We start from the raw sequence: 56,123 nt of genomic DNA on the forward strand, positions 1-56,123 counted from the left end.
TCCGGGGGGGGGGGGGGCCCGCGGCCCCCCCGCCTCCCGTCTGTTCGTGGGCCGCGTCAGTGTTCGTGGGTCGCGTCAGGCGATCCGCTTGAACGCCTTGTCGACGTAGCGGTCGATCGTCGCGCGCGCCTCGCGCGCGTACCGATCGATCGTCGCCGTGCGTTCCGGGGCCGCGGCGTACTCGCGCCCGAGGCGGGCGGTCGCTGCGGACAGCACCGCATCGGTCAGCTGCGGGTTGAGCGGCAGGATCGGGCCCTGCGTGTGCGTCCCGAAGGACGCGCCCGCGACCGCACCCTCGACGGCGGACCCGGCCTGGTTGCCACCACCGGAGACGACGTCGGCGAAGGGCTCGACACCGGCTGCCAGCTCGATCCGCGTCGCGTGGTCCTCGAACCCGGCGAGGCGCTTCGACGCGCCGGCGAGCAGCGGGTAGCGCGTGTCGAGCACGAAGTAGTTCACCCGGCGCTCGGCACCGCGGACGGCTCGCGCGTCGAACACGCCGAAGCCCGCGACCGGCGAGCCCTCGGTGGGGACGACCTCGTTCGTCGCGAGGTCGAAACCACCGCCGACCGCCACGACGGGGACTCCGGCCGCGGCGAACTCGCGGAGCGGCGCCCCGATGCGCGCGACGTCGGCACCGAGCGAGCGCATCGCACTGAGCGGACCGTTGCCCACCACCACGACGTCGGCCGCGGTCGGCAGGTCGTCACCGGGCGCGTACTCGACGACCTCGGTCGGGATGTCCGCCGCCTCGGCACGGCGACGCAGCGCGACGACGTTGCCGCGGTCGCCCGAGACGCCCATCTGACGGGGGTAGACGTGCAGGATGGTCAGCCGGTCGGCCGTCATGCGGTCTTCTCCATGTCGCCGTGGCCCAGGGCCTTGCGGGCGATCATCATGATCTCGTAGTTGACGATGAAGTTCTTCGTGCCCGACGTCGTCGAGCCGAGCTGCTCCATGTACCGGATCGCGGCCTCGACGTCGGGTTCGACACGGCCGATGCGGACACCGGCGTGCTCGAGCGCGATCGCGATCTGCCACGCCTTGTCACCGGAGACGACGTCCACGTGGTCGAGCTTCGAGAAGTCGATGTCGTAGATCCACGAGATGTCCGGCGTGCCCTCGTCGATCGCCATGAGGACCTGCTCCGGGCGATCGGGCAGAGCGTCGAGGTTGAGCTGCAGGCTCGCCGCGTTCTTGAACATCGTGAACTCGGCGGACTCGCCGGCGATGGGCAGCCGCTCGCCGCGGCCGTACGCCGGCTTCATGGTGCCGAAGGCCTTCGTCACGGCGTCGGCACGGAACTGCGCGCCGAGGGCGGCACTCGCGGTCGCGGTCGCAGCAGCTGCGTCCACCGCGTAGTGCAGCCCGCGCGCCGGCAGGCGGACGGGGATGTCCGTGCCGTCGAAGCGGATCGTCGCACCGTCACCCGTGCTGGCGACGACCTCGGACTCCGCCGGGTTCGGCTCACCCGCGGTCCGGTCGAAGTCGTCGGCGTTCTGCAGGCCGTTCGGCGCCGCCGCCACGACCTCGGTGCTCGCGCCGAAGCGGAGCAGCCGCTGCCCGGAGCGGGCCGCGTAGGCGTCGAGGAACTGGTCGTCGCGGTTCGTGATGACGTTGGCCGTCGACAGCGCCGCGGTGTCCAGCATCATCGTCGCGACGCGCTCGGTCTCGAAGAACCGGTAGAGCTGGTCGACCTGCACGTTGAGCATCGTCACCGTCGACGGCGACAGGATGCCGGCGAGCTCGACCGCGAAGGCCTCGTCGACCTCGAGGATGCCGATGTCGGCCTTGAGCCTGCCGGTCAGCGAGACCTCGGAGAGCAGCGCCGAGGCGATGCCCTGCGGCAGGTTCGCGCCCGACGGGTTGGTGAACACGCGGAGGCCGTGCGCGCGGACGATGTCCGAGATCATGTGCGTCGTCGTCGACTTGCCGTTCGAGCCGAGCACGAAGACGACGCCGTTCGGGAACTGCTTCGTCACGTGCTGCAGGAAGTCCGGCACGAGCTTCAGGACGATGTACCCCGGGTAGGCGGATCCGCCGCCCCGCGCACGGGCGAGGGCGCGGAGGATCCGCCCGACCAGGATCGGGATGAGGAAGCGCATCGGCCTACTCGAGGTAGTCGCGGAGCGACTGCGACCGGGACGGGTGGCGGAGCTTCGCCATCGTCTTCGACTCGATCTGGCGGATGCGCTCGCGCGTCACGCCGAACGTGTCACCGATCTGGTCGAGGGTCTTCGGCTGACCGTCACCGAGACCGAAGCGCATGCGGATCACGCCCGCCTCGCGCTCGGAGAGGGAGTCGAGCAGGCTCTCGAGCTGCTTCTGCAGCATCGTGAAGCCCACCGCGTCGGCCGGCACGACCGCCTCGGTGTCCTCGATCAGGTCGCCGAACTCCGAGTCGCCGTCCTCGCCCAGCGGGGTGTGGAGGGAGATCGGCTCGCGGCCGTACTTCTGGACCTCGACGACCTTCTCCGGGGTCATGTCGAGCTCGCGGGCGAGCTCTTCCGGGGTGGGCTCGCGACCGAGGTCCTGCAGCATCTGGCGCTGCACGCGGGCCAGCTTGTTGATGACCTCGACCATGTGCACCGGGATGCGGATGGTGCGGGCCTGGTCGGCCATGGCGCGGGTGATCGCCTGACGGATCCACCAGGTGGCGTACGTCGAGAACTTGAAGCCCTTGGTGTAGTCGAACTTCTCGACCGCACGGATCAGACCGAGGTTGCCCTCCTGGATGAGGTCCAGGAACTGCATGCCGCGGCCGGTGTAGCGCTTCGCGAGCGAGACCACGAGGCGGAGGTTCGCCCCGAGCAGGTGCGACTTCGCGCGCTGACCGTCACGGGCGACCCAGCGGAGCTCGCGCTCCTCGGGCTTGGACAGCCCGGTCGAGTGCTGCAGCTTGTCCTCGGCGAACAGGCCGGCCTCGATCCGCATCGCGAGCTCGACCTCCTGCTCGGCGTTGAGGAGCGCGACCTTGCCGATCTGCTTGAGGTAGTCCTTGACCGGGTCTGCGGTGGCGCCGGTGATGGTCGTCGAGTAGACCGGGGCCTCGTCGTCGTCCGACTGCGAGATGACGAGCGCGCCCGCGGCGACCGCTGCTGCGGCGTCCGGCTTGGCGTCCTTCTCCTCCGACTCGGTCTCGGTGTCCTCGGCGTCGTCCGTCGCGTCGACGGCCTCGTCCACGGGCTCGACGGCCTCGTCGTCCTCGTCCTCGTCGTCGGCCTGCTTCTTGCCGCGCGTGCTGGCCTTCTTCGGCGCGGCCTTCGCGGCGGTCTTCTTCGTGGCGGTGGTCCTGGTGGCGCGCTTCTTCGGCGCAGCCTTCCCCTCGGCCGCGTCGGCGTCGTCCGCCGCGACGGCCTCGGGCTCGGTGTCCTTCGTGGGATCGATCGTCGTGCTCCGGGCAGCCATGCGATCACCTCTCTCGTCGTGCCACGTTCGTGGGGTCGTGGCCTCCCTCGCCGCCCAGGGCCTGGGCCGCGGTCCCCCGCGTCGTCAGGTCCTACCGTTCCGGGCAGCATGAGGACCCATGTCAAGTCCCCCGGCTTCCGCGGCGCGACGAGGCGACGTGGACACGGGGGCCCCGAACGGGTCCGTCCTCCATTATTGCACGGCCTTCTTCCGCAGGCGCGCAACGAGTGCAACCCAGAGCGGCCCCACCCGTATTCCGTCCTGCGCGTGCATGTCGCGGCGGGTCCGCCTGCGGGCGAGCAGCAGCATCACGACGCCGAACCCGACCACCACGTACTGCACGGTGAGCGCCACGCGGAAGTTCTCCCAGGCGAAGACCGTGCGTCCCGTCGCTCCGGAGACGACGTCGAGCAGCGTCCCGATGAGGAACATCATCACGAAGGCGGCCAGGAACCCGCCGACGTTCACGACACCGTTCGCGGAGCCGAGCGACCCGACCGGGTTGAAGCTGCGGGCGAAGTCGAAGCCGATCAGGGACCCGGGGCCGCCGACGCCCATCGCGAGCACGAGCAGCACGAGCAGCCAGGTCGGCGGGTGCCCCGGCCAGAGCAGCACGGCCGTCCAGACAACGCCGAGCGCCAGGACGATGCCGAGCACCAGGTTCGACCGACGGAGCGGGAACCGGGCGCACAGCACGCCGAGCACCGGCCCCACGACGAAGCCCGTGACGACGATCACGGTGAGGAAGGCGGCGGCCTCGGACGGGCTGTAGCCGAGACCGCGCAGCATCGGGACGCCCCAGAGCAGCGAGAACACCGTGCCGGAGGACTGCGTGACGTAGTGGGACCAGAAGCCGAGCTGCGTGCCGGGACGACGGAGCGCGTGCCCGAACGTGCGGAAGGCCCCGCGCCACGAGTGCGGCAGGGGCAGCGGGATGGTGTCGGTGCGCACCGCGACCGGCCCGTTGCGGACGAAGACGACCGCCAGCACGAGGCCGACCAGGCTCGCGGCCGCGGCGACCCCGAACGCCGGGGTCCACCCGGCGGTGTGCAGCAGCACGGCGAACGGGAAGGCCGACAGCACCTGCCCGATCTGACCGAGGTTGCCCGTCCACTGCGAGATCTGCGGCAGGATCCGTCCGGTGAACCACATCGGGACGAGACGGATCACCGAGATGAACGTCATCGCGTCGCCCGCCCCGACGAGCACCCGGCCCGCGATGGCCGGGCCGATGGTCGGCGAGAACGCCACGACCGCCTGCCCGACCACGAGCAGCGCGGCGCCGAGCAGGACGAGCTTCCGCGGACCGACCCGGTCGAGCGCGATGCCGACCGGGATCTGCAGGCCGGCGTAGACGGCGATCTGCACCACGGCGAGCGTGGAGAGGACGGCCGCCGAGACCGCGAAGCGGTCCTGCGCGTCGACGCCGGAGACGCCGAGCGACGATCGCTGCACGACGGCGAGGACGTAGGCCAGGACCGCGACGCCCCAGACGAGGAAGGCACGGCAGGAGTTCACCCGACAAGGCTACCGACGCGCGCCCCGCGCCCGACCCACGCTGTGGAGGACGGGAGGCGCGGTGCGGGCTGTGGAGGAGCCTCCAGGCCGGGCGCGGTGCGGGCGTGCCCCGTCGATGCTCCGTGCGTCGGTGTCGGTCGGCCGACACGGCTGCGTCGGTCGGTCCGTCCGCGCGGCCGGGTCAGTCGCTCGGGTCAGTCGCTCGGTTCAGTCGCTCGGCGCGTCGCCGTCGGAGCGACGGTCGGCCAGGAAGCGCTCGAGCTCGGCAGCGATGGCGTCGGCGGTCGGGACCTCGCCGTCGACGTTCGTCAGGGGCGACGCGACCGGGTTGCCCTCCATGTAGGTGTCGTGCCGTTCCTCGAGCACGCCCACCAGGCGCTGCAGCTCGGGGTTGCCCGCGACCTGCTCGTCGACGCGGGCACGGAACTCGCGGTCCGACTCGCGCAGGGCGTCGGTCGGGAAGATCAGGCCGGTCGCCGCCGAGATGCTGGACAGCGCGGTGACCGCGGCGTCGGGGAACTCGGTGTCACCGAGGTAGTGCGGGACGAGCAGCACGAGTCCGGTGACCTGCTCGCCCAGCTGCGTCAGCCGGTGCTCGACCAGGTGCAGGACGTTCGCGGGCGCCTGGGTCTCCGGCTTCCAGACGCTCATCTGCTCGACGAGGTCGGCACGGGTCCCGGAGACCGTCAGGCTGATCGGACGGGTGTGCGGGACGGGCATCGGGATGGCCTGCAGCCAGGTCGTGTCCGCCACCTGCAGGTGCTCGGCGAGGCCCGTGACCGCGTCGACGAAGCGGTTCCACTGGAAGTCCGGCTCGTACCCGGTGAGGAAGAGGAACGGCTGCCCGAGTTCGTCGCGCACCAGGTGGAGGGCCAGCCGCGGCGGCTCGACGGCGGTGATGTGGTCGTGCTCGAACGTGATGACCGGACGGCGGGCACGCCAGTCGAGCAGGACGTCCGGGTCGAACTCCGCGACCAGCTCGTGCTCGAGGCCGTCGAGGATCGAGGCCGCGACCTGCGCGACGGCGCCGCCCGCGTCCACGAAGCCGGTCAGGCCCGCGACCAGGTGCAGCCCGGCCGGGACGGTCGGTGCGCCGTCGGGAGCGGAGTACAGGTCCTCGGGGTGGTTCACCGTCCCCATGCTAGGCGGCACCCCCGACCGAGCCCGTGCACCGACTCGACGCTCTCGGCGAACACGTGCTGGCTAGGCTTGGCACATGGTCCGACCGACGCTCTCCACCACCACCTCGACCCCCTCCGACGTCGCCGCCGACGTCCTCGTGCTCGGCGTCCGCGCGGGCACCGACGGCGGCTCCCCCGCGGTCGTCCCCTCGGCCACCGGGGCGCTCGACGCCCTCGCCGACCTCGACCTCGGGTCCATCGGCGTCACCGGCGCGAAGGACCAGCTCGTCCGCCTGCCCGGCACCGGCGTCGCCGCCGCCGGCATCGCACTCGTCGGCCTCGGCTCGACGGTCGACGCGGCGTCCCTCCGGGCCGCCGCCGGCAGCGCTGTCCGACAGCTGCCCCAGGTGTCGTCGATCGCCCTCGCCCTGCCCACCGACTCGGCCGAGCTCGTCGACGCCGCGCTCGAGGGCGCGGCACTCGGCTCCTACGCCTTCACCCGCCACAAGGGCACCGGCACGACTGCACCGGCCCGGGGCGACCAGCGCATCGAGGTCGTCGCACCGGCGGACACCGCCGCCGACTCCACCGTCCGCCCGGCGATCGTCGCGGATGCGGCAGCGCTCGTCCGCGACCTCGTGAACACGGCCGCCGGCGACCTCGGTCCCGCGGACGTCGCCGACGTCGCGGTCGCGCAGGCGGAGGGCCTGCCGCTGACCGTCGAGGTCCTCGACGAGCAGCAGCTCGAGGAGCAGGGCTTCGGCGGCATCCTCGGCGTCGGGCGCGGGTCGGAGCGTCCGCCGCGCCTGGTGGTCGTCCGCTACGAACCGGCGTCGGCCGCGAAGCACCTCGCGCTCGTCGGCAAGGGCATCACCTTCGACTCCGGCGGCCTCTCGCTGAAGCCCGCCGCGTCGATGCTCGGCATGAAGACCGACATGACCGGGGCCGCGACCGTGCTCGCCGCGACGATCGCCGCCGCGCGCCTCGGGCTCGACACCAAGGTCACCGCGTGGCTCTGCCTCGCCGAGAACATGCCGTCCGGTTCCGCGACGCGCCCCGGCGACGTGCTGACCCTGAAGAACGGCAAGACCGTCGAGGTCACGAACACCGACGCCGAGGGGCGACTCGTCCTCGGCGACGGCATGGCGGCGGCATCGCTCGAGCAGCCCGACGCGATCGTCGACGTCGCGACGCTCACCGGTGCGCAGGTCGTCGCACTGGGTGACCGCACCACCGGCCTGATGGGCAGCGACGACCTGGTCGCCCGTGTCCGCGCGGTCGCCGACGCCGTGGCCGAGCCGATCTGGCCGATGCCGCTGCCGGAGGAGCTCGACGCGCGCCTCGCCAGCGACGTGGCCGACATGGTGAACGCGACGGTCGGCAACCCGGCCGGCGGCATGCTCCTGGCGGGCAAGTTCCTCGAGCGCTTCGTCGGCGAGGGCATCCCGTGGGCGCACCTCGACATCGCCGGGCCCTCCGAGCACAAGGGCGGCGGGTACGGCTGGCTCGGCAAGGGAGCGACCGGTGTCATGGTCCGGACGCTCATCGGGCTCGCAGAAGAGCTCCAGTCCAGGTAGTAGGTTGGTGTCCGGCGGGCTGCGCACCGACGCGCGTCCGCCGGAACCAGCGGGACGGGACCGGAACCATGCGGTCCGACCGTCGGACGCCGCCGCCGCGGTGTCCAGTGGGGTCCGACCGGGATCCCGACACGCACGAGGGAGTTGCACCAGGTGACGGAACAGACTTACGACGTCGTGGTCCTCGGTGGCGGCAGTGGTGGCTACGCCGCTGCGCTCCGAGCCGCTGAGCTCGGCATGAGCGTCGCGCTCATCGAGGGAGACAAGCTCGGAGGGACCTGCCTGCACCGCGGCTGCATCCCCACCAAGGCGCTGCTCCACGCCGCCGAGGTCGCCGACGCCACCCGCGACGCGGAGAAGTACGGCGTCGTCGCCGAGTTCGCCGGCGTCGAGGTGCCGAAGGTCATCGACTACCAGCAGGGCGTCATCAGCTCGAAGTACAAGGGCCTGCAGGGGCTCGTGAAGGCCCGCGGCATCACCGTCGTCGAGGGCTGGGGCCGTCTGACCTCGCAGAACACCGTGCAGGTCGGCGACCAGACCGTCACCGGCAAGAACGTCGTGCTCGCCACCGGTTCGTACTCGAAGTCCCTGCCGGGCCTCGAGATCGGCGGCCGCGTGATCACGTCCGAGACCGCGCTGAAGATGGACTACGTGCCGAACAAGGTCGTCATCCTCGGTGGTGGCGTCATCGGCGTCGAGTTCGCCAGCGTCTGGAAGTCCTTCGGCGCCGAGGTCACCATCGTCGAGGGCCTCCCCCACCTCATCCCGGCCGAGGACGAGTCGATGTCGAAGCAGCTCGAGCGCGCGTTCCGCAAGCGCGGCATCGAGTTCTCGCTCGGCGTCCGGTTCGACCACGTCGACCAGCACGAGAACGGCGTCGTCGTGACGCTCGAGGACGGCAAGACCTTCGAGGGCGACGTGCTCCTCGTCGCGGTCGGCCGTGGCCCGCTCACGCAGAACATGGGCTTCGACGAGGTCGGCGTCGCGATGGACCGCGGCTTCGTCACCACGAACGAGCGCCTCGCCACCAACCTGCCGAACGTGTACGCCGTCGGCGACATCGTCCCCGGCCTGCAGCTCGCGCACCGCGGCTTCCAGCAGGGCATCTTCGTCGCCGAGGAGATCGCGGGCCTGAACCCGGTCGTCATCTCGGACACGAACATCCCGAAGGTCACCTACTCCGACCCCGAGGTCGCGTCGGTCGGCCTCTCCCAGGCCAAGGCCGAGGAGCAGTACGGCAAGGACAAGGTCGACTTCTACGAGTACAACCTCGCCGGCAACGGTCGCAGCCACATCATCGGGACCTCGGGTGCCGTCAAGGTGGTCCGCGTCGTCGACGGCCCGGTCGTCGGTGTCTCGATGATCGGCGCGCGCGTCGGCGAGCTCATCGGTGAGGCCCAGCTCGCGGTGAACTGGGAGGCGCACCCCGAGGACGTCGCACCGCTCGTCCACGCCCACCCGACGCAGAACGAGGCACTGGGCGAGGCCTTCCTCCACCTCGCGGGCAAGCCGCTGCACGCGCTGTGACGACCACGTCCACCGTGCGCACCGAGACAATGACATCCACCACCACAGCAACCCGCGAACAGGAGCCCACCCGATGAGCGAATCCGTCAACCTCCCGGCGCTCGGCGAGAGCGTCACCGAGGGCACGGTCACCCGATGGCTGAAGAACGTCGGTGACCGGGTCGAGGTCGACGAGCCGCTGCTCGAGGTCTCGACCGACAAGGTCGACACCGAGATCCCGTCGCCGATCGCCGGCGTCGTCGAGGAGATCCTCGTCCAGGAGGACGAGACCGTCGAGGTCGGCACCGCGCTGGTGAAGATCGGCGACGGCTCCGGCTCGGGTTCCGACGGCGGTTCCTCCGACGAGCAGGCCGCTGACCAGGACGCCGCTGCTGCCGAGCAGAGCGAGCCGGAGACGGCTCCGAGCACCGAGCAGGGCGAGGAGCAGAAGGCTCCGGAGCCGCAGCGCGCCGACCCGACCCCGGATGGCCAGACCCAGCCGGCCGCACCGCAGGCGCCGTCCGCTCCCCCGGTCCCGCAGGCCGCCCCGGTGCCGCCGCCCGCCGCTGTCCCGGCAGCGGTCCCGGCTCCGGCCGCCGCCCCGGCCCCGGCCGCCGCGCCTGCGACCTCGGGTGCGACCGCCTCGGCGTCGGTGCCGAACCCGAACCAGGACGCCTCGGCCTCCGGGTACGTCACGCCGCTCGTCCGCAAGCTCGCCAACGAGCAGGGTGTCGACCTGTCGACCGTCACCGGCTCCGGTGTCGGCGGCCGCATCCGCAAGGAGGACGTGCTCGCCGCCGCCGCGAAGGCGTCGTCCGCCGGTTCGTCGGCTCCGGCCGCCGCTGCCGCCGGTCCGTTCGTGGCCGAGACCTCGCCGCTCCGCGGCACCCGCGAGAAGATGTCGCGCCTCCGCAAGGTCGTCGCCGAGCGTGCCGTGCAGTCGATGACCTCGACCGCACAGCTCACCAGCGTCGTCGAGGTCGACGTGACCAAGGTCGCGCAGTTCCGTGACGCGAACAAGGCGGAGTTCCTCGAGAAGACCGGTTCGAAGCTCAGCTTCATGCCGTTCTTCGCCCTCGCGGCCTCGGAGGCGCTCAAGGCGCACCCGAAGATCAACTCCACGGTCGAGGGCGACGAGATCGTCTACCCGGACCACGAGAACGTCTCGATCGCGGTCGACACCGAGCGCGGGCTGCTGACACCGGTCATCAAGGACGCCTCGGGCCTGTCGCTCGCCGACTTCTCGAAGGCGATCGCGGACCTCGCCGAGCGCACCCGCAACAACCAGCTCAAGCCGGACGAGCTCGCGGGCGGCACCTTCACGCTGACCAACACCGGTTCGCGTGGTGCACTGTTCGACACCCCCGTCGTGTTCCTGCCGCAGTCGGCGATCCTCGGCACGGGCATCGTGACGAAGCGCCCGGCGGTCGTCAAGGTCGACGGGCAGGAGGCGATCGCGGTCCGTTCGTTCGTCTACCTGGCGCTGTCGTACGACCACCGGATCATCGACGGTGCGGACGCATCGCGGTACCTCGTCGCGGTGAAGAACCGCCTCGAGGAGGGCAACTTCGGCCCGAACCTCGGGTACTGATCCGACGGCCCGATCCACACCGGACGGCCCCGTTCCCCTCGTGGGACCGGGGCCGTCCGGCGTTCTGGGGGGACCCGTGACCCTCGTGCAACTGCGGCTGTCCGGCGTCCCGGGCTCGGTCAGCGCAGTCGTGTCGCCGCGGTGACGAGGCCGCCGGCGACCACGGCGCCGACCACGACGTGCCGCACCGGCACCCGCCGCCGGTGTCCCGTCGGAACCCCTCGCTCGAGGACGTCGAGCACCACCCGGGTCAGCATCCCGACGACGCCGGTCGGCACGATCGAGTCGACCGGCAGGGCTCCTGCTCCGGTCGGTTCCTCGTCGGGGAACAGCGGTCCCGGTCTGCTCCAGCGCACCGGTCTCGGTGGAGCGGCTCCCACGACGAGGTCGAGCGCACCGGCCACCGCGTCGGCATCCCCGTCACGAGCAGCGTCGAGGGCCGGGTCGAGGGTGCGCCGCGCCTCCGACCGGGAGTCGACACGGTCCCAGACCATCCGGGCGGCCGTCACGAGCCGCCGGGCACCGTCGAGGTCGCGAGGGTGGGACGAACCGGCTTCCGCGTGGGTACTCGGTCCGGCGCATGCGCCGATGCTCGAACGGGCCTGCTCACGGATGATCGAACCGGCTTGCACGCGGGTACTCGGACCGTGCTCCGCACGGGTCTCGGCGCCGGGAGCCGCGGGCGATCCGTCGGTGCAGGCAGCGACCGCCCCGGGAGGGCAGTCGACCACGACGATCGCTCCGATCTCGTCGACCCCGACGGCGCCCTGAGCCACGACGCCGAGCTCGACGGCACCCGATCGTGCCCGCGCGGCGAGTTCGAGCAGGGGCACCGTGAGGGTCACGGCGACGCCCTCGGTCGGGACGCCGAGCACGTCCAGGGTGTCCTCGAGCGACCGGGTCGCCGGGTGCAGCACCTCAGCCGCGAGGTGCCCCTGCGGACACCTGCCGACGCGGGCCACGGGCGCGAGGTGCGGGCCGACGCCCGCCGCGCGGTCCGCGACCCACCTCGAGAACGCGAGCGGATCCCGTGCGCCGCACCACCGGCTGCTGGCTGCTGTCGTGTCCATGGTGACGAGCCTCGCCGAGGTGGGGCAAGCCTCCAGGCCGCGAGGCGGGATCTGTGGAGGACGGCGTTCGCCCACAGCCTGAGGATCGGCGGTCCGCGAGCGATGATCGAGGCCGTATCCTGGTCGCATGGCACGCAGCACTCCCCAAGCAACGACGGCGAAGGAGCCGGGTCGTCTGAAGCAGATGTACCAGGTCTTCACGATGACCCGTCGGGCCGACCCGAAGTCCGTCTGGTGGTTCCTGCTGGCGTTCGTCGGCCCCGTCGTGGCGGGCGTGCTGCTCGCGCTGCTCCTGCCGGGGCAGAACTGGCTGGCGATCACGCTGTGGATCATCGCCGGTGTGCTCCTCGGCGTGCTGCTCTTCCTCATCGTCCTCGGCCGCCTGGCAGAGCGTGCCGCGTACTCGCAGATCGCCGGGCAGCCCGGCGCCGTGGGAGCGGTCCTCTCCAACTCCCTGCGTCGCCAGTGGCGCTCGAGCGAGATGCCCGTCGCGGTGCACGGTCGGTCGCAGGCTGCGGTCTACCGTGCGGTGGGCACCCCCGGCGTCGTGCTCATCACCGAGGGGCAGCGCGGCAACCTGAAGCGCCAGGTGGACGAGGAGCGCCGCAAGGTCCAGCGCATCGTCCCGAACGTCCCGGTGCACGTGGTCCACGTCGACGACGACGAGGACGGCGTGACGCTGCACAAGCTGCCGCGGGCGATGAACAAGTACAAGAAGGCGCTCAACCGCAACGAGGTCCTGGCGGTCGCGAACCGTCTCGACTCCCTGACGCACAGCCCGGCCGCGGCGATCCCGAAGGGCATGGACCCGATGCGGGCGCGTGCCGCGCGTGCCGGCCGACCGCGCTGATCGACCGACCACCGGATCGCCGACGCCCCCGACCGTGCCAGGTCGGGGGCGTCGGCCGTTCCGGGGAAGTCGATGCGTCCCGGCTCCGGCTGCTCGCACGTGACAGTCCGCACGCCCGTCCGACGTTCCACGCGTCGTTCGACGAGTGGAACGTCGGACCATGCGCGCACACAAGACGTCCGCGCATGATTCGACTTCGCACGCGTCGATCGACCAGCACGATGTCGATCCCGGCACAGCGTCGATCTCGACACAGCGTCGAACCCAGCGCAGCGCCAGCGCCGTCCCCGCCGCCGCAGGTCAGCGCCGGACGAGCACCGTCCCGGCGATGCGGTCGTGCGCGCCACGGCTGTCGCGGTCGATGATGAGTGCCGGGACGACCAGGCAGAGCAGCACCGTGCGGACGATCGGCCGCCACACCCCGACGTAGCCACCGCGGATCGGGACGACCCGGAGCCCGACGCAGACGTGCCCGAAGGACCCGGACAGCGTGCAGATGAACAGCACCTGCAGCGCCGCGAAGATCGCGAGCTGGATCCATGTGTGCGCGATGTCACCGGAGCCCTCGAGCGGTGACCACACTCCCGTGACGTAGGCGACGAGGTCCGCCAGGATCCCGTCGATGAGCAGTCCGACCACGCGGCGGCCGATGCGACCGACGCTGCGCGGACCGTCCTCGGGGAGGCCGAGGTCCTTGCCGGGCCAGCCGTCCGGGTGCTCCCCACCGGGGTGTGCGGAGGACGCCGAGGGCGGGGTGGTGCTGCGGGCCATGTTCCAAGGGTAGGCGACCGGCAACCCCGTAACACGCACGAAACAATGCAGTCATGTCCGGGAAACCCGGTGTCAATAGCCTCGTCGGAGGGTGCACCCGCGGCACCTCTCGCCATCACCTACCCCCCAGGAGATCGACACACATGTTCAGCGATTCCTCCGAGGTGCTCGCCTTCATCAAGGACACGGACGTCAAGTTCCTCGACATCCGCTTCACGGACCTGCCCGGTGTCCAGCAGCACTTCAACATCCCGGCGTCGACGGTCGACGAGGACTTCTTCTCGGTCGGTCAGCTCTTCGACGGTTCGTCGATCCGCGGTTTCGCGTCGATCCACGAGTCGGACATGCAGCTCATCCCGGACGTGACGACGGCGTACATCGACCAGTTCCGCGCCGAGCGCACGCTGATCATGATCTTCGACATCTACAACCCGCGGAACGGCGAGATCTACGGCCGCGACCCCCGTCAGGTGGCGAAGAAGGCGGAGAAGTACCTCGCGTCGACGGGCATCGCGGACACCGCGTTCTTCGCCCCCGAGGCCGAGTTCTACATCTTCGACGACGTCCGCTACTCGGTCACCCAGAACAAGTCGTTCTACTCGGTCGACTCCGAAGAGGGCGCCTGGAACACCGGCCGCGAGGAAGAGGGCGGCAACCTCGCCAACAAGACCCCGTACAAGGGCGGCTACTTCCCGGTCTCCCCCGTCGACAAGACGGCGGACCTGCGCGACGACATCACCCTCAAGCTGATCGAGGCGGGCTTCGTCCTCGAGCGCTCGCACCACGAGGTGGGCACCGGCGGCCAGCAGGAGATCAACTACAAGTTCGACACGATGGTCCACGCCGCGGACGACATCCTGAAGTTCAAGTACATCGTCAAGAACACGGCCGACCAGTGGGGCAAGGTCGCCACGTTCATGCCGAAGCCGCTCTTCGGTGACAACGGCTCGGGCATGCACACGCACCAGTCGCTGTGGAACGACGGCAAGCCGCTCTTCTACGACGAGAACGGCTACGGCGGTCTCTCCGACACCGCGCGCTGGTACATCGGCGGCATCCTGAAGCACGCCCCGGCGCTGCTCGCCTTCACGAACCCGTCGATCAACTCGTACCACCGCCTGGTCAAGGGCTTCGAGGCGCCGGTCAACCTGGTCTACTCGGCCGGCAACCGCTCCGCCGCGATCCGCATCCCGATCACCGGCACGAACCCCAAGGCGAAGCGCATCGAGTTCCGCGCGCCGGACGCCTCGGGCAACCCGTACCTCGCGTTCGCCGCGCAGCTGATGGCGGGCCTCGACGGCATCCAGAACCGCATCGAGCCGCACGAGCCGGTCGACAAGGACCTCTACGAGCTCCCCCCGGAGGAGGCCAAGGGCATCCCGCAGGTGCCGGGCTCCCTCGACGAGGCGCTCGAGGCGCTCGAGGCGGACCACGAGTTCCTCACGAAGGGCAACGTCTTCACCGAGGACCTCATCCAGACGTGGATCGACTACAAGCGTGAGAACGAGATCCTCCCGCTCGCGCAGCGTCCGCACCCGTTCGAGTACGAGCTGTACTTCGGCGTCTGATCCTCCGCACGAACGTCTGATCCCCTCGGATCACCACGAAGGGCCCCGCACCGCCAGGTGCGGGGCCCTTCCGCGTGCACGGCGCGCTGGGCGGGTGCGTCGTCCGCGGGAGCGACAGCGCTCGACGAACCGTCCGCGGTGCGCTGTCGCGACCGCGGCAGAATCCGGCGGCACGCGCGCGGGTGGCGGGTGGGGCTCTGGAAGCGACGGCCTGGAGGCCCGGTGCCGGTCCGACGGCCCGGCACCGGGCCTCCAGGCAGTCGCGCTGGCACGTTCCTGCCCCTTGCACGCGAGATGGGATGCAGGATCGCGCGTGGGAGGTCCGAAGGAACGGCTTCGTACGCGCGGAACGACCTGCCACACGCGGAACGCCCTGCCACGCGCGGAACGCCCTGCCACGCGCGGAACAGTCCCCTCCGCGCGGAACGACCTCCTACGCGCGGAACGACCCAGCCCGCGCCTCGGCGCACGCGGACACGCGAGAGCGGGGCCCGCGCCGCCCCCGGCACGGACCCCGCTCCTGGCGGTGACGACTAGCGGGCTGTGGCCAGCACGTCGTTCGTCCCCGCCGCCACGCTCACGGGTGCACCCGTGACCGGCGTGGGCCGTCCCAGGGAACGGACGGACCACCCCGCCTCCACCCAGTCGGCAACCGGGAGGCAGTTCCGCGCGTCGATGACGACGCGACGGCCGACGATCGCCCCGAGCGCGACGGGCGACGCCTGCACGACCTCGTCCCACTCGGTCAGGACGAGCACGACGTCGGCGGCCTCGACGGCGTCCTCCTTCGTGGCGGCGTACGACAGGGTCGGGAAGGAGCGTCGGGCGGTCTCGTTGGCCTCCGGGTCCCACAGCGTGACCTGGGCCCCGCGGAGGTGCAGCGCCGCCGCGACGTTGAGGGCCGGCGAGTCGCGGACGTCGTCGGTGAGCGGCTTGAACGCGGCCCCGACCACGGCCACGCGACGGTTGAGCACGGAGCCACCGAGCGCCTCGATCGTCATGTCGATGACGCGCTCGCGCTGGCCCATGTTGATCTCGTCGACCTGCTGCATGAGTCCGACGACCCGACCGGCGCCGATCTCGTTCGCGCGGTGCATGAGCGCGCGGATGTCCTTCGGCAGGCATCCGCCGCCGAAGCCGAGGCCGGCGTTGAGGAACTTCCGGCCGATGCGGGCGTCGTGCCCGAGGGCGTCGGCGAGCGTCGTGACGTCGGCTCCGGTGATCGCGCACATCTCGGAGATCGCGTTGATGAACGAGATCTTCGTGGCGAGGAACGCGTTCGCGCTGACCTTGACGAGCTCGGCGGTCGCGAGGTCGGTCGTGATGACCGGGGTGCCCTCGGCGATCGGTGCGGCGTAGACCTCGCGGATCACGGCGTCCGCCGCGGCCGAGGCACCACCCCAGACGAGGCGGTCCGGGTGCAGGGTGTCGTCGACGGCCTTGCCCTCGCGGAGGAACTCCGGGTTCCAGACGAGCTCGGCCTGGATGCCGGCCGGGCGGAACTCGCGGACGATGCCGCGCAGCCGCTCGGCGGTCCCGACCGGCACCGTGGACTTGCCGACGATGAGTCCCGGGTGGTTGAGGTGTTCCGCGACCCCGCGGGTTGCGGCCTCGACGTAGGTCAGGTTCGCGGCGTGCGACCCGGCCTTCTGCGGGGTGCCGACGCACACGAAGTGGACGTCCGCGGCGGCGACGGCCTCGGCCAGGTCAGCCGTGAAGCGGAGCTTCCCGGTGGCGACGTGCTTCGTGATGAGCTCCGGCAGGCCGGGCTCGAAGAACGGCACCTCGCCGGCGGACAGGGCTGCGAGCTTCGCGGGGTCGACGTCCACGCCGATGGTCTCGAAGCCCATCTCGGCCATGGCGGCCGCGTGGGTGGCGCCGAGGTAGCCGGTGCCGATGACGCTGATGACGGGGGCCGGCCGCACGTCGGCGGCGTCGGTCTTCTTCTGAGCGGTCACTGCTTGACCTCCTGCAGGTCGTAGTCGGTGTCGGTGCGGGCGATGCCCTCGGCGAAGGTCGCCAGGCTGTCGGCGCGGGAGTCGAGGCGCCAGTCGTTCGTGGTGCGCGCGCCGTCGACGATGGTGGTCGCCACCTGGCTGAAGTACGCGAAGCCGATGACGTCGCGGTTGGCGGGATCGGCGAGGGCGTCGAAGAGCGATGCGATCCACTGGGACTTCTGGCTGTTGGAGACGGTGCCGCCGGTCTCGGTGGCGCCGATCTCGTTCAGCAGGATGTGCTTGCCCGGTGCCACCTGCCGGAGCTGCGCGAGGGTGGCGCCGAAGGTGGTCTGGAACGTGGGCTGCTCGGTGGCGGTGCGGTAGTAGCCGCTCATGCCGACCCAGTCGACGTAGTCGGCGCCCGGGTAGTACTGCCGCATGTAGTCGAGCGTCTGGTACTTCGGGTTGCCGAGCTTGTCGATGCGCGACGGCGACCAGTTCCAGATGACGTAGTCGTTCGCCCCGTTGGCCTGGAAGACGTCGTGCACGTGCTTCCACATCGCGACGTACGACCCCGGCGCGTTCTGCTGCTTCGACGCCTCGGACCAGTTGTACCACTGGCCGTTCATCTCGTGGTCGAGACGGATGACGACGGGCATGCCGTTCGCCTTCAGGGCCTTCGCGTAGTTCGCCAGGTAGTCGTCGAACTTCCCGGAGACGATGTCCTGGTTCGTGTAGCCCGCGACGTACGGCTGGTCGTTGCCGGTCTTCGCGGGCACGGTCTCCCACGTCATCAGCGGCAGGCGGCCGTTCGCCCACGACCGCTGGACGGCGTTGGCGTTGAAGTCCTGGTCGAACCCCTGGAAGAAGCCGACCATGTTCGTGGCGCGGCCGACCTCCTGCGTGACGCGGTCGTACTCGGCCCAGTTGAAGGGCGACTGCGTCGTGTAGAGGCCGTACCAGCGGGACTGCTGATCGAGGATCTGCGCCTTCGACGGGGTCGTGATCGGCTCGGACGCGACCGGGTCCTTCGACGGTCCGGCGTTGCCGCCGGTCCCGCCGGACGTGCCCGGACCCGAGCCTCCGCTGGAGCCGGCAGCGTGCCCGCCGGCGGTCCCGCCCGAGCCCGACCCGCCGGAGGACGAGCCGGCAGCACCAGAGCCGGAGCCGGCCTTCGATCCCGCGGCCGAGGCCTTCCCGCCGCTCGTCGCAGCACCGAGGTCGGACTGCAGCGCGGCGATCTGCGCCTTGAGCCGGGTGATCTCCTCAGCCCGCGAGCCGGCCTGCGCACCCGAGGAGTCGAGCTTGCCCTCGAGCTTCCAGATGGTCTGCTGCGCGGCCTCGAGCTTCGCGCTGAGCTCGGCGGCGCTGGGCTGCTTCGCCTTCGGCGGCGTGACGCCGAGGGCGGTCTGCACGGCGCTCGACACGGGGCCGGCCGGCGACACCCAGACGGTCCAGGTGATCAGGCCGAGCACCAGGACGATCGCGACCGTGCCGATCGCGGTACGACGGGCGTGCTTGCTGGACTGGGCCCACCACGTGCTGGTGGAACGGATGAGGTCAGACAATGAGGAACGCCTCCAGTGCGAAGATCGCGAACCCGATCAGGTACGGGATCGCCGCGTAGGGGTTGGCACGACGGGCCTTGGCGGGCGCCGGGCGGGCGGGAGTGGGCGCAGCTGCCGCAGTCACCGCTGCCGACCGCCGCGTGGCGAGCACCGTCGCGGTCGAGTTCGTCGTGGCGTCGGCGCCGAAGAGTTCGTCGAACGCCCGGTCGGCCGCCGCCTGGTCGTCGACGTCCACCCGGGAGTGAGCGAGGTCGGTGCGGTCCACGGGCGGCAGACCGGCGTCGACCGGGCTGACCGGCGGAGTACCGAGGGCGACCGACGGTGCTCCGAGTGCGACCGGCTGGACGGCGTCCGCGGGGTCCTCCTCCACCGGACCGCCGGCGTACGCCCCGGCCCGGGTCCCCCAGCCGGACGCGTGCGCCAGGCGGAAGAAGCCGATGAGCCGGATCGGCATGAGGAAGAAGGTCGACACGATGATGAACATCGGCAGCCGGAAGAAGTCGCTCGGCTTCTCGGCCAGGTGCCGCATCTGGCGGATCGCCATGCTCAGCACGCTCGAGACCACCATCAGTCCGGCGACGTAGACGAAGCCCGTCGAGAAGCCGTACTGCTGCAGGATCCCCTGGTACAGGTTCTCGCCCTGCCCGGTGACGGCGCGGTAGATCCAGCCGGCGATCACGCCGAAGAGCATGAACGGCAGGATGATGTCGGTGAGGAAGAACACCGCCAGGATCGGCGCGTGCCCGAGCATCCACGGCAGCATCCGCAGCGTGTTGTACTGCGAGCCGCGCGCCCAGCGCAGCTGCTGCTTGAACAGCTTCTTCACCTGCAGCGGAGCATCGGTGTAGACGAGCGACGTGTACTGGTAGACGGTCCGGTAGCCCTCCTTGAGGGTCAGGTTCGTCAGGGTCCGGTCGTCGGACACCTCGAGGAACACCCCCATGAACTTCTCGTGCATGAACCGGTCCATGACGCGGACGAGGATGTTCCGGCGGAACGCGATCGTCCGACCCGGCAGGCACCCGATCTGGCCGAGGACGCTCTGCGCGGGCATCGAGTAGAGCGCCCGCGAGTTCTCCAGCCAGTCGGCCCAGCGGGTGATCCACGAGCGCGTCGGCTCGAGGATGCGCTGGCGGGTGGTGACGCCGCCGACCGACTCGTCGGCGAAGGGCTTCAGCAGCTCGGAGAGCGTCCCGGGCGTCCACACGGTGTCCGAGTCCACGAGGATCGTGATGTCACCGGTGGACATCTCGGTGCCGACCTTGACCGCGTTGCGCTTGCCGGGGATCGGCGTGTGGGTCCAGCGCACGAGCGGGGCGAACTCCTCGCAGACCTCCTCGAGGGCTTCGTTGCGGGCGCCGTTGATGACGACGATGATCTCGCCCGGACCCTGCTCGACCATGCGGCCGATCACGTCGCGGAAGAGGTCGAGTGGTTCGTCCACGACGGGGACGACCACGCTGGTGGTGCCGGTGTAGGTGCCGGTGAAGGGGCGGTAGCGGGCGGACAGGACGACCTTGAGCAGCCAGAGCAACCAGATCACCGCGGAGTACACGGCGAACAGGTAGAACTCGGGGTGCCCGTCGACCATCTGCCGGATCTGCAGAATGAAGGTGAACATCGATCCCTGCTTCAACGTTCGAGGTGGGGATTCCGCATCGTCGAGGAACCGTGGACGGTTCGGGTGAGCCAATTGATGCAGAACCTGGACGTCACCGCAACGCGTCCCCCGAGCGGGGGTGTTACCGGCAGGTTACGGGGTACAAGGCGGTCCCCCTCGGGACACCCCGCACCTGTCCGCACTGCTGCCGACAGCAGGATGGTGGACCGGTCCACCGTCGTGCAGAGCGCAACACGGCGTGCGTCTCCGCCGGGAGGCATCCCTCACCTCGCCAGGAAAGCCCCGGTGACGGGCACGTACCCCTGTTCTGGGGACAGCCGCGCAGGACTGCTCTCGTCCGCCCCGGCCGCGGCCGGTCACGGCCGCACCGAAGCGGGCGAGACCGTGCCGAGCGGGGTACATCGACAGCGAGACAGGGGGACACCGGGCGACGCCCAGAATTCACCATCGATGACCTGTCACGTTCTCGGCGGCACGTCGCCCCGGGCGTGTCGTGAGCCGCTCAGGCGCCGTAGAACTCCCGCTCGAACACCTGACGAGCACGCCGCGTGACCCCGAGGTAGTCGTCCTCGAGGTGCGACGCCGACCCCGGCGGGTACTCCATCAGGCGCGCGATGCCCTCGAGCTGCACGCGGTCGACGGGGAGGACGTCGGTGGTCTTGCCGGACCAGAGCACGAGCGCGCTCCGGGTGCGGGACGCGAAGCGCCAGGCGGCACCGAGGCGTTCGGCGTCCTCCGGTGCGACGAGTCCGGCCACCGTCGCGGCGTCGAGGGCCTCGAGCGTCGAGGTGGTCCGCAGCCCGGGCACCGTCGTGGCGTGCTGCAGCTGCAGCAGCTGCACGAACCACTCCACGTCGCTGAGCGATCCGCGGCCGAGCTTCAGGTGCCGTGCCGGGTCGGCGCCTCGGGGCAGCCGCTCCGACTCGACGCGGGCCTTGATCCGCCGGACCTCGCGCACCGCCTGCTCGTCGATGCGCTCCGGGTACCGCGTGCCGTCGGCGAGGTGCTCGAAGTCGCGGAGCAACGCGTCGTCACCGACGGCTCCGCGGGCCCGGAGGAGCGCCTGCGCCTCCCACGTCAGCGACCACCGGGCGTAGTACGCGCCGTACGACTCGAGGGTGCGGACGACGGGGCCGTTCTTGCCCTCCGGCCGCAGGTCGGTGTCGAGCTCGAACGGGTGGATCGCGTCGTCCGTCAGCCGCGAGAGTTCGCGCACGATCGTCTGGGCGGCACGCGACGCCCGCTCCGGTGCGAGGTCCGCCGATGCCCGGTACACGTAGAGGACGTCGGCGTCGGACCCGAAGCCGAGCTCGCGGCCGCCGAACCGGCCCATCGCGACGATGCCGAACGCGAGGCCGGGCGGGGCGTCCCGTCGGGCCAGGGCGAGCGCGCCGGTGAGGGTGGCCTCGGTGACGTCGGACAGTGCCGGCCCGAGGGCGTCGACGTCCAGGTGCCCGAGCACCGCGGCCATGCCGAGCCGCAGGGTCTCGCGGCGACGGGCGGACCGGACGAGCGCGGCGGCGCCGTCGACGTCGTCCCCGTGCCGGGCGGTCGTCGCGGCGTGCTCGGCGAGGAGCGACGCGAGCGGCCGCGGCCGGAGCAGCGCGTCCGGCTCGTCGAGCCAGGCCACCGCCTCCGGGAAGCGTTCGAGCAGTCCGGCGAGGAACGCCGACTCGGAGAGCACGGTCGTCAGGGAGTGCGCGGCGCCCGACGAGTCGCGGAGCATCCGGAGGAACCAGCTCGACTCCCCCAGGGTGTCGCTGAGGCGACGGAAGGCCAGCAGTGCCCGGTCCGGGGCCGGTCCCTCCGCCATCCACCGCAGGAGCACCGGCAGCAGGTTCCGCTGGATCGCCGCACGACGGCTCGTGCCCTGGGTGAGCGCACGGATGTGCCCGAGCGCTCCCGCCGGGTCCGCGAAGCCGATCGCGCCGAGGCGATCCGCTGCCTGGTCGCTCGTCAGGACGATGTCGCCGTCCGTGGCCGCCACCGCCGACAGCAGCGGGCGGTAGAAGAGCCGCTCGTGCAGTCCGCGGACCTCGAGCTTCACGCCCCGCCAGCGCTGTTCCAGTGCGGCCGCCGAGGTCGCGAGGCCGGTGGAGCGTGCGAGGACCCGCAGTTCGTCCTCGTCACTCGGCATGAGGTGCGTCCGGTGCAGCCGCCGCAGCTGGATCCGGTGCTCGAGCAGGCGCAGCAGGGCGTAGTCGGGGCCGAAGCGCGCGGCCTCGGGCCGACCGACGTACCCGGCGGCGGCCAGGGCGTCCATCGCCTCGAGCGTCGAGCGGACCCGCACGGACTCGTCGTCGCGGCCGTGCACGAGCTGCAGCAGCTGCACGGTGAACTCGACGTCGCGCAGGCCGCCGGGGCCGAGCTTGATCTGCCGGTCGACCTCGTCGTCGGGGATGTGCTCGGTGACGCGCTCCCGCATCCGCTGCACGGACTCCACGAAGCCGGGTCGACCGGCGGAACTCCACACGAACGGGGCGACCGCGGCCGCGTAGCGCTCCCCCAGGTCACGGCTGCCGGCGATCGGCCGCGCCTTGAGCAGCGCCTGGAACTCCCACCCCTTCGCCCAGCGCTCGTAGTACGCCACGTGCGACTCGAGCGTCCGGACGAGGGCGCCGTCCTTGCCTTCCGGCCGGAGGTTCGCGTCGACCTCCCACAGCGCGGGCTCGGCTGCGAGGTCGGTGATCGCGTGCGTCGCCGCGATGGCCAGGCGCGTCGCGATGAGGACCGCGCGGTCGGTGCCGACACCGGTGTCGGCCTCGTCGTCGCGGGTCGACTCGGTGACGAAGATGACGTCGACGTCGCTGACGTAGTTGAGCTCGCGGGCACCGGCCTTCCCCATCCCGATCACCGCGAGCGGGGTCGCAGCCACGTCGGCGGCGGGGAACGGGACCTCGCGCCGGGCGACCACGACCGCCGCCTCGAGTGCAGCGCCCGCGAGGTCGGCGAGCCCCGCGGCGACCGCCGGGAACGCCTCGGTCGGGACGGGGTGCAACACGTCGAACAGGGCGATCTGCGCGAGGTGCCGTCGGTAGCGCACCCGGAGTCGGAGCCGGGCGTCCTCCCCGGTCGTGTCGGCCACTGCCTCGGACAGCGATGCCGTGTACGCGTCCTGTGACCACGGCGGGGTCACCGGGTCGAGGAGCAGCGCGATCTCGGCCGGACGACGGTGCAGGAACTCACCGAGGCCCGTCGAGGCGCCGAGCAGCCGGACGAGCCGTTCCGTGGCGGCCGGGTCCGCCAGGACCGGCCGGACCGCGTCCGGTGCGCGCTCGAGGAGCCGCTCGAGCAGCCGGAGCGCGCCGTCGGGATCGGCCGTGGACTCCCACAGCGCCGGGGCGTCGGTGACCGGCACCCGCACGTCGGGGCCGAACCGCGCCTCCAGGCCGGCGATCCGTTCCAGGCTCTCGGACAGCTCCGCGAAGCCCAGGCGGGCCATCTCGGAACGGGACGTCCTCGTCCGACCGGTCATGCGTGCTGCTCCGGGCGGCTGCTAGAGCGCGCCGAGGTTGGTGCGGAGCTCGAACGGCGTGACCTGGTCGCGGTAGGCCTTCCACTCCTGCCGCTTGTTGAGCAGCACGAAGTTGAAGACCTGCTCGCCCAGGGTCTCGGCGACGAGCTCCGAGTCCTCCATCAGGCCGAGGGCGTGGTCGAGGCTCGCGGGGAGCTGCCGGTACCCGAGGGCCTTGCGCTCGGCGTCGGACAGGCTCCAGACGTTGTCCTCGGCCTCCGGCGGGAGCTCGTAGCCCTCGTCGATGCCCTTGAGACCCGCCGCCAGGAGCAGCGAGTACGCCAGGTAGGGGTTCGCCGCGGAGTCGATGCCGCGGTACTCGACGCGGGCGGACTGGCCCTTGTTCGGCTTGTACAGCGGCACGCGCACGAGCGCCGAGCGGTTGTTGTGGCCCCAGGTCACGAAGGACGGGGCCTCGTCGCCGCCCCACAGGCGCTTGTACGAGTTGACGAACTGGTTCGTCACCGCGGTGATCTCGGGAGCGTGGCGGAGCACACCCGCGATGAAGTGCTTCGCGGTCTGCGACAGCTGGTACTCGCCGCCGGCCTCGTAGAAGGCGTTCTGGTCGCCCTCGAAGAGCGAGACGTGCGTGTGCATGCCCGAGCCCGGCTGACCCGACAGCGGCTTCGGCATGAACGTCGCGTAGACGCCCTGCTCGATCGCGACCTCCTTCACCACGGTGCGGAAGGTCATGATGTTGTCGGCCATCGTCAGCGCGTCGGCGTAGCGGAGGTCGATCTCGTTCTGACCAGGACCGGCCTCGTGGTGGGAGAACTCCACCGAGATGCCGAGGTCCTCGAGCATCCGCACCGAGCGGCGGCGGAAGTCGTGCGCGCTGCCACCTGGGACGTTGTCGAAGTAGCCCGCCTGGTCGACGGGCTGCGGGCCGCCGTCCGCCCAGTCGCGGCTCTTCAGCAGGTAGAACTCGATCTCGGGGTGCGTGTAGAACGTGAACCCGCGCTCGCTCGCCTTCGCCAGGGTCCGCTTCAGCACGTTGCGGGGGTCGGCGACGGCGGGCTGGCCGTCCGGCGTCGTGATGTCGCAGAACATCCGTGCGGTCGGGTCGACCTCGCCCCGCCACGGCAGGATCTGGAACGTCGAGGGGTCCGGGTGCGCCAGGACGTCGGCCTCGTACGAGCGCGTGAGGCCCTCGATCGCGGAACCGTCGAAGCCGATGCCCTCGGCGAAGGCGCCCTCGACCTCGGCCGGGGCGATCGCGACGGACTTCAGCGTGCCGATGACGTCGGTGAACCAGAGTCGGATGAACTTGATGCCCCGCTCCTCGATGGTGCGGAGCACGAAGTCCGTCTGCTTGTCCATGGACGCCCTTTCCGTGGTGCTGCTGGGGCCTCCAGCCTATTGGTCCTCGTCGTCCCAGCGCTCGTTGTTGGCCTTGATGCGGTCCAGGGCGTGTTGCGCCTCCTCACGCGTGTCGAACGGGCCGATGCGGTCGCGCTGCGGCGACTGCGGGCCCTGCTCCACCTCGTGCGTCTTCTCGTTGAACCACCACTGGGACTCGATGCGTTCGTCGCTCATGGCGCCACCGTACCCACGGGGATCGGGCCGCGCCCGGGTGTGCCGTGCTCGGCGGGGCGCGGCGCTACCGCGCGAGACTCGGCCCCGCGGACAGGTTCGCGACCCGTCGACGCGAGCTTCGTCCGCACAGCCGAGTCTCGGGGGCGCCCCGCGCCCACGGCGGCCGGCCTGGAGGCGCAGTGCCGGTCCGGCGGGCCCGGGCCGTGCCTCCAGGCGGTCCCGTCCCGACCGTGGCGGCCGGCGGGGACATGCGCGCCTTCACACGCAACCCGAGACGCGCGCTGGTGGACAGGACTCGCGTCCCGGAGCACGAGTTCTGTCCGCTGCGGCGAGTCTCGCCGTCGCTCGCGGCGGTCGGGCGGGCGCGCGCCGTGCACCCGGTTAGAGTGGTCGCCATGCCCCGGGACGCACACGGACACCTGACCGCCGGCCGGATCTCCCCCCAGCGCCCCGTGCCGAAGGACATCGAGCGCCCCGAGTACGTCGGGCGTGCCGAGCCGCACGAGCACGGCCTCGGCGACACGTACACGCCGGACGAGGTCGAGCGCATCCGGACCGCCGGGCGCATCGCCTCGCAGGCGATCGACGCCGTCGGCGAGGCCATCCGGCCCGGGGTCACCACCGACGAGCTCGACCGGATCGGCCACGAGTTCGTCGTGTCGCACGGCGCCTACCCGTCGACGCTCGGCTACCGCGGGTACCCGAAGTCGCTGTGCTCGAGCCTCAACGAGGTCATCTGCCACGGGATCCCGGACGACACCGTGCTGCAGGAGGGCGACCTCGTCAACATCGACATCACCGCCTACAAGGACGGGATGCACGGCGACACGAACCGCACGTTCGTCGTCGGCCAGGCGTCGCAGGAGGTCCAGGACCTGGTCGACCGCACGCGCACCGCGCTCGAGCGCGGCATCAAGGCCGTGGCTCCCGGGCGCCAGGTGAACGTCATCGGGCGGGCGATCGAGGCCTACGCCAAGCGCTTCGGGTACGGCGTCGTCCGTGACTACACCGGGCACGGCGTGGGCCGGGCGTTCCACTCGGGCCTGATCGTCCCGCACTACGACGCGCCCCGGTTCGACGACGTCATGGAGGTCGGCATGGTGTTCACCATCGAGCCCATGCTCACGCTCGGCGGGATCGAGGCCGACATCTGGTCGGACGACTGGACCGTCAGCACCCGTGACAAGTCCTGGACCGCACAGTTCGAACACACCCTCGTCGTCACCGAGCGCGGCGCGGAACTCCTCACCGTCTCCTGACGGACACCCACGAAAGGCACCGCTTCTCATGACCTCCCTCGCAGTCGGCGTCGACATCGGCGGAACGGGCATCAAGGGCGCGATCGTCGACGTCGCCACCGGCGAATTGACGACCGACCGGATCAAGAAGGCCACCCCCGAGGGCGGCAAGCCGCACGACATCGTCGCGGTGGCGAAGTCGATCCTCGACGAGCTCGCTCCGGCGGCGGAGGTACCGGTCGGGGTCTGCTTCCCCGCGATCGTCCGCGACGGCAAGACGATGTCGGCGGCGAACGTGTCGAAGAAGTGGATCGGCTTCGAGGCCGAGGCGCTGTTCGAGAAGGAACTCGGCCGCTCCATCCACTTCGTCAACGACGCCGATGCCGCCGGGTTCGCCGAGCAGCAGTTCGGTGCGGCGAAGGGCAAGGACGGGCTCGTGGTCGTCACGACCCTGGGCACCGGCATCGGCACGGCGCTGATCAACGACGGTGTGCTCATCGTCAACTCGGAGCTCGGCCACCTGGAGATCGACGGGCACGACGCCGAGACGAAGGCCTCGTTCGCGGCCAAGGAGCGGGACGAGCTGTCCTGGAAGCACTGGGCGAAGCGCCTGCAGAAGTACTACTCGACGCTCGAGGCCCTGCTCTCCCCCGAGCTCTTCGTCGTCGGCGGCGGCGTGTCGAAGCACCACGACGAGTTCCTGCCGCTGCTCGACCTGCAGGCGGACATCATCCCCGCGACCCTCCGCAACAACGCCGGCATCATCGGTGCCGCGACCCTGGCGTCCAGCAGCAGGTAGCGGTCGGCCGGTAGCGGCCCTCGTGCACCTCGTCGCACGACAGGCCGCTCAGGTCTGTCCAGGTCGCACGACTCGCGGCCCGACGTGCCTGTCGACGGCATGTCGTGCGACCGGGGACCCGCGGCCGCAGGGCGGGACGCCGACGGGCGCGGGCAGCGGTAGACTCGGCACTGCGAACGGGTCGGTGAGACGGTCGCGTCACTCCCCCGGGAGTGCCGAGGAACGTCCGGGCTCCACAGAGCAGGGCGGTGGGTAACACCCACCCGGAGCAATCCGCGAGACAGTGCCACAGAAAGCAGACCGCCGGCGGCGACGTCGGTAAGGGTGAAACGGTGGTGTAAGAGACCACCAGGGGTCCGGGTGACCGGATCCGCTCGGTAAACCTCGCCCGGAGCAAGGTCAGACAGAGGACGACGAGGCTGCTCGCTGAGTCCTCGGGTGGACCGCTGGAGGCCGGCGGCAACGTCGGTCCGAGAGAGATGGCCGTCACCGCGAGAGCGGGACAGAACCCGGCGTACGGCCGGCCCGTTCGCACCCACGCACCACGCGCGCGCCCCCCGACCGACGACGGACGGGAGGCGCGTGGCGGTGCCGCCACGCGCCTCCCGTCCGTCGGGTCGCCGGCGCTACAGGCCGGACTCGGCCGTCCGCACCAAGATCGCGTCGCTGTCGGGGCAGAGCACGACGTCGTCGGGCGCGGCCCGGCGGATGTCCTGCAGGTCCGAGTTCGTGAGCGTGACGCCCGAAGCGGTCGACACCCCGCCCTGCAGCAGGGACGCACCGAAGCCGTAGCGTGCACGCTGCCGGTCGTAGAGCGCCAGCAGGTCGGCGGGCACCTTCGCGGCGACGGCCGCACGGCTCTGCACGGCGGACTCGCGGTCGGCCTCGACGCGGGCGATCTCGGTGTCGCGCTCGGCGACCAGGGTGGCGCGGTCGGCCTCGACCTGGGCGAGCCTCGACTCGACGTCCCCGACGCGGGCACGGTGCACGTCGAGCTGCTCCATGACCTCGAGTTCGGCGGTCTCCAGGTCGCCGATGCGGCGGCGGAGCGACGCCATCTCGCTCTCGAGGCCCGCGGCGTCCTTGGCGCTCGCGACGTTCTGCAGCATCGTCGTGTCCCGCTCGATGCGGGCCTGCGCGGTGGCGGTGTCGGACTCCAGGCGGGCGAGCTCGCGCTCGGCGTCCTCGACCTCGCCGGTCGCGGCGGCGAGTTCGGCGCGGAGCGACGCCGCGGTCGTGCCGAGCTCGGTGAGCCGGTCGCCCTTCTGCAGGGCGGTGATGCGGTGCGACAGACGGGTCACGTCGTTGTCGAGACGCTGGAGGTCGAGGAGGACGACCTGGTCCTCGGGTGCTGCCTTCACGGTCGGTCTCCTTCGTGGGCGGGTGCGGGGGCGGGGGTGTCGCCGGGATCGGCGGTCGTCGGCTGGGCGACGGCAGCGCGCTCCGCTGCAGCCGTCGGCTCGGCGGCGGGCAGGACGGCGAAGTCCCAGGGGTCGGTGCGCAGGTCGCTCACGGTCACCCGGACCCCGGCGAGCCGTCGGAGCTGCTCGGCGGCGACGTCGAGCCAGAGCCACTCGGTCGCCCAGTGCGAGGTGTCGACCAGCGCGGGGCCGTCGGCGAGCATCGCCTGCTCGCGGAACTCCGAGGCAGGGTGGTGCCGCAGGTCGCTCGTGACGTAGACGTCGGCGGCCCGCACGGCCGGGTCGCCGAGCAGGCTGTCCCCGGCTCCGGCGCAGAGCGCGACGGTGCGCACGGGCCGGTCGAAGTCGCCCGAGGCGCGGACACCCGTCGCCGTGGGCGGCAGCAGGTCGACGAGCTGGCGGGCGAGCGCACCGAGGGTCGTGCCCTCCGGCAGGCTCCCGACGCGACCGATGCCGGTCGAGGGGTCCGCGCCGGGCTCGAGCGGCCGCTGGTCGACGAGCCCGAGCCGGTCGGCGAGCACGGCGGAGGTGCCGGTCGTCACGACGTCGGCGTTCGTGTGCGCCGCGAGCAGCGCCGTCCCGCCCCGCACGAGCGTCGCGAGGACCCGGCCCTTGGCGGTCGTCTCGTCGATCGTGGTGACGCCGCGCAGCAGGAGCGGGTGGTGGGTGAGGAGCAGGTCGGCACCGAGGGCGACGGCCTCGTCCGCGGTGGCGGGTACGGCGTCCACGGCGAGGTGCACGTGCTCGACCACCTGGTCCGGGTGTCCGGAGACGAGCCCGACGACGTCCCAGGACTCGGCGCCGGCGGCGGGCCACAGGTCCTCGATCACGGCCTGGAGTTCGCGGAGCGTCGGCATCCCGTCAGTCTACCGAGACGTGGGCGCGGCCAGGGCGCCCGCGCAGGACCGGAGCGCTCAGCGGCGGCTGAACAGGGAGCGCAGGCGGGCGACGAGTCGCGCCCACCAGCCGGTGTCGGCACCGGCCGCCGTCGCCGCGGTCCCGCGGCCGTCGGCGGGGCTCGGCGTGCGGGCGCTCTCGCCCGCGCCCGCGGGCAGCGACACGGCGTCGGGCAGCACCACCGGGGTGCCGGCCGTGACGCCCTCGTGCGCGGTCAGTGCCGCTGCGAAGGCGGCCCGGTCGATCACGGTGGGACCGGTGGCGGGCTGCACCAGCGGGGTGGGTCGGGTCGCGGCCGACAGCGGTGATCCGACCGGGAGGCCCAGGGCCGGGCGGACGGGCGCCTCACGTCCCGGGGCGGGCGCCGTGGTGGCGGTGCCGTCGGCGCGCGTGGTCGGTTCCACCCGGACGAGTTCGTCGGTCGACGGCGTCGTGGCACGCTGCACCGGCCGCGTCGGCGTCGTCACGTCGGCACGGGACACCGCGGTGTGGGGCGCCACGGCGGCGCGGACGGGCGTCGGCACCGGTGCCGTGCCGGCACGGCGGGCCGCGGAACGCTCGCGTCGCGCGGCCTCGTCCGCCGCGTCGGCGAGCAGGTCGGCGAACGCGGCACGGGCGAAGGCGCGAGCAGCCTCCACCTCGGCGTCGTCGAGGTGGGCGACGGTGGCCTCCCACGCGGCGAGTCGCGCGAGGTCCTCGTCGCGGCGGGCGACCTCGTCCTCGAGCAGGACGATGCGCTCGATCGTGCTGCGACCGCTCGTGGCGGAGACCTCGACCGCGAGGTCCTCGATGCGCAGCGCGATGCGGGCCGGGGGTTCGGGGAACGACGGGGCGCAGGCGGCGACGTGGCGGGCGCGATCGCGCCGGCGGAACGCGGTCGGCGCCTCGACGGCGGTCGGCGCGTCGGCGGTGGGGTGCTCAGCGGTGTGGTGCTCAGCGGCCGGCGCTTCGAGGACTATCTGCGCGACGGTCGGAGCGTCGGCGGTGGCGGTCTCCGGCACGTCCGGCTGCTGCCCGGCCGGGGCGTCCTCGACGGCGGTCTCGACCGCCTGGACGGGCTCCTGCGCGGGGCGGGCGTCCGTCGTCACCGGGCGCTGCACGGGACCCGTGACCGGCGGCACCACGAGGTCCGCCAGGTACGGCGTGCGGGTGGCCGGGACGTCGCGGAGCCACTCCTCGAGCTCGCGACCGAACGGGTCGACGAGGGGGGTGCGTGCACCGGGCTGGGTCTCCATGTGACGCAGGATAGATATCACACCCGCCGACGCCGGGGAGATCCGCGGTGTGTCGCGCATCCCGAGCCCCGGACGTCACGTACCGGTCCGGACGTGAGCGGCGTGTCAGGCCTTCGGCAGGGACTCCGCGAACACGTCGAGCATCTGCCGCCCCTCGGGCCAGGCGCCGACACCGCTGGCGACGTTCACGTGCTGTCGGTCCCCCACCCGGAGCACCCGTGCCCCGAGCACGTCGGCGAACGCGAGGGCACGGTCGGCGGCGCAGTACGGGTCGTCGTCGCTGACCACGAGCGCGGTCGGTACGGCCGCTGCCCCCTGCGGCGCGCGGAAGGCGGCGGCCGCGGCGGGGAACACCGGTGCGTCCGGGTCCGGTGGTGCCACCAGGAACGCGCCGGCGACCCGCTCGGCAGCCGGTTGCCGCGCGTCCCCGGTCAGCCACTCGGCGACCGCCAGCACGCCGAGGCTGTGCGCGACGAGCAGCGGGGGCCGTGCGCAGCGGTCGACGGCCTCGGCGATCGCCCGGGACCAGTCGCCGGGCTCCGGCTCCGACCAGGACGCGGGTTCGATGCGGACGGCCTGGTCGCCCCGCGCCTCCTGCCAGCGGGACTGCCAGTGCTCGGCGTCCGACCCCCAGATCCCGGGGACGACCACCCACGGGTACCGGTCGGCAGGGCGCTCGTGTTCGTCCATCCGGGCAGCGTAGCGGGCGCGCCGGACGACCACGGACCTCAGGCGTGCAGGGTGTCGCGCGGGTACTCGCCGAAGCGCTTCGCGTACGCAGCCGAGAATCGGCCGAGGTGCGCGAAGCCCCACCGGACGGCCACGGCGGCGACCGTCAGCTCGCCGGGGCCGCCTCGACGGAGCTCCTCGCGCACACGGTCCATCCGGATGCCCCGGAGCATCGCGTTCGGGGCGGTCCCGACCTGCCGCTGGAACGCCTGCTGCAGTCCCCGCACGCTGAGTCCGACGTGCTCGGCCACGTCGGTCGTGGTGATCGGGGTGTGCGCGTAGGCGTGCATGTACTCGATCGCCTCGCGCACGCGGCTCGTCGCACCCTGCGGCACCGGGACCTCGGGGGCGAGCTGCTCGTGCGGGAAGGTGCGGAGCATCGCCAGGGCGGTCTCGCGCGCGGTCTCGGCCATCACGAGCGGCGACGGCGCCGTCCCGCCGAGGACGACCTGCGCGGCCCGCCGCACCTGGGTGTTCCAACGGCGCAGGTCCTCGGTGCCGGGCCGGGCGGTGTGGTCGAAGACGATGGCACCTGCGGCCCCGCCGTGCTCCTCTGCCGCGATGCCCTCGAGGAACCGCCGGTCGAAGTGCACGAGGTTCTGGCGGACGTCCTCGACCTCGAACACGAACGGGCGTCCGGCCGGGAACACGAGCGCGTGCCCCGGGGCGAACGGTGCCTCGTCCCGCCCGACGTCGACCGTGCCCCCGCCGTCCGTCGTCCACATGACGGCGTAGTCGTCGCCGGACGATGCCTCACCCGTGGCGTGCGCGTCGAAGTGCGTCGACCGGAACGACATCGAGGCGTCGCCGGTCATCTTGAAGCGGTACCCGAACGACCGCGACGTGTTGCGGCCTGCGAAGTGCGCGCCGTCGTACGCGTCCGAGAACAGCTGCAGCGCGGCGCCCAGGTCGCTGCCCACGGCTTCGTAGCGCATGCGGGGGTCTGCGCGCGTCTCGGTCGTCACCGGACCGAGCGTGTCACGTCGACGACGCGTCCGTCCGCGCCTCGGCGGGATGTGCGCGGACCGGCTCCCGTCGTGCGGGAACCGGATGGTCAGCCGGCTCGGCGCGCAGACCGGATGGTCGGGCGTCAGTGCCGACCGCGGCGGACGGTCCACCGGTTGCGGTCGGCGACCCGCTCGTAGCGCAGGTCGTCGACGACCATCTGCACGAGCGCGAGGCCACGACCCCCCTCGGCCAACGCGTCGGGCAGGTGTGCGGCGGACGGGTCGACGAGCACCGGGACACCGTCGTCCGAGAGCGACACGGTGACGTCGTCCGGACCGACGTCCATCCTGAGGGAGCAGGACACCCGGCCACCGCCGGAGCCGTGCTCGATGACGTTCGAGGCGAGCTCGACGAGGGCGAGCTCGAGTGCCATGCGGTCCTCGAGGGACAGGTCGGGTTCGCTGTCCCACACCGAGGACAGGAACGTGTGCACCGCCGTGACGTCCTCGGGCGGGCAGGCGAGGTCCAGGACGTGCTCGCCCATGGCGACGGTCATGCCCAGTTCGTCACCGCGGCGTCCCCGTCCGGGTACGTCCGCAGGATCTTGTCGATGTTGGAGAGCTTGAGCACCATCTGCACCTGCTCGGAGGGGGCGGCGAGCCGGAGGTCTCCCCCGGCCTGACGAGCGGTCTTCAGGCAGCCCACCAGGGCCCCCAGCCCGGACGAGTCCATGAACTCGACGCCCGACAGCTCGACGACCAGACGCGCGCGCCCGCCCTCGACGACCTTCGCCACGGTCTCGCGGAAGGCACCCGCGCTCACCATGTTCAGCCGTCCGCTGCACTCGAGCACGGCGGTGTCGTCCGTTGCCTCGTGTACGACGATGTCCATGCAGGGGCCTCCTCGGTTCGGTGCGGGTGCACCCTGCAACCTACCGGGTGCGAGCCGTCAGGCGGTACGGCCTCGCCGCGTCGCGAGGACCTGGACCACCACGGCGGCCGCCATGAGCGACACCATCACGCCTCCCATCGCGGTCGCGGTCCCGCCGAGCGCACCTGCGAGCGGCGTGCCGAGCCCGCCGAGTCCGAACGTCAGGCCGCCCTGCAGCGCGGCGGCGGTGCCGGGGTGCGCCGCGCCGACGTGCTGCGTCCGGGTCATCGCAGCGGGGAGCACGAAGCCCCACGCCCCGGTGACCACCGCGAGGGCGCACCACACCGGTACGGGGCCGAGTCCGGCGAGGGCGGCGACCAGCACCACGGCACTACCGAGCGTCCCCGTGGCGAGGCCGGCGGTCAGCAGGGTGTCCTCGGAGAACCGCCCGACGACGCGCCGGAACACGAGCGTCGTGACGACCATCATCGAGGCGTTCGTGGCGAACACGAGCGTGTAGCGCTGCTCCGAGAAGCCGTACTGCTGCTGGAACACGAACGAGCTCGTCGCGATGTAGGCGAAGAACCCGATCGTGGACAGCACGCCCGTGAGCACGTACGCCCGGAAGCGCCCGATCGCGAGCAGGTCACGGATGCGTCGCCCGTTCGCCCGGAACCCGGTGCCGCCCCGTGCAGCCGGCGGCAGGGTCTCCCCGAAGCGCAGGACGACCGCGACGGTGAAGGCCGCGCCGAGCACGGCCAGGACGACGAACATCAGGCGCCAGGAGCCGACCGTCAGCACGGCACCACCCGCGAGCGGTGCGACGACCGGGCCGAGGGCGTTGATCGCGGCGAGGGTGCCGAACACCTTCGCGGTGCGCGGTCCCGTCGTCGTGTCCGAGACCATCGCGCGTCCGGCGACGGCTCCTGCCGCTCCGGCGAGCCCCTGCAGCACGCGGGTGGCGACGAGGGTGCCGACGTCGGGCGCGAGCGCGCACCCGACCGACGCCAGCGCGAAGCCGGCGGTCCCGACGAGCAGCAGCGGTCGGCGCCCGATGCCGTCGCTCACCGGTCCGGCCAGGAGCTGCCCGACGGCGAACGCGACGAGGAAGGCCGTGAGCGACAGCTGCACGACGCCCGGGGTCGTGCCGAGCTCGCGCGCGATGGTCGGCAGCGCGGGGATGTACATGTCCGTCGCGAAGGGCGAGACCCCGACGATGAGCGCCAGCGGGACGATCGGCGGCAGGACCCCACCGGTCGCGGTCGTCGGTCCGGTCCCCGCGCGCTCCGTCGTCACCGACGCCACGCTACGCCCGCGCGAATCGATTCGACAAGGGCCCGCCGCGACGCCGGGCGCGCGACTCCGGCGACAGGAACGTCGTCGGACGACAGCGGTCTCGTCGCGTCGGCCGTCGTGCACCCCCGGCACGCGACCCCTGCGACAGACCCGATGTCGGACGACAGCGGACCTGTCACGTCGGCCGTCACGCGCCAGGCGGCCCCGTGACGGACGGGAGGCGCGGTGCCAGCTGGCACCGCGCCTCCAGTCCGTCGGTGGGCGCGCCGGGGCTCAGCCCGTGTTCTGCAGGCCGGCCGCCACCCCGTTGACGGTGAGCAGGAGCAGCCGGTGGTCGCCGTCCGTCGGGTCGGTGCTGCCGGAGGTGCGGATCGCGCGCAGAGCCCGGAGCTGCAGGTGCGACAGCGCGTCGACGTACGGGCTGCGCAGACGCACGGCCCGGGCGAGCACCGGACGGTCCTCGAGCACGTCGCTGCCGCCGGACACCCGCAGCACCCACTCGCGGGTGCGGAGCATCTCGTCGAGCACCTTCGCGGCGAGGTCGTCGCGGTCGGCGAGCTCGAGGTAGCGGCGGGCGATCTGCTCGTCGGTCTTCGCGAGCGACATCTCGACGTTCTTGATCATCGCGCCGAACAGCGGCCACTCGGCGTAGGCGGCGCGCAGGGCGTCCACGTCCCCGACGGCCTCGAGCGCGGAGCCCAGGCCGTACCAGCCGGCCAGGTTGATCCGCGCCTGCGTCCACGAGAACACCCACGGGATCGCCCGGAGGTCCTCGAGGGACTCGACGCTCAGTCCGCGGCGGGCCGGGCGGGACCCGAGCGGCAGGAGCCCGATCTCCTCCATCGGGGTGACGCGGGCGAACCACGGCGCGAACCCGTCGGCCTGCACCAGGTCGTAGAACGCCCGGCGCGAGACGTCGTCGAGCTGCTGCGCGAGGTCGGCGAAACGGGTCGCCGCGGCTGCCGTGCGCTCCTCGTTCGAGGGCGACGACGCGAACAGCGTGGCCGAGGCCATCTGCTCGAGGTGTCGCGCTGCGATGTCCTGGTCGCCGTACTGGGCGAAGATGACCTCGCCCTGCTCGGTGAGCTTGAGGCGACCGTCGATCGATCCCGGCGGCTGCGCGAGGACGGCCTCGTTCGCCGGGCCACCGCCGCGACCGAGCGAGCCGCCGCGGCCGTGGAACAGCGTCAGCTCGACGTCGTTGTCGCGGGCCCAGTCGGCGATCCGTGCCTGTGCGTCGTAGAGTGCCAGGTTCGCCGACACCGGGCCGACGTCCTTCGACGAGTCCGAGTAGCCGAGCATGACCTCGAGCCGCCGCCCGGTCGCCGCGAGCCGCCGCTGGAAGGGCTCGGTGCGCACGGCCTCGTCGAGGATGTCGACGCTCGCGTGCAGGTCGGCGAAGGTCTCGAACAGCGGGATGACGTCGAGCACGGGGGCGCCGTCACCGCAGGCGGCACGGGCGAGTTCGTGCACGTTCGCCAGGTCGGCGGCCGACTGCGTGAAGGAGACGATGTAGCGGTGCGCGGCGCGGACGCCGTAGCGCTGCTGCAGCTCGGCGACGGTGCGGAACACCGAGAGGACCTCTTCGGTGGTCTCGCTCAGCGCACCGCCGGCACGGATCTCCGCCAGCGCGTTCCGGTGCACCTGGGAGTGCTGGCGCACCTCGAGCTCGGCGAGGTGGAACCCGAACGTCTCGACCTGCCACACGAGGTTCTGCAGGTCGCCGTTCGCCGTCCGGACGGCACCGGCGGCCACGAGCGACGCCTGGATCACCCGGAGGTCGGCGAGGAGCTCCTCGGGACCGCCGTACGCCAGGCCGTCCTGACCACGACGGGTCGCACGGATGCGGGCGGCGACGAAGAGCAGTGCGCGGCGGTGGGTCTCGTTCGGCGCACGGACGCCGATGCGCTCGGCGATGCTCGGCTCGAGCTGCTCCTGCGCGGCCACGAGGGCCTGCAGCCCGGCGTCCGCCGGGGTCTCGGCGGCATCGAGCGTCAGCGCCGATCCGATGCGGGTCGCGGCCCGGGCGAGACCGAGCAGGATGTGCTCGGCCGCGATGTCGGCGGCCTGCTTGGTGACGGCGGCGGTCACGTGCGGGTTGCCGTCGCGGTCGCCACCGATCCAGGTGCCGAACCGCACGAAGGCCGGGGCGGTCACGGGGACCCGACCGGCGTCGTCCCCGAGCAGCCGGTCGTCGAGCAGGCGGTAGACCTGCGGCACGATCTCGAAGAGGGTCTGGTCGAACACGCTCATCGCCGTGCGGACCTCGTCGAGCGGGGTCGGACGGGTCGTGCGGAGCGGCGAGGTGCGCAGCAGCGTCGTGATCTCCTCGAGCAGTCGTCGCTCGTTCTCGGCACGCGCGGTGGCGTTCCGGGAGCGGTCGCGCTCGTCGATCAGGTCCGTGATGCGTCGGACGGCCGTGGTCACCGCGCGGCGGCGGGCCTCGGTCGGGTGGGCCGTGAGCACCGGGTGGAACCGCAGGTCGGCCAGGCGGGCGGCGGCCTCGTCGGCACCGACCTGCTCGACGAGCGAGGCGTAGGTGGCGGGGAACGAGTCGCCGGGCAGTCCGCCGTCGTCACCGCGGGCACGGAGGACGCGCACGCGGTGGTGCTCCTCGGCCAGGTTCGTCAGGTGGAAGTAGGTCGTGAACGCCTGGGCGACCGCTTCGGCCCGTTCGGCGGACATGCCGGCGACGATCGCCTCGGCACGGGCGGCGCCCTCGCTGTCGGAGCCCTCGTAGGCGTCGATGACGGCGGCGCGCAGGCTCTCGACGTCGTGCAGCAGCTCGTCGCCCCCGGTCTCCCGCAGCACCCGCCCGAGCAGGTTGCCGAGGTACCGGACGTCCGCGCGCAGGTCGCTGTCGACCGCGCCGCTGACGTCGTCCCGTGCGCGCCCGTGGCGCGTCGATCCGTCGATCGCCGTCATGGGTTCCTCTCACGTTGCGCCGGGAACACGTCCCGGGTCTCCAGCACTGTACCGGCGCACGCGCTCGCGTGACGACGACCGTCCGGACGGACCGCAGTGCCGCCGGAGATCGGTCCGTGGCGACCGTGCCGCGGGCACGCTCAGGCGGGGAGCAGCGCCGCGGCCCGGCCGTCCCCTGGGCGACGCACCGACGCCACGAGCGCCCGGTCCAGGCTCGCCGCCAGGTCGACCTCGGCGAGCACGGCCTCGCGCTCGGCGTCCGACCACGGAGCGGCGTCGAGCTGCGCCCGGTAGGTGTCCTCGAACGCCGCGGGGTCGGCGACCTGGTCGAAGATCGTGAACAGCACGCCGTTGGTGTCGAAGCCGAACCGGTCCTCGAGCAGCCGCGCGAGGGTCGGGCCGCCCGTCAGGTCGCCGAGGTAGCGCGTGTAGTGGTGCGCGACGAAGGCCCCGGGCGAGGTGGCCGCCACGGCGCACAGACGGCGGACGTAGGCGGTGGTCGCCGGCGTCGGGCAGCAGAGCTCCGACCAGTCCGGGCCGACCAGGTACTCGAGGTCGGCGCGGATCGCGGGCATCCGCGTGAGCTGCGTCGTGACGAACGGCGCGGCGACCGGGTGGTCGGCCATCCGCTCGGCGGCGCGCTCGAGGGCGTCGTACACGACGGCGTACTGCCCGAGCAGGTCGGCGTAGTCCGCGACGTCGCACTCCCCCGCGAGCAGGTCGTGCGCACCGCCGGTCCAGACGACCGGGGCCGCAGCGCTGCGGGAGCGCCGGCGCAGGAGCTCGGAGAACGGCGTCACGGTCGGACTCATGAGGTGAGGCTAACCTCAGTAGCTGACAAGGTCGAGCACCGGAAGAGGAATCCCAGGATGAGCCCCAAGCGCACCCAGCACGTCTTCGTCGTCGAGCGGACGGAGCGCCTCACCCCGCACACGGTGCGCGTCCACCTGGGTGGTCCGGCCTTCCGGGACTTCGTCGACGGCGCCGACCCGGACCGGCTCGCCGCGACCGACAAGTACGTGAAGCTCCTGCTCGCGCCGCCGTCGAGCGGGCTGACCCCGCCCTACGACCTCGAGGCGCTCCGCGAGACCCTGCCGAAGCACGAGCGACCCGCGCGCCGCACCTACACGGTCCGCTCCGTCGACCACGCCACCGGCACCATCGCGATCGACTTCGTCGTGCACGGCGACCAGGGCCTCGCCGGACCGTGGGCCGAAGCCGCGCGACCCGGCGACCTGCTCGCGCTGTCCGGTCCCGGTGGCCGGTACGCCCCGTCGCAGGACCCGACCGTCACCCACGTGCTGCTGGGCGACGACAGCGCGCTCCCCGCGATCGGCGCGGCCCTCGCCGCGATGCCGGCCGACGCCCGCGGCGTCGCGCTCGTCGAGGTCGGCGGCGCAGCCGACGAGCAGCCGCTCGAGCACCCGGTCGGCGTCGACCTGCGCTGGCTGCACCGCGACGTCACCGGCGCCGAGCCGGGCACGCTGCTGGTCGAGGCCGCTCGCGGACTGCCCCGTGCCTCCCGGCCGGTGCAGGTCTTCGCGCACGGCGAGCGGACCGCGGTGAAGGCGATCCGTCGGCTGCTGCAGGACGAGTGGGGCCTCGAGAAGGCGGAGCTGTCGCTGTCGGCCTACTGGGCGATCGGCCGCGCCGAGGACCGCTTCCAGGAGGAGAAGCGCGAGCCCGTCGGCGTGATCTTCGCGGACTGAGCGGACGCCACCGCGCAGCGGTCCGGCCGGGAGGCGCGGCGCGCGGCTCGGCCTGGAGGCGCGGAGCGCGTCGGTGGCGCGCGCTAGCGTCCGACGGGTGATCACCTCTCCCGCCGTCCCCGCGTGCTGCGTCCCCGGTTGCGACGCGCCCTGCGCCGACGGCTTCGCCGCCGTCCTGCCGCTCTGCGGCGGGCACGTGACGCTGGTCGCCGACACGGCGGCCGAGCACGTCGGCACCGAGGACGCCCTGCCGGGCCCCTGCCCGGTGTGCGGGTCGCGGGTCGGCGTGCGCTGGCCCAGTACCGTGCTGTGCGGCACGTGCGAGTGGCCGTGGGGCGACGTGCCGGACGGCGAGCTCCCACCGCCGCGCGTCGACGTCGTCTACTACCTACGACAGCGGGACGACTTCGGCGACCGGGTGAAGATCGGGACGACCGCGAACCCACGGCAGCGGCTCGCCGCGGTGCCCCACCAGGAGCTCTTGGCGTTCGAGCGCGGCGACCGGCACCTCGAGCGGCGCCGGCACACGGCGTTCGCCGCCGACCGGTTCCCGGGGACGGAGTGGTTCCGGACGACGCCCGCACTGCTCGACCACGTCGCGCAGGTCGCCGCCGGGGTGGACGACCCGTGGACACTGCACGCCCGGTGGACGAGCGAGGCGCTCGCGCTGCGCGGCTGAGGGCGGTGCTGCGCCAGCGAGACGCCGACGCGACACGGTCGAGGGCGGTGCTGCGCCAGCGGGGTGCTGCGAGGGTGAGGGCGGTGCTGCGCGGACGGACCGCGCAGCACCGCGCCCCCCAGGCCGCCGCGGTGCGCGTCAGACCGCTGCTGCGGTCGTGCGCTGCCGGTCGGCTGCCGGGTCGTCCCGCAGGAACCGGTCGGCGGTGCGCAGGGACAGCGCCATGATCGTGAGCGCGGGGTTCGCGATGACGGCGCTCGGGAACACCGAGTTGTCGCACACCCACAGGTTCGGCACGTCCCACGACCGACCCGCGGGGTCGACGACCGACGATCCGGCGTCGGACCCCATCCTGGCGGTGCCGATCGTGTGGGCGGTCCGCTCGAGGACCCGGACGTCGGTGCCGCCGGCCGCCTCGACGATCGCCGTCATCGTGCGGACGGCGTGGGCGCGGATGGCGTCCTCGTTCGACCCCGGCGAGAACGTCACGCGGGCGCGGGGCACCCCGTGCTCGTCGAGCTCGTCGGAGAGCACCAGCCGGTTGTCGTCGTACGGCAGGCACTCGGCGTTGATGCCGACCCCGGCCATCCGCGGGTAGTCGCGCATCGCCCGCACGAGCTCGGCACCGCGCAGCCCCCCGCCGCGCACCAGCGTGGTGGCGAAGGTCAGCGGCTGGACGCCGAGGCTCTGGATCAGGTAGCCGCCCGCGAAGTCCGCGTCGGCCGGTCGGACGAAGTCCTCGGTGATGATCGACGACGGGTAGCCGCGGTACGAGCGCATCGACTCGTCGAAGGTCGCCCACACCTGGGTGGCCCCGTGCGCGGTGAAGTTGCGACCGACCTGGCCGCTGCTGTTCGCCAGGCCGGTGTGCAGGAGCAGGCGCGGCGTCTCCACCCCGCCGGCGGCCAGCACGAGGGACCGGCACCGCTGGCGACGCTCCCGGCCGTCGCGTGTGTAGAGCACGGCGCACACCCGGCCGTCGGCGTCGAGCTCGATGCCGTGCACGAACGACTCCGGACGGATCTCGGCACCGAACGCGACGGCTGCGGGCAGGTACGTGGTGTCCATCGACACCTTCGCCCCGTTGCGGCAGCCCTGGTGGCACGAACCGCAGGACACGCAGGCCTGGCGCAGCCCGTGGTGCTCCTGCACCCGGTCCTCGGTCGTCAGTGCGACCGGAGCGTCCGTCGCCGTGATCCCGAGCGCCGCGGTACCGCGCATCATCATGTCCGACGAGGCGTTCCGCGCGGGCGGTCCCATCCGGTAGCGGCGGTCCGGGTCCCAGGGGTAGTGCTCCGGGCCCGCGACGCCCACCTCGTGCTCGACGCGCTCGATGTACGCGGTGAGCTCGGCGTGGTCGACCGGCCAGTCCTCGCCCTGCCCGCTCTCGGTGCGCAGGCGCAGGTCGTGCGTGCTCGGACGCGGGGTGAACGCGCCCCAGTGCAGGGTCGACCCACCGACGCCCGTGCCGCTGTTGTTCGGACCGAAGGCGGTCGGCGCGGCTCCCCCGCTGATCCGCTCGTCCATCCAGTTGATGTCCGCGGGTGCCTCGACCTCGTCGGGGGTGTGGTCGCCGGGCTCCGTGTTCCGGCCGGCCTCGAAGGCGACCACGGTCAGGCCCTCGCGGGCGAGCCGGGCGGTCAGCGGTGCGCCACCCGCGCCCGTCCCGACGACGACGACGTCGACGACCTCGTCGTCCTGGTGGTGGCGCTGTGCGTCGAGTTTCATCGTCCTGCTCCCTCGGGTTCCCACGCTTCCCGCTGCCCGGCTCCGAGCAGCTGGAAGCCCTGCTTCCGGACGCCGTCGCCGCCGTTGGCGAAGCCGTCGTAGTCGATCTCGGACATGGTCGCGGGGTGGGCGAGCCACTGCTTCACCAGGTCCACGCTCGCGTCCTCGAACCAGACGCGGAGCTGCTCGGCGTCGAGCGGGCCGTCCGACCGGTACCGCCCGGCGGCGACGTCCTCGAGCGCTGCGGACAGGTCGTCGGCGGACACCGCCGCGAGCACGTCGAGCGCACCGCGGTAGGCGTCGACGTCGGTCGGCATCCCGTCCGGTCGCCAGCCGTCGCCCTGCCCGGCGGCGAGCTGGCGGTCGACACGCAGGGCGACGTCCACCTCGCCCTCGTCCGGCTGCGGCACGACGATCCGCGCCACCGCCCGGAGCACGTCGAGCTGCTGCTGCGTCAGGGCGTCCGGCGTCGCGGCGGGGTCGTCCGGCAACGCGCGGACCGCCAGGACCCCGCGGGTCCTGGCGCTCACGCGCGGCGAGGCGATGACCCGCGCCTGGTCGGCGGGCACCACCGGTCCGTGTGCGACTCGGCGCGTCCAGAAGTCACGGACGAGCGCGGCGACCTCCTCGGGACACTCCCACGGCAGCAGGTGTGCGGCGCCGGCGACCTCGTGCAGCTCGGCCGCGGGCCAGTGCGGCATCGTCAGGCGTCGCTGTGCGTCCGCGGCCAGGTCGCCGTCTTCGGCGCCGGCGAGCACGAGCGTCGGCACGGGGTTCGGCTCGGCGGTGGTCGACCAGTCCTCGCGGCTGCCGCGGAGCAGCCAGTCGCGCCAGGCCCGCGGATCCGCGCGCTGGACGTCCTGCACGGCCTGTTCGTGGCGGTCGGGTGGCAGGACGGCTGCGGTGTTCGCGTCGACGAACTCCGCCGCGTGGTGCGGCTCGATCGGTCCGTCCGCGGCCCAGCCGAGCATCGACGCGCGGCGGCCCTCGTCCATCGGCTCGGGCGCGAGGGGCGAGGCGGCGAGGAGCACGACGGCACGCAGCCCGAACAGGCCGTTCGCGCCCGACACGGTCCGGTCGGCGACGACGGTCGCGACCTTGCCGCCCATCGAGTGACCCACGATCGCCCACTCGGTGGCACCGCTCGTGCCGATCGCCCGCTCGACGAGCACGGCCATCTCCTCGACGGTCGTGCCGCCGGACGCCGGGCTCCGGCCGAAGCCGGGAAGGTCGATCCCGACGAGGTCGATGGTGCCGGCGAGTTCGGAGCGGAGGAGGGCGAACTCCTCCGCGCTCGAGCCCAGCGCGTGCAGGCAGAAGGCGGTCGCTGTCATCCTTCGTTCCTACCGTCCGGATCGCGCGGGACACAGGCTCCTGTACCCCGTGCCCGTACCCCGTCGGGCGGCGTCAGGACGTGGGGTGCGCGTCGTAGACCGACAGCAGCATCGCCGCGCCGAGACGGGCGGCACGGGCTGGCTGCGCGGACCGCTGCACGGCCGACTCGACCCGGGCTCCCTCGACGAGCAACGAGAGCGCCTGCGCGACGTGCGACGGCACCCCGGCGCGCGCGCACAGCTGCGTGAGGTGTGCCTCGACGTCGGCGAAGTGCGCCTGCGCGAGGTCGGCGATGGCGGGATCGGTCCGCCCGAGCTCGGCGTGCCCGTTGATGAACGCGCAGCCGCGCCAGCCCTCGTCCGCGAAGCACTGCTCGAGGTACCCGAAGACACCGAGGACCTCGTCCCGTGGGTCGTCGGACGCACGGGCGATGCCGTCGAGCGCCCGACGCCAGGCACCGTGCCACCGCTGCAGCACGGCGACCACGAGTGCACGCTTCGACGGGTAGGCCGCGGTGAGCTCGTCGAGCGCGAGCCCGGCCTCGGCCGCGATGTCGTCCATCGTCACGGGCGTCACGCCGTGCCGGGTGAAGAGCGTGTCCGCGGCGGTGGACGCCCTGCGCTGCGCCGCGGTCTCGCGGGTGGTGGGGGTCAGGGAGAGCAGGGTCATGGGCCTTCCGGTGGTCGGTGCCGCGAGCCTAGCGAGCGGAGACGCTCGGCGCGTCGAGCGCCTCGGCGAGCAGGGCGCGCATGTCGATCGGCTGGGTCGGCGCATCAGCCGCAGCCGACCGGCGCACCGGCAGCAGGGTGTCGGCCACGGAGCGGTCCGCACCGGGCAGCGCGCGGGTCCCGCGGGACAGTCGGGAGCCGCGGATGCCGAGCTCGTTGCGCGGGATGCTCATGCGGAGAGTCCGAGCACGATCGCGGCGGAGGCGGCGACGGTGACCGACACCAGACCGGTCGTCACCGCGGCGACCTGCAGGCCGTGCAGTCGACGGGCCGCACGGACCTCGGAGAACACGGGACCGGCCCCCGACCCGGCTGCTCGTCGTCGCGCGGCCGACGAGACGGCGTCGCGGGCGGTCCTCGGTCCGGTGTGCACTTCGGCGGCGGTGATGGTCACGGTCCTCGTCCTCGGGTCTGCGGGGTCGGCTGGTCCCGACCCCTCCACCGAGGACGCTACGAGCGGGTGGGGCTCCCCGGACGCGGATCGGCGGACGACGACGATTCGCGGACGTCCACGGCGGTCCGGGCGACGGTCGGTGGACATCCGCTCCGCGCGGAACGGGCCGTCCACCCCTCGGACCGGGGACACACCTGTCCGGACAACGCCGCGCCGCACGGACAGAATGCACGGGACCCATGAACCCGACACCGCCACCCCGCATCGACGTCGAGACGCAGAGCACCGACCTCGACGACGCCCGCGACTTCCTCGCCACCGCCTACGCGGGGAACGAGTGGAGCGCCGACGCGACCCGGCAGCCGTTCGCCTTCCGCTACTCCGCCGTGGGCGACGCCGCGATGTCGCTCCGCGCGATCCGGTTCGACGGCCACCTCGAGGGCGTGATGACCCCGTCCGAGGACTTCGTCGTCCAGTGGACGAAGCGCGGTTCGGCGACGATCGGCGCCGGCGACGACCAGATCGTCATGGAGCCCGGTCGCCCCCAGCTCTGGCCGCAGCAGGGTGCGGCCTTCTCGTACGACGACTACGAGCAGCGCATCGTCCAGGTGAACCGCGCCGCCCTCGAGGAGGTCGCCGGCGAACGCGGCACGGCCCCCGGGCAGCTCGTGCTGGACCACACCGTCCGCCCCGACGACCGCGCGCTCACGGTGTGGCGCAGCAGCGTGCAGCTGATCTCGCACACGGTCCTCGACCGCCGTGCATCGCCGCTGCTGCAGGCCGAGATGGGGCGGCTCGGGGCGCTCGCGCTGCTGGAGCTCTACCCGGTCGTGAGCTCGTCGCTCCCCGACGAGCTCCTGCTCCCCCGCAACGCGCACGTCCGTCGGGCCGTCGAGTACGTGCACGAGCACGCGCACCTCCCGATCACGAGCACCGACCTGGCGCGTGTCGCCTCGCTCAGCCTCCGTGCCCTGCAGACGGCCTTCCAACGGACCTTCGAGCTGTCGCCGAACGCCTACATCCGGCAGGTCCGGCTCGACCGGGTCCGCGACGCGCTGCTCGCCGGCGATCCCGCGACGACGAACATCGCCGACGTCGCACGCGAGTGGGGCTTCGCACACGCGGGCCGGTTCTCCGCGACGTACCAGCAGCGCCACGGGGAGTACCCGCGCCAGACCCTGCGCCGGTTCGGCCGTCAGCGCGCGTAGGCGTCGACGAACAGCGGCCCGCGGAGGTCCCGCAGCGTGTCGACGAGCCGCTCGACCGTCCGGCCGGAGATGCCGGACACCTCGAGGTCGTACGGCCCGAGCGCGGGCAGGCGACCGGTCCGGATCCGCACGACCTCCCAGCCCACCGCGCGGACCGCCCGGTCCTTCCGACGGTCCGTCTCCTGCCGGGGTCCGACGTGCTCGAGTCCGTGGCGTCCGGTGCTGTCGTACTCGATCGCGACGCGGAGCTCCGGCAGCACGATGTCCGGCCAGGCCTCGACGTGGTCGAAGAACGGTCGGTCGAGCCGGATCGCGGTGTGGTCGAACGTGAAGGCGAAGCGATCCCGCAGTGCCTGTCGGAGGTCGGCCTCGACCGCCGAGGCCGGAGCAGGGGCACACACGCTCGTGAAGGAGTCACCGGACGGCAGCCGCGGCGTCTTCGGGCAGACCGACCGCGGGACCGGTCGTGCCGAGCGCCCGCCGCCGGTCCGGCCCGGACGACCCGGGGACCGCGACCCGGACCGGGACGACGCGACCGCGCCGCTCGGCAGCTGGGTCGTCGCCGCACTCGGTCCCGGCGCCGGACCGCGAGCCGGGGCAGCGGGGAGCGTCTGCCGACCGCGGACCCGCTCGGCTCGCTGCGGGGCCGGGACCGCCGCCGGCCAGTCCACCGGGAGCACCGGCCACCGCTGCGGGGTCGCCTGCAGGTGGCACTCGGGGCACCACACCGACCTGCGGCGCTCCCGACCGGGGCGGGAACGCTGCTCGGCCGGCGTCGCGACGAAGACGTGTCCGACGTCGCACTCCCAGGTCAGCAGGACCTCCGCCGCGGGCGGGACCTGCGTGAGCACCACGCCGTGGTTCCACTCCGGGTGGTACTGCCGCACGAGGACCGGGTACGACGCCCACGCCGCCCGGAACTCGCCGACGGCGTACGGCACGGCGACACCGCGCGACCACTGTCGCCGCCGCCACCACGCGTCCACCGGTTCGACCACGGTGCCACCGTAGGGAGCACCGCCGACACCCGCACCCGTGCGACGGACCAGGCGCCACCGTCGAGCGGTGTCCGGGTGTCACCGCAGCGCGTCGTCCCGCCGACTCCGCTGGAGGGTGTCGCTCGGGTGCTCGCCGAACCGCTCGGCGTACGCGGCCGCGAACCGACCGAGGTGCGCCCACTGCCACCGCCGCGCGACGTCGGCCACCAGGAGCTCCCCGCCCGAGTCCTCGAGGTCACGACGAGCGCCGTCGAGCCGCTCGGCGCGCAACCGCGCCATCGGCGACTCGCCGAACCGCCGGTGCATCGCGTTCTGCAGTCCGCGCTCGCTGATCCCGACGGCGTCCGCGATGTCCCGGAGCGTCAGGGGTTGGTCGGCGTGCGTGCGGATCCACTCCGCCGCGCGAGCCGCCGAGCCACGCGCGGTCGGTGCCGCGCTCGGGATCACCGGGAAGGCGGCCACGACGGCGTCGGCGATCTCGGCGTTGACGGCCTGGCGGGCGGCGTCGGCGAGCGCCGCGTCCATCACCGGGCCGCCGTGGGCACGGATCACGTCGCGCAGGGTCCGCCGGGCGGACTCGTCCGTCGACTCGAGCGCGAGGACGACCGGTCCCGTCGGGACGTGTCCGCTGCGGACGAGTGCGCGCCGGAGCAGACGGTCGGACAGGTGGACCATCGTGATGGTGCGGACGTCCGCCGTGAAGGCGTAGCGGCGCGAGGCGGAGAGCAGGACCGGCACGCCCGGCTCCACGACGAGCGCACCACCGCCGTCCACGTCCTCGATGGTCGCGCTGCCGTCCCCGACCCAGAAGACGATGTGCTCGTCGCGGGGCTGCATGGTGCCCGCACGCGTCCCCTCGACCTCGGCGCGCCGGACCGAGACCTCGGTGTCGCCCGCGCCGAGGTAGCGGAAGGCCTCGAGGGCGCTGTCGATCCCGCCGGCGGTCCCGTAGATCGTGTCGAGTTCGACGCCGCGTTCCTCGCTGACGGCCTCCACCCGGAACCGGCGGAACGTGGGGCGCTCGGGCCCCGGTGCCTGCACAGTCACGATCGCATCGTCTCAGCAGCGGCGGTCCGTGTTCGCATTGCGGACAGGTGTGTCGCGCGCCGCCGGCGCCGTCCCGTGTCGGGGACGGCCGCGTCACCAGCGGATGCGCGCGAACTCCTCGTGCAGCCGGCGAGCACGACCCGGGTGCACCTGCTCGACCCAGCCGATCCGACCGAGCAGGTGCGCGCGGAAGTCCCGGTGTCCGGTGCGGTCCTGGGACGTCGGGCCGTGCACGACGCAGTTGTGCAGGACCGCGTGCAGGCGGTCGACCTCGCGCCGCCCGGGCGACGGGAGGTCGTTGACCACGACGCCCGTCACCGACTGCCGGGAGCCCCGCCGACGGACACGGGTCTTGTGCGGGTTGAGCCGGAGGCCCTGGTCCGCGACGATCCGCTCGACCCCGCGCAGGAAGGCGTCGGGCCGAGCGGCCAGTCGGTCGTCGCCGCTGAAGGTCAGGTCGTCGGCGTACCGCGTGTAGCGGCCCCCGCCCGCCGACGCCCACCCGGCGAGCCGGGCGTCGAGGTGTCGGAGCGCCGTGTTGGCGAGCGCCGGCGAGGTGGGCGCACCCTGCGGCAGGTGGGCGACGGCGAGCGCCTCGCGCAGGGCGGCCCGTTCCTCGGGCGTCCCGCCGGCGGGCATCGCGGTGAGGACGTGCGGCGGGACCCGGTGGGTGCAGAGGCCGGTGAGCACGTGCGCGAGCGGTTCGGCGAAGCCGACGGACCGGAACACGCCGTACACCGTCGACGCGCTGACGCTCGCGAAGAACGTGGTCAGGTCGGCGGTGAGCACGACCTGCCGACCGGTGTGCAGCGCAGCCCCGGTGACGACGCTGCGGCCGGCGACGAATCCGTGGGCGGCGTCGTGCACCGGCAGCCGGACCAGCAGTCCGTCCAGCAGGACCCGCTGCGTCCTGCGGAGCAGGTCCATCGGCTTCTCGAGCAACCGTGGGACCCGCCCGGGGCGGACGATCCACTCGTGGCGGACGTGGTGCAGTGGACCGTCGGCCGGAGCGTGCCGGTTCCACGCCCGGGTGTCGGCGAGCCAGAGCAGCCGGCCGACGGTGACGTCGAGTGCCCGGGCGAGCTCCGGGAGCGTGTCGACGAGCAGCGGGCTGTCGACGGCGGGTCGTGCCCGGACGGCGGTGGCGCGTCGGGTCAGCACGCGGACCGGACGTCGCGCCTCGCGGGAGCGGTGCAGGGCGGCCAGCCGAGGGGCCGCGGCGAGCACGCCGGCCAGCTGACGTGGCGCGTCGACCGGCGGTCGGGGGTAGGCGTCGAGGACCGCGCCCACGGCCCGGCCCACGTAGGCGCGTTCCACCCCGACCACGGTGTAGCCGGCGGCGGTCAGGTCGTCGGCGGTCCAGGTGTCGGCGGCGAGGAAGGCGTCGGCGAGCGCCGCCGCCACGACGGACAGGGGCGTGGGGTTCCCGGGGGACCCGTCGGTGCCTCCGTGCGGCGTGGCGCGCGGAGCGCGCTCTCCCGCTCGGGGCGTGTCGTCCTGCTGGTCCTGCGTGCCCCGGGGTGACCCCGGAGAGGTCGACGCGTCGCGCGCGTCGGCCGCCTCCCCCGGGAACTCCACCCGTTCAGCGTACGGCGAGCGGCCGACGGACGGGAGGCCCGTTGCCGGTCCGACGCGCGCCTCCCGTCCGTCGGTGGGTCGGCCCGCAGGCGGCGCGGCCAGCTCAACGCGCGCCTCCCGTCCGTCGGTGGGTCGGCCCGCAGGCGGCGCGGCCGGCTCGACGCGCGCCTCCCGTCCGTCGGTGGGTCGGCCCCGCTAGCGGCGCGGCCGGCCGAGCAGGACGGTCCCGACCACGGCGGCGACGCCCGCCCAGACGAGCGGACGCGTCACGCGGCGGCGCTTCGCGACCCAGCCGCCGTCGGTGGCGTTGTGGGCGTCGGCGGGCGCGTAGAGGTTCCCGTCGCTCGGGACCCCCCTGCCGCGCAGGGCGAACGTCTCGACCATGGGCTTGGTGATCCGGTGGAACAGGCCCGGGAAGACGTACTGCAGCGGGACGAGCGACGCCTGGATTCGCCCGACGAACCGGTAACGCTTCGGGTGCAGCGCGGCCTGCACGACGGCCCTGCCGGCACGCTGGACCGACACCGTGGGCGGCAGCGGGTGCGAGGTCTTGCCGGTGTAGTTGGCGCCGTTCTGGTAGATCGGGGTGTCGATCGTCGACGGCAGCAGGGCGGTGAAGCGGATGCCGGTGCCGGCGTACTCGTCGCCGAGGACGTCGACCAGGCCGAGGGCCGCGTGCTTGCTCGTGACGTACGCCGACTGGTAGGGCGCGGACAGGAGCGACTGGATGGACCCGACCAGGACGTAGGTGCCCTTCCCCCGCTGCTTCCAGTGCGGGAGCAGGGCGGTGATCGCGTGCAGGTGTCCGTAGAGGTTCGTGTCGACGACGCGCTTGAAGGCCTTCGTCGGGGTCTGCTCGAAGAGCGCGTACACGAACAGGGCCGCGTTGCCGACGAACACGTCGATCCGGCCGAAGCGCGCGGTGGTCGTGGCGACCAGGGTCTGCACCGCGTGCTCGTCGGCGACGTCGGTGGGGATCGCGATCGCCTCGACGCCGAGGGCACGGCACTCGGCGGCGGCGGCCTCGAGGGACTGCTCTCCTCGGGCGGCGAGCACGAGCGTGGCGCCCTGTCGCGCGAACTCGTGTGCTGCGGCCCTCCCAATGCCGCTCGATGCTCCGGTGACGACGACGATCTTCCCGCGGAACCGTTTGGTCATGTCCTCGTTGGTACCCGAGGCCTGCTGCGGTGGTGTCCAGGCCGGGAGACGATCGACTCTTCCCGCGCCCGACCACGGGGTGCGACGATGGGCGCATGCCGAAGGACGAGCTGACCGTCGAGGAAGCGACGGCGATCGCCGAGCACGCCCGATCCGGGTCGCTGCCGCTGGAGGACCCCGAGGTCCGCAAGGTCGTCGAGCAGGCGAACCGCACCCTGGTCCGGGCGCAGATGTGGGGCGAGGACCGCAGCCCGAGGCTCCGGCGGCGGCGTCGGTGGCTCGCGGCCGGGGCGCTCGTGATGGTGCTCGTCTGGGTCGCCGGGCTGCTCGTCCCGCTGGCGTTCCGACTCGGCCTCTGAGCACGCGTCCGTTCACCCTGAGCGTGGCTCAACACGCCCGGAGGCGGCCCACAGGTTGCCTGACCGCCGCCACCGGGGTTGACTCGACGGCGTGACGAGCACCGCGGACCGCCCCTCGTCGACGACGACGTGGACGACCAGCGTGCGCGACGACACCGGTCCGATCGTGCTCGCCGGGCTGCGCACCTCGTGGGCGCCGCTCGCGAAGCAGACCATCATCGCCGCCCTGATCGTCGGCGCGGCTGTCGGGAGCACCTTCTCACCGTGGCTCGACGTCACCGATGCGCCGGTGATGTGGACCGGCGTCGCGATCGCCCTCGCAGGCCTGGTCTTCGCGGCGGTCGCCGCACGCTGGTCGTGGGCGATGCGGGTCGAACTGCTCGTCCCCGCGATCGACTTCTTCGCCGTCGGGTTCCTGCGGTACGGCACCGGCGACGCCGCATCGGTCTTCACCGCGATCGTGGTGCTGCCCGTCGTGTGGGTCGCCGCGAACCCGGGTAGGCGGAACGTGGTGTGGCCGGTGCTCGGGACGACCGGCACGCTGTTGCTGTCCTACGTCATCTCGCCGACGGAACCCCGGCCGAGTGAGCTCGTACGGCTGTTCATCGTGGTGTTCGTGTTCGGTGCCACGGCGGCCGTGACGAACGAGCTCGCCCGCCAGGCCGGTCTGCAGCTCGCCGCGGTGCAGCGTCGACGCCGTGTGGCCGAGGGCGAGATCGACCGGGCCGCCCTCGTGCAGCAGTCCCTCCTGCCGACCACCGCCGCCGGCCTGCCCGAGGAGCTCCGCGCCGTGGGCGTCTGCATCCCGGCCCGCACCGTCGGGGGCGACTTCTACGACTGGTTCCCCACCCCCGGTGGAGCCGCCTTCACGCTCGGCGACGTGATGGGCAAGGGTGTCGGCGCAGGCATGATCGCCGCGGCCGTGCGCTCCCTCATCCGCAGCACCGTGGACGAGTCCGACCCCGCGGTGGCCGTCCGGCGCGCCGCGACGGGGCTCGCCACCGGCACGTCGGACCTGACCAGCGGCCAGTTCACGACGTGCTTCCACGTCCGGGTCGACCGCGACGGGCACGCACGGTGGGTCGACGCCGGGCACGGCCTGACCGTGCTCCGGAGCGCCGACGGCACGGTGCGCTCCCTGCGCTCCGGCCACCTGCCGATCGGTGTCGGCACGGTGTGGACCGCCGAGGACACCGTCCTCGAGCCGGGCGACGTGATCGTCACCGTCAGCGACGGCGTGCTCGACCTGTTCGGCGGCGACCTCGACTCGCTCGACCGGTTCGAGGCGTGGGTCGCCGAGCGCGACCACCCGCAGCAGCTGGTCGACGGCATCGCCGAGCTCGCCCACGCGGGCGACCACCCCGACGACGTCACCGTGCTGTGCGTCGGCTACCGCCCCTGAGCCGGACCCCGCGCGGTTGTCCCTCGAAGTGTGGACTGGTCACGGGTCCGATCACGGGTGATGATCGTGCGTCCCGTCCGTCGACGGGCGCGAGGACAGGGACCCCCACATGCCGCACGACCGCACCCCGCACGACGCCGCGCGCGCCGTCGACCGACGCCGCTTCCTGACGTTGGGGCTGGGCAGTGCCGCCGCTGCGACGGCCGCCGCCAGCACGGTCCTCTCCGCCGACGGAGGCGCCCGAGCAGCCACGACGTCGACGTCCGGTGCCGTACTGCTCGCCGCCGACGAGTTCGACGGCGCCGCCGGCAGCGCCCCGAACCCCGGCATCTGGCGGTTCGACACCGGTGCCGGCGGGTGGGGGAACGCCGAGCTGCAGACCTACACCGACTCGCGCCGCAACAGCGCGCTGGACGGCGTCGGCAACCTCACCATCACGGCGCGACGGGAGGCCGACGGCACCTACACGTCCGCCCGGCTGAAGACCGAGGGCACCTTCACGGCGCAGTACGGCCGGATCGAGGCCCGCATCCGCATCCCGCGAGGGCAGGGCATCTGGCCCGCGTTCTGGATGCTCGGCGCCGACATCGGGCAGGTCGGCTGGCCGGCGTGTGGCGAGATCGACGTGATGGAGAACGTCGGGTACGAGCCCGGCACGGTCCACGGCACGGTGCACGGGCCCGGCTACTCGGGCGCGAACGGGCTCTCCGCCGCGGCGACACTGCCGAACGGCGCCGCATGGGCGGACGCGTTCCACGTGTTCGGCGTGGACTGGCGGCCCGGGTCCGTCACCTGGACGGTCGACGGGGTCGCGCAGCGCACCGTCACCCGGGCCGACGTCGGTTCGTCGCCGTGGGTGTTCGACAAGCCGTTCTTCGTGCTGCTCAACGTCGCGGTCGGCGGCACGTGGCCGGGCTCGCCGGACGCCACCACCCGGTTCCCGCAGCAGATGCTGGTGGACTGGGTGCGCGTCTGGCAGCAGTCCTGACGACGGACGGGAGACCCCCACCGGGCACGGCCCGACAGCCGCTGGCGCGTCTGCCGGGAACCGGCCGGCGTGGCCCCTGCTGGACTGCGGACACGCGCCTCCCGTCCGTCCGCCGCTCAGCGCCGGGCGCGCGCCAGCAGCCAGAGGTAGGTCGCGTGGCCGACCAGCGCCAGGCCGAAGAACACCGCGGCGACCGCGTACACGCGGTCGAGCTTCCCCTGCCCGATCACGAGCATCACGACGCAGAACACCACGGCCGCAGCCAGGACGCCGACCTGGATCGTCGACCAGATGCGGCGGAAGCGGGGCATGCCGGAGTCGTCCACGACCCCATTCTGCCCGACGCCGACGGACGGCCTACTTCTCCGGGTCGTGGCCCCAGTTCATGAGCGAGTACCGCCACTTCGAGTCGTGCGAGTCGCCCTTCGGCTCCTGCTTCGAGTGGCGTGCCACGTAGCCGACCACCTTGCGCATGTGCGCGTAGTCGTCGTCGGTGTAGTCGCCCTGCTTCTTCTCGAGGATGCGGACGATGTGCCGCCCGCTCTCGTGCCCGGTCGACTCACCGCCGCCGTCAGACTTCTGCCCGACCTCCTTCGACTCGTCCGTGGCGAGCCACTTCTTCAGCTCGGACGCGGTCATGTTCACCGCACCGGCGAAGTCGTCGCGCGTCTGCTTCTCGTCGTGCTGGTCGTCACTCATGGGCGCCAGCGAACGCGTTCGGCCTGGGTGTCCACGCAGCGCTGCGTGTCCCCCGTTCCCGTGCGCTGAGCGGACGCCGCTCCGCGTCCGTCCAGGCCGACCCGGGTTGTGTGTCCCCCGAACACCCCACGACAGGAAGCGAGAGCGACATGCGCGCAGTGGTCTGGCACGGCATCGGGGACATCCGCCTCGACGAGGTCCCGGAGCCCACCATCCAGCACCCGGAGGACGCGATCGTCCGGATCACCCGCAGTGCGATCTGCGGGACCGACCTGCACTTCGTCCGCGGCACCATGGCGCCGATGGAGGAGGGCACGATCCTCGGGCACGAGGCCGTCGGCGTCGTCACCGAGGTCGGCGACGCCGTCCGCGGGTTCAGCGCCGGTGACCGCGTCGTCATCAACTCGACGATCTCGTGCGGCGCGTGCCGGTACTGCCGGATGGGCAAGACCGCACAGTGCGACGTCGCGAACCCGAACGGACCCGACGCCGGCACGAGCTTCTTCGGCGGGCCGCAGTCGACCGGACCGGTGAACGGCCTGCAGGCCGAGTACGTCCGGGTGCCGTACGCCCGCAACACCATGCACCCGCTGCCCGAGAACGTCAGCGACGAGCAGGCGATCCTGCTCTCCGACATCTTCCCGACCGGCTGGTTCGGTGCCGAGCTCGCCGGCGTCACCCGCGGCGACGTCGTCGTGGTGTTCGGCGCCGGCATCGTCGGCCAGTTCGCCGCCGCCTCGGCGTACAAGCTCGGCGCGGCACGCGTGATCGTCGTCGACGGCGACGAGACCCGACTGGCCGCCGCGCTCGCGCAGCACTGCGAGGTCGTCGACTACAACCGCGAGGACCCCGTGCAGGCGATCAAGGACCTGACGAACGGCATCGGCGCGGACGCCGTGATTGACGCCGTCGGTGTCGACGCCGAGCGCCCGAAGCGCGGCCCCGCCGCGGTCTCCGACGAGGACGCCGCAGCGTTCGACGCCGAGGTGCAGCAGGTCGCGCCCGACGCCTCGCCGGACGGCTTCGGCGACCTCGAGCAGTGGAAGCCCGGCGACGGCCCGTCACAGGTCGCGCAGTGGGCCGTGGCCGCCGTCGCGAAGTATGGCCGCATCGGGATCATCGGCGTCTACGGCCCCACCGCCGAGCGCTACCCGATCGGCCAGGCGATGAACAAGAACCTGACGATCCGCATGGGCAACTGCGACCACCACTCGGTCACGCCGCCGCTCATCGACCTGGTCGCGTCCGGTCAGTTCGACCCCACCGCGCTCATCACCGAGCACGAGCCGATCGGCGACGCGATCGCCGCGTACGAGGCCTTCGACCGGCGCGAGCCCGGCTGGGTCAAGGTGGAGCTGGAGGCGACCCGATGAGCGCCGCGCCGTCCGACCAGTACGCGTTCGGTGACCCGCGCAGCCGGTACCCCGACGTCTCCCCCGAGCCCCAGACCCAGGAGGAGCCGGGCCTGCAGTCGCAGATGACCCCCGTCCCCGACCTGGGCGAGTCCAGCTACCGCGGCACCGGGCGACTCGAGGGCCGCAGAGCCGTGATCACCGGTGCCGACTCCGGCATCGGAGCCGCCGTCGCGATCGCCTTCGCCCGCGAGGGCGCCGACGTCGTCCTGGCCTACCTGCCCGAGGAGCAGTCGGACGCGGACCACGTCATCGAGCAGGTCGAGGCCGCCGGTCGCAAGGCCGTCGCGGTCCCCGGTGACCTCCGCGACAAGGCCTACGCGGGGCAGCTCGTCGAGCGGGCCGTCTCCGAGCTCGGCGGGATCGACGCGCTCGTCAGCGTCGCCGGCAAGCAGCGGTGGCAGCCGGACCTGCTCGACATCACCGACGACCAGTTCGAGGCGACGTTCGACGTCAACGTCTTCGGACTGTTCCGTCTCGTGAAGGCCGCCCTGCCGCACCTGCAGCCGGGGTCGACGATCACCACGACCGCGTCGATGGAGGCGTACAAGCCGGCGCCGGACCGTCTGGACTACGCGGCGTCGAAAGGCGCGATCAACAACTTCTCGAAGGGGCTCTCGCAGCTGCTCGTCGAGCGCGGGATCCGCGTCAACATCGTCGCGCCGGGGCCGACCTGGAGCGTCCTGCAGCCGAGCGGCGGTGTCGACCCCGAGTCGCTGCCCGAGTTCGGCAGCAGCGAGTCACCCATGGGTCGTGCCGCACAGCCGGCGGAACAGGCGCCCGCGTACGTGTTCCTCGCCTCGCAGGAGTCGAGCTACGTCGTCGGCGAGACGCTCAACGTCAACGGGGGCATGGTCACACCCTGACCCCGCTGTCCTCACACACCGGCTCGTGAACCGGACAGTCCGCTCGCCCGAGCGGGAATGCCCGTGCCACCGGCGGTGTCGAACCATCCGCACACCACGCGAAGGAGCACACCATGACCCTCGACCTCCACAAGGGGAACAGCGTCGACACCGAGCGTCGCTGCCTGCCCACCAGCACCCTGCGCGCCCTGCACGACGACCAGCAGGAGCAGTCGTTCGGCCGCTGGCTCGGCCAGATCAACGGTCAGCGCTGATCACCGGTCAGCGCTGATCGACGGACGGGAGGCGGGGGGGCCAATGGGACCCCCCCCCCCCGCGGCC

The 56,123-nt window shown here is 72.6% G+C and carries 50 protein-coding genes and 1 other RNA gene; 17 read left to right on the forward strand and 34 right to left on the reverse strand.

The genetic code is table 11. The features are described from left to right. Nucleotides 1-75 precede the first annotated feature (75 nt). The 5 genes from QUG98_RS15575 to QUG98_RS15595 form a co-directional block, all read right to left on the reverse strand. Nucleotides 76-849: a type 1 glutamine amidotransferase gene (locus tag QUG98_RS15575; RefSeq protein WP_289471412.1), complete on the reverse strand. Its 774-nt coding sequence runs from the start codon at nucleotides 847-849 to the stop codon at nucleotides 76-78. Continuing rightward, nucleotides 846-2,105, reverse strand: a complete 1,260-nt coding sequence (locus tag QUG98_RS15580) for a MurT ligase domain-containing protein (RefSeq protein WP_289471413.1) — start codon at nucleotides 2,103-2,105, stop codon at nucleotides 846-848. The genes QUG98_RS15575 and QUG98_RS15580 overlap by 4 nt, the downstream gene beginning before the upstream one ends. Before the next feature lie 4 nt (nucleotides 2,106-2,109). Next, nucleotides 2,110-3,408, reverse strand: a complete 1,299-nt coding sequence (locus QUG98_RS15585; protein WP_289471414.1) for an RNA polymerase sigma factor — start codon at nucleotides 3,406-3,408, stop codon at nucleotides 2,110-2,112. Nucleotides 3,409-3,600: 192 nt separating this feature from the next. Further along, nucleotides 3,601-4,926, reverse strand: coding sequence for an MFS transporter (locus QUG98_RS15590; protein ID WP_289471415.1), 1,326 nt, complete (start codon nucleotides 4,924-4,926; stop codon nucleotides 3,601-3,603). A gap of 207 nt (nucleotides 4,927-5,133) precedes the next feature. Next, the gene (locus QUG98_RS15595; RefSeq protein WP_289471416.1) at nucleotides 5,134-6,066 is read right to left on the reverse strand and encodes a proteasome assembly chaperone family protein; all 933 of its coding nucleotides are present in this window, start codon (nucleotides 6,064-6,066) and stop codon (nucleotides 5,134-5,136) included. A 76-nt stretch (nucleotides 6,067-6,142) separates the two neighbouring features. Here QUG98_RS15595 and QUG98_RS15600 point away from each other — a divergent pair, with 76 nt between their 5' ends. The 3 genes from QUG98_RS15600 (at nucleotide 6,143) to sucB (ending at nucleotide 10,721) form a co-directional block, all read left to right on the forward strand. Continuing rightward, the gene (locus tag QUG98_RS15600; RefSeq protein ID WP_289471417.1) at nucleotides 6,143-7,624 is read left to right on the forward strand and encodes a leucyl aminopeptidase; all 1,482 of its coding nucleotides are present in this window, start codon (nucleotides 6,143-6,145) and stop codon (nucleotides 7,622-7,624) included. Nucleotides 7,625-7,777: 153 nt separating this feature from the next. Next, entirely contained in the window at nucleotides 7,778-9,151 is a 1,374-nt protein-coding gene (gene lpdA, locus QUG98_RS15605) for a dihydrolipoyl dehydrogenase (protein WP_289471418.1), read from the forward strand. A 73-nt stretch (nucleotides 9,152-9,224) separates the two neighbouring features. After that, nucleotides 9,225-10,721, forward strand: a complete 1,497-nt coding sequence (sucB, locus tag QUG98_RS15610; RefSeq protein WP_289471419.1) for a 2-oxoglutarate dehydrogenase, E2 component, dihydrolipoamide succinyltransferase — start codon at nucleotides 9,225-9,227, stop codon at nucleotides 10,719-10,721. 119 nt (nucleotides 10,722-10,840) lie between these two features. Here the strand turns inward: sucB and QUG98_RS15615 are convergent, their stop codons facing one another. Beyond that, nucleotides 10,841-11,791 carry a hypothetical protein gene (locus QUG98_RS15615; protein WP_289471420.1) on the reverse strand — a complete coding sequence of 317 codons (951 nt, stop codon included), beginning with the start codon at nucleotides 11,789-11,791 and terminating at the stop codon, nucleotides 10,841-10,843. A 127-nt stretch (nucleotides 11,792-11,918) separates the two neighbouring features. Between QUG98_RS15615 and QUG98_RS15620 the strand changes: the two genes are divergently transcribed. Next, nucleotides 11,919-12,641, forward strand: a complete 723-nt coding sequence (locus QUG98_RS15620) for a DUF4191 family protein (protein ID WP_289471421.1) — start codon at nucleotides 11,919-11,921, stop codon at nucleotides 12,639-12,641. Nucleotides 12,642-12,941: 300 nt separating this feature from the next. Here the strand turns inward: QUG98_RS15620 and QUG98_RS15625 are convergent, their stop codons facing one another. Beyond that, nucleotides 12,942-13,412, reverse strand: a complete 471-nt coding sequence (locus QUG98_RS15625; protein WP_058728605.1) for an RDD family protein — start codon at nucleotides 13,410-13,412, stop codon at nucleotides 12,942-12,944. Between the two features lie 143 nt (nucleotides 13,413-13,555). On the opposite strand from QUG98_RS15625, the gene glnA (QUG98_RS15630) reads away from it, so the two are divergent. Continuing rightward, a complete protein-coding gene (gene glnA, locus QUG98_RS15630; RefSeq protein ID WP_058728604.1) occupies nucleotides 13,556-14,980 on the forward strand; it encodes a type I glutamate--ammonia ligase in 1,425 nt (474 codons plus the stop codon). Nucleotides 14,981-15,513: 533 nt separating this feature from the next. Here the strand turns inward: glnA (QUG98_RS15630) and QUG98_RS15635 are convergent. The 6 genes from QUG98_RS15635 to QUG98_RS15660 all read right to left on the reverse strand — a co-directional run bounded on the left by QUG98_RS15635 (nucleotide 15,514) and on the right by QUG98_RS15660 (nucleotide 25,156). Next, nucleotides 15,514-16,938: a UDP-glucose dehydrogenase family protein gene (locus tag QUG98_RS15635; RefSeq protein WP_289471422.1), complete on the reverse strand. Its 1,425-nt coding sequence runs from the start codon at nucleotides 16,936-16,938 to the stop codon at nucleotides 15,514-15,516. Next, nucleotides 16,935-18,485, reverse strand: coding sequence for a glycoside hydrolase family 26 protein (locus tag QUG98_RS15640; protein ID WP_289471423.1), 1,551 nt, complete (start codon nucleotides 18,483-18,485; stop codon nucleotides 16,935-16,937). Before QUG98_RS15640 ends, QUG98_RS15635 begins: the two co-directional genes overlap by 4 nt. After that, complete coding sequence (locus tag QUG98_RS15645; protein WP_289471424.1) at nucleotides 18,478-20,106, reverse strand: glycosyltransferase family 2 protein; 1,629 nt, start codon at nucleotides 20,104-20,106, stop codon at nucleotides 18,478-18,480. Before QUG98_RS15645 ends, QUG98_RS15640 begins: the two co-directional genes overlap by 8 nt. 502 nt (nucleotides 20,107-20,608) lie before the next feature. Continuing rightward, nucleotides 20,609-23,581: a bifunctional [glutamine synthetase] adenylyltransferase/[glutamine synthetase]-adenylyl-L-tyrosine phosphorylase gene (locus QUG98_RS15650; RefSeq protein WP_289471425.1), complete on the reverse strand. Its 2,973-nt coding sequence runs from the start codon at nucleotides 23,579-23,581 to the stop codon at nucleotides 20,609-20,611. Between the two features lie 21 nt (nucleotides 23,582-23,602). Continuing rightward, nucleotides 23,603-24,940 carry a type I glutamate--ammonia ligase gene (gene glnA / locus QUG98_RS15655; RefSeq protein WP_058729960.1) on the reverse strand — a complete coding sequence of 446 codons (1,338 nt, stop codon included), beginning with the start codon at nucleotides 24,938-24,940 and terminating at the stop codon, nucleotides 23,603-23,605. A gap of 36 nt (nucleotides 24,941-24,976) precedes the next feature. After that, nucleotides 24,977-25,156 carry an SPOR domain-containing protein gene (locus tag QUG98_RS15660; RefSeq protein WP_058729959.1) on the reverse strand — a complete coding sequence of 60 codons (180 nt, stop codon included), beginning with the start codon at nucleotides 25,154-25,156 and terminating at the stop codon, nucleotides 24,977-24,979. Nucleotides 25,157-25,551: 395 nt separating this feature from the next. Between QUG98_RS15660 and map the strand changes: the two genes are divergently transcribed. The 3 genes from map to rnpB all read left to right on the forward strand — a co-directional run bounded on the left by map (nucleotide 25,552) and on the right by rnpB (nucleotide 27,725). Beyond that, nucleotides 25,552-26,415 (forward strand): type I methionyl aminopeptidase, encoded by an 864-nt coding sequence (gene map / locus QUG98_RS15665; RefSeq protein WP_289471426.1) that lies wholly within the window; start codon nucleotides 25,552-25,554, stop codon nucleotides 26,413-26,415. A 28-nt stretch (nucleotides 26,416-26,443) separates the two neighbouring features. Next, entirely contained in the window at nucleotides 26,444-27,193 is a 750-nt protein-coding gene (ppgK, locus tag QUG98_RS15670) for a polyphosphate--glucose phosphotransferase (protein ID WP_289471427.1), read from the forward strand. A gap of 177 nt (nucleotides 27,194-27,370) precedes the next feature. After that, nucleotides 27,371-27,725: RNase P RNA component class A (rnpB, locus tag QUG98_RS15675), an RNA gene on the forward strand. Between the two features lie 94 nt (nucleotides 27,726-27,819). On the opposite strand, the gene QUG98_RS15680 is transcribed toward rnpB, so the two are convergent. From QUG98_RS15680 to QUG98_RS15725, 10 genes are all read right to left on the reverse strand, one after another. Beyond that, entirely contained in the window at nucleotides 27,820-28,554 is a 735-nt protein-coding gene (locus tag QUG98_RS15680; RefSeq protein WP_289471428.1) for a zinc ribbon domain-containing protein, read from the reverse strand. After that, nucleotides 28,551-29,471: a Nif3-like dinuclear metal center hexameric protein gene (locus QUG98_RS15685; RefSeq protein WP_289471429.1), complete on the reverse strand. Its 921-nt coding sequence runs from the start codon at nucleotides 29,469-29,471 to the stop codon at nucleotides 28,551-28,553. Before QUG98_RS15685 ends, QUG98_RS15680 begins: the two co-directional genes overlap by 4 nt. A 57-nt stretch (nucleotides 29,472-29,528) precedes the next feature. Continuing rightward, the gene (locus QUG98_RS15690; protein ID WP_289471430.1) at nucleotides 29,529-30,746 is read right to left on the reverse strand and encodes a hypothetical protein; all 1,218 of its coding nucleotides are present in this window, start codon (nucleotides 30,744-30,746) and stop codon (nucleotides 29,529-29,531) included. Nucleotides 30,747-30,851: 105 nt separating this feature from the next. Beyond that, entirely contained in the window at nucleotides 30,852-31,436 is a 585-nt protein-coding gene (locus QUG98_RS15695) for an RBBP9/YdeN family alpha/beta hydrolase (protein ID WP_289471431.1), read from the reverse strand. 38 nt (nucleotides 31,437-31,474) lie between these two features. Next, nucleotides 31,475-32,440: a helix-turn-helix transcriptional regulator gene (locus QUG98_RS15700; RefSeq protein WP_289471432.1), complete on the reverse strand. Its 966-nt coding sequence runs from the start codon at nucleotides 32,438-32,440 to the stop codon at nucleotides 31,475-31,477. Nucleotides 32,441-32,565: 125 nt separating this feature from the next. Further along, nucleotides 32,566-32,979, reverse strand: a complete 414-nt coding sequence (locus QUG98_RS15705; protein WP_254678378.1) for an ATP-binding protein — start codon at nucleotides 32,977-32,979, stop codon at nucleotides 32,566-32,568. Continuing rightward, entirely contained in the window at nucleotides 32,976-33,314 is a 339-nt protein-coding gene (locus tag QUG98_RS15710; RefSeq protein WP_058729488.1) for an STAS domain-containing protein, read from the reverse strand. Before QUG98_RS15710 ends, QUG98_RS15705 begins: the two co-directional genes overlap by 4 nt. 57 nt (nucleotides 33,315-33,371) lie before the next feature. Next, nucleotides 33,372-34,589: a multidrug effflux MFS transporter gene (locus QUG98_RS15715; RefSeq protein WP_289471433.1), complete on the reverse strand. Its 1,218-nt coding sequence runs from the start codon at nucleotides 34,587-34,589 to the stop codon at nucleotides 33,372-33,374. Between the two features lie 273 nt (nucleotides 34,590-34,862). Then, entirely contained in the window at nucleotides 34,863-37,514 is a 2,652-nt protein-coding gene (locus QUG98_RS15720) for a phosphoenolpyruvate carboxylase (RefSeq protein ID WP_289471434.1), read from the reverse strand. Nucleotides 37,515-37,654: 140 nt separating this feature from the next. Then, a complete protein-coding gene (locus QUG98_RS15725) occupies nucleotides 37,655-38,326 on the reverse strand; it encodes a biliverdin-producing heme oxygenase (protein ID WP_289471435.1) in 672 nt (223 codons plus the stop codon). A gap of 57 nt (nucleotides 38,327-38,383) precedes the next feature. Here QUG98_RS15725 and QUG98_RS15730 point away from each other — a divergent pair, with 57 nt between their 5' ends. Both QUG98_RS15730 and QUG98_RS15735 read left to right on the forward strand, forming a co-directional pair. After that, nucleotides 38,384-39,223 carry a siderophore-interacting protein gene (locus QUG98_RS15730; protein ID WP_289471436.1) on the forward strand — a complete coding sequence of 280 codons (840 nt, stop codon included), beginning with the start codon at nucleotides 38,384-38,386 and terminating at the stop codon, nucleotides 39,221-39,223. Nucleotides 39,224-39,323: 100 nt separating this feature from the next. Beyond that, nucleotides 39,324-39,902 carry a GIY-YIG nuclease family protein gene (locus QUG98_RS15735; RefSeq protein ID WP_434533456.1) on the forward strand — a complete coding sequence of 193 codons (579 nt, stop codon included), beginning with the start codon at nucleotides 39,324-39,326 and terminating at the stop codon, nucleotides 39,900-39,902. 138 nt (nucleotides 39,903-40,040) lie between these two features. Here the strand turns inward: QUG98_RS15735 and QUG98_RS15740 are convergent, their stop codons facing one another. From QUG98_RS15740 to QUG98_RS15760, 5 genes are all read right to left on the reverse strand, one after another. Beyond that, the gene (locus QUG98_RS15740; RefSeq protein WP_289471438.1) at nucleotides 40,041-41,630 is read right to left on the reverse strand and encodes a GMC family oxidoreductase; all 1,590 of its coding nucleotides are present in this window, start codon (nucleotides 41,628-41,630) and stop codon (nucleotides 40,041-40,043) included. Further along, entirely contained in the window at nucleotides 41,627-42,964 is a 1,338-nt protein-coding gene (locus QUG98_RS15745; RefSeq protein ID WP_289471439.1) for an alpha/beta fold hydrolase, read from the reverse strand. The genes QUG98_RS15740 and QUG98_RS15745 overlap by 4 nt, the downstream gene beginning before the upstream one ends. 73 nt (nucleotides 42,965-43,037) lie before the next feature. Next, a complete protein-coding gene (locus QUG98_RS15750) occupies nucleotides 43,038-43,634 on the reverse strand; it encodes a TetR/AcrR family transcriptional regulator (protein ID WP_289471440.1) in 597 nt (198 codons plus the stop codon). Between the two features lie 28 nt (nucleotides 43,635-43,662). Then, nucleotides 43,663-43,866, reverse strand: a complete 204-nt coding sequence (locus QUG98_RS15755) for a hypothetical protein (protein ID WP_137767141.1) — start codon at nucleotides 43,864-43,866, stop codon at nucleotides 43,663-43,665. After that, nucleotides 43,863-44,087, reverse strand: coding sequence for a hypothetical protein (locus tag QUG98_RS15760; RefSeq protein ID WP_289471441.1), 225 nt, complete (start codon nucleotides 44,085-44,087; stop codon nucleotides 43,863-43,865). The genes QUG98_RS15755 and QUG98_RS15760 overlap by 4 nt, the downstream gene beginning before the upstream one ends. 239 nt (nucleotides 44,088-44,326) lie before the next feature. Between QUG98_RS15760 and QUG98_RS15765 the strand changes: the two genes are divergently transcribed. Continuing rightward, nucleotides 44,327-45,295, forward strand: coding sequence for an AraC family transcriptional regulator (locus QUG98_RS15765; RefSeq protein WP_289471442.1), 969 nt, complete (start codon nucleotides 44,327-44,329; stop codon nucleotides 45,293-45,295). Here the strand turns inward: QUG98_RS15765 and QUG98_RS15770 are convergent. From QUG98_RS15770 to QUG98_RS15785, 4 genes are all read right to left on the reverse strand, one after another. Continuing rightward, the gene (locus QUG98_RS15770) at nucleotides 45,283-46,293 is read right to left on the reverse strand and encodes a putative endonuclease domain-containing protein (RefSeq protein WP_289471443.1); all 1,011 of its coding nucleotides are present in this window, start codon (nucleotides 46,291-46,293) and stop codon (nucleotides 45,283-45,285) included. The genes QUG98_RS15765 and QUG98_RS15770 overlap by 13 nt on opposite strands. Nucleotides 46,294-46,371: 78 nt before the next feature. Beyond that, nucleotides 46,372-47,340, reverse strand: a complete 969-nt coding sequence (locus QUG98_RS15775; protein WP_289471444.1) for a helix-turn-helix transcriptional regulator — start codon at nucleotides 47,338-47,340, stop codon at nucleotides 46,372-46,374. A gap of 93 nt (nucleotides 47,341-47,433) precedes the next feature. Next, complete coding sequence (locus tag QUG98_RS15780; protein ID WP_289471445.1) at nucleotides 47,434-48,918, reverse strand: reverse transcriptase family protein; 1,485 nt, start codon at nucleotides 48,916-48,918, stop codon at nucleotides 47,434-47,436. A gap of 195 nt (nucleotides 48,919-49,113) precedes the next feature. Beyond that, the gene (locus QUG98_RS15785) at nucleotides 49,114-50,076 is read right to left on the reverse strand and encodes an SDR family NAD(P)-dependent oxidoreductase (protein WP_289471446.1); all 963 of its coding nucleotides are present in this window, start codon (nucleotides 50,074-50,076) and stop codon (nucleotides 49,114-49,116) included. Nucleotides 50,077-50,171: 95 nt separating this feature from the next. Here QUG98_RS15785 and QUG98_RS15790 point away from each other — a divergent pair, with 95 nt between their 5' ends. The 3 genes from QUG98_RS15790 to QUG98_RS15800 all read left to right on the forward strand — a co-directional run bounded on the left by QUG98_RS15790 (nucleotide 50,172) and on the right by QUG98_RS15800 (nucleotide 52,825). Then, nucleotides 50,172-50,435: a hypothetical protein gene (locus QUG98_RS15790; protein ID WP_289471447.1), complete on the forward strand. Its 264-nt coding sequence runs from the start codon at nucleotides 50,172-50,174 to the stop codon at nucleotides 50,433-50,435. A gap of 91 nt (nucleotides 50,436-50,526) precedes the next feature. Further along, nucleotides 50,527-51,837, forward strand: a complete 1,311-nt coding sequence (locus QUG98_RS15795; RefSeq protein WP_289471448.1) for a PP2C family protein-serine/threonine phosphatase — start codon at nucleotides 50,527-50,529, stop codon at nucleotides 51,835-51,837. A 109-nt stretch (nucleotides 51,838-51,946) separates the two neighbouring features. Further along, nucleotides 51,947-52,825 carry a glycoside hydrolase family 16 protein gene (locus QUG98_RS15800; RefSeq protein ID WP_289471449.1) on the forward strand — a complete coding sequence of 293 codons (879 nt, stop codon included), beginning with the start codon at nucleotides 51,947-51,949 and terminating at the stop codon, nucleotides 52,823-52,825. A gap of 116 nt (nucleotides 52,826-52,941) precedes the next feature. On the opposite strand, the gene QUG98_RS15805 is transcribed toward QUG98_RS15800, so the two are convergent. Next, on the reverse strand, nucleotides 52,942-53,151 hold the full coding sequence (locus QUG98_RS15805) for a hypothetical protein (RefSeq protein WP_058729470.1): 210 nt from the start codon (nucleotides 53,149-53,151) through the stop codon (nucleotides 52,942-52,944). Nucleotides 53,152-53,182: 31 nt separating this feature from the next. Continuing rightward, nucleotides 53,183-53,524: a DUF3140 domain-containing protein gene (locus tag QUG98_RS15810; protein WP_289471450.1), complete on the reverse strand. Its 342-nt coding sequence runs from the start codon at nucleotides 53,522-53,524 to the stop codon at nucleotides 53,183-53,185. A 149-nt stretch (nucleotides 53,525-53,673) separates the two neighbouring features. Between QUG98_RS15810 and QUG98_RS15815 the strand changes: the two genes are divergently transcribed. The 3 genes from QUG98_RS15815 to QUG98_RS15825 all read left to right on the forward strand — a co-directional run bounded on the left by QUG98_RS15815 (nucleotide 53,674) and on the right by QUG98_RS15825 (nucleotide 56,056). After that, on the forward strand, nucleotides 53,674-54,897 hold the full coding sequence (locus QUG98_RS15815) for an alcohol dehydrogenase catalytic domain-containing protein (RefSeq protein ID WP_289471451.1): 1,224 nt from the start codon (nucleotides 53,674-53,676) through the stop codon (nucleotides 54,895-54,897). Next, nucleotides 54,894-55,802 carry an SDR family oxidoreductase gene (locus QUG98_RS15820; RefSeq protein ID WP_289471452.1) on the forward strand — a complete coding sequence of 303 codons (909 nt, stop codon included), beginning with the start codon at nucleotides 54,894-54,896 and terminating at the stop codon, nucleotides 55,800-55,802. Before QUG98_RS15815 ends, QUG98_RS15820 begins: the two co-directional genes overlap by 4 nt. 113 nt (nucleotides 55,803-55,915) lie before the next feature. Beyond that, complete coding sequence (locus QUG98_RS15825; protein WP_175415942.1) at nucleotides 55,916-56,056, forward strand: hypothetical protein; 141 nt, start codon at nucleotides 55,916-55,918, stop codon at nucleotides 56,054-56,056. Nucleotides 56,057-56,123 lie beyond the last annotated feature (67 nt).

This window comes from Curtobacterium subtropicum (genome assembly GCF_030362975.1).
GTDB lineage: Bacteria > Actinomycetota > Actinomycetes > Actinomycetales > Microbacteriaceae > Curtobacterium > Curtobacterium subtropicum.

What these genes read in the sequence shown, in the direction of transcription:
- QUG98_RS15575 (WP_289471412.1), bottom strand. Translation starts at nt 849, where the DNA reads ATGACGGCCGACCGGCTGACCATCCTGCACGTCTACCCCCGTCAGATG.
- QUG98_RS15580 (WP_289471413.1), bottom strand. Translation starts at nt 2,105, where the DNA reads ATGCGCTTCCTCATCCCGATCCTGGTCGGGCGGATCCTCCGCGCCCTC.
- QUG98_RS15585 (WP_289471414.1), bottom strand. Translation starts at nt 3,408, where the DNA reads ATGGCTGCCCGGAGCACGACGATCGATCCCACGAAGGACACCGAGCCC.
- QUG98_RS15595 (WP_289471416.1), bottom strand. Translation starts at nt 6,066, where the DNA reads ATGGGGACGGTGAACCACCCCGAGGACCTGTACTCCGCTCCCGACGGC.
- QUG98_RS15600 (WP_289471417.1), top strand. Translation starts at nt 6,143, where the DNA reads ATGGTCCGACCGACGCTCTCCACCACCACCTCGACCCCCTCCGACGTC.
- sucB (WP_289471419.1), top strand. Translation starts at nt 9,225, where the DNA reads ATGAGCGAATCCGTCAACCTCCCGGCGCTCGGCGAGAGCGTCACCGAG.
- QUG98_RS15615 (WP_289471420.1), bottom strand. Translation starts at nt 11,791, where the DNA reads ATGGACACGACAGCAGCCAGCAGCCGGTGGTGCGGCGCACGGGATCCG.
- QUG98_RS15620 (WP_289471421.1), top strand. Translation starts at nt 11,919, where the DNA reads ATGGCACGCAGCACTCCCCAAGCAACGACGGCGAAGGAGCCGGGTCGT.
- QUG98_RS15625 (WP_058728605.1), bottom strand. Translation starts at nt 13,412, where the DNA reads ATGGCCCGCAGCACCACCCCGCCCTCGGCGTCCTCCGCACACCCCGGT.
- glnA (WP_058728604.1), top strand. Translation starts at nt 13,556, where the DNA reads ATGTTCAGCGATTCCTCCGAGGTGCTCGCCTTCATCAAGGACACGGAC.
- QUG98_RS15645 (WP_289471424.1), bottom strand. Translation starts at nt 20,106, where the DNA reads ATGTTCACCTTCATTCTGCAGATCCGGCAGATGGTCGACGGGCACCCC.
- QUG98_RS15650 (WP_289471425.1), bottom strand. Translation starts at nt 23,581, where the DNA reads ATGACCGGTCGGACGAGGACGTCCCGTTCCGAGATGGCCCGCCTGGGC.
- glnA (WP_058729960.1), bottom strand. Translation starts at nt 24,940, where the DNA reads ATGGACAAGCAGACGGACTTCGTGCTCCGCACCATCGAGGAGCGGGGC.
- QUG98_RS15660 (WP_058729959.1), bottom strand. Translation starts at nt 25,156, where the DNA reads ATGAGCGACGAACGCATCGAGTCCCAGTGGTGGTTCAACGAGAAGACG.
- map (WP_289471426.1), top strand. Translation starts at nt 25,552, where the DNA reads ATGCCCCGGGACGCACACGGACACCTGACCGCCGGCCGGATCTCCCCC.
- ppgK (WP_289471427.1), top strand. Translation starts at nt 26,444, where the DNA reads ATGACCTCCCTCGCAGTCGGCGTCGACATCGGCGGAACGGGCATCAAG.
- QUG98_RS15685 (WP_289471429.1), bottom strand. Translation starts at nt 29,471, where the DNA reads ATGCCGACGCTCCGCGAACTCCAGGCCGTGATCGAGGACCTGTGGCCC.
- QUG98_RS15690 (WP_289471430.1), bottom strand. Translation starts at nt 30,746, where the DNA reads ATGGAGACCCAGCCCGGTGCACGCACCCCCCTCGTCGACCCGTTCGGT.
- QUG98_RS15695 (WP_289471431.1), bottom strand. Translation starts at nt 31,436, where the DNA reads ATGGACGAACACGAGCGCCCTGCCGACCGGTACCCGTGGGTGGTCGTC.
- QUG98_RS15705 (WP_254678378.1), bottom strand. Translation starts at nt 32,979, where the DNA reads ATGACCGTCGCCATGGGCGAGCACGTCCTGGACCTCGCCTGCCCGCCC.
- QUG98_RS15710 (WP_058729488.1), bottom strand. Translation starts at nt 33,314, where the DNA reads ATGGACATCGTCGTACACGAGGCAACGGACGACACCGCCGTGCTCGAG.
- QUG98_RS15720 (WP_289471434.1), bottom strand. Translation starts at nt 37,514, where the DNA reads ATGACGGCGATCGACGGATCGACGCGCCACGGGCGCGCACGGGACGAC.
- QUG98_RS15725 (WP_289471435.1), bottom strand. Translation starts at nt 38,326, where the DNA reads ATGAGTCCGACCGTGACGCCGTTCTCCGAGCTCCTGCGCCGGCGCTCC.
- QUG98_RS15730 (WP_289471436.1), top strand. Translation starts at nt 38,384, where the DNA reads ATGAGCCCCAAGCGCACCCAGCACGTCTTCGTCGTCGAGCGGACGGAG.
- QUG98_RS15740 (WP_289471438.1), bottom strand. Translation starts at nt 41,630, where the DNA reads ATGAAACTCGACGCACAGCGCCACCACCAGGACGACGAGGTCGTCGAC.
- QUG98_RS15745 (WP_289471439.1), bottom strand. Translation starts at nt 42,964, where the DNA reads ATGACAGCGACCGCCTTCTGCCTGCACGCGCTGGGCTCGAGCGCGGAG.
- QUG98_RS15750 (WP_289471440.1), bottom strand. Translation starts at nt 43,634, where the DNA reads ATGACCCTGCTCTCCCTGACCCCCACCACCCGCGAGACCGCGGCGCAG.
- QUG98_RS15755 (WP_137767141.1), bottom strand. Translation starts at nt 43,866, where the DNA reads ATGAGCATCCCGCGCAACGAGCTCGGCATCCGCGGCTCCCGACTGTCC.
- QUG98_RS15765 (WP_289471442.1), top strand. Translation starts at nt 44,327, where the DNA reads ATGAACCCGACACCGCCACCCCGCATCGACGTCGAGACGCAGAGCACC.
- QUG98_RS15785 (WP_289471446.1), bottom strand. Translation starts at nt 50,076, where the DNA reads ATGACCAAACGGTTCCGCGGGAAGATCGTCGTCGTCACCGGAGCATCG.
- QUG98_RS15790 (WP_289471447.1), top strand. Translation starts at nt 50,172, where the DNA reads ATGCCGAAGGACGAGCTGACCGTCGAGGAAGCGACGGCGATCGCCGAG.
- QUG98_RS15800 (WP_289471449.1), top strand. Translation starts at nt 51,947, where the DNA reads ATGCCGCACGACCGCACCCCGCACGACGCCGCGCGCGCCGTCGACCGA.
- QUG98_RS15810 (WP_289471450.1), bottom strand. Translation starts at nt 53,524, where the DNA reads ATGAGTGACGACCAGCACGACGAGAAGCAGACGCGCGACGACTTCGCC.
- QUG98_RS15815 (WP_289471451.1), top strand. Translation starts at nt 53,674, where the DNA reads ATGCGCGCAGTGGTCTGGCACGGCATCGGGGACATCCGCCTCGACGAG.
- QUG98_RS15820 (WP_289471452.1), top strand. Translation starts at nt 54,894, where the DNA reads ATGAGCGCCGCGCCGTCCGACCAGTACGCGTTCGGTGACCCGCGCAGC.
- QUG98_RS15825 (WP_175415942.1), top strand. Translation starts at nt 55,916, where the DNA reads ATGACCCTCGACCTCCACAAGGGGAACAGCGTCGACACCGAGCGTCGC.